A 43,785-nucleotide genomic window follows, 5' to 3' on the forward strand; every position below is an offset into this window, starting at 1 on the left:
TCGAGCCAGCGGCGGGTCAGCCCGCTCTCCAAGCGTTCACGCTCATCGGCGGCCATCGTACGGAGCTTCACCACACGATTAGATCACCGATCACGAGACAACGGATTTATTTCCGCATGCTCCCTAAGCTCGGCTGGGCCTACGCCATCATCCATCGGGGCACCTACTCGGTTCCTCCCCACCTGTGGCCGATCAAGAGCCTGTACAGCGTCTCACGTAAGCCACTCGTCCTCTACACGACGGCATGGAGGAGCTCGAAGTACTCCTTGCCGCCCACCTGGGCTTTACCAGAGAACGCACCAGATAAGAAGTGCGGTGCTCGGAAGCGCCGCGACCCAAGGTGGCGTGCGCAGCGGTGATCGCGACGTCGCCTCGATGAAGGGCGGCGCTCGGAGCGCCGCGACAGGTGGGGCAAATCGTAGTCCTCCAGCTGCGGGATTGTGGCGCGTCGCGAAGGGCCGTTGCTGGAGGGGGTTCGTCGGCGTGTTGTGGGTGGGCTGTCAGGGCGTTTAGAGCGTCTGAGCTGGAGTGATGTGACGCGAAGGGTCATGGCGTGTCGCCGTCGGACCGCAGGGGTCGCGGAGGGATACACAGTCAACCTTGGGTCTAGCGGGCCAGTAGCCAGCCAGGTCAATGCCTTTGTGGTGTGACGACCTGGTGGACTCGCCGGCCATGGGTGTAGAACAGCAGCCGTGATCATGCCGATGGGTGACGATCTCGATACTCGCATCCGCGCCGCCGCCATGACCTGGCTTCGACAGCGGTGTACGCCGGAGGACCCAGTGGTCCACCGGGATGAGCTGCTGGGCTTCCACTTCGAGGGCCGCCAGTTCTCCCTGATCGACAACCAGCTGGGCATCCGTAAACCGCGGGGCATGACGGCGGCGCTGTCGATCCTGACCACCTACACCTCAGACGGTGCCCGCGCGCCGTACGAAGACGAGGTCGGTGTGGACGGGCTGCTGCGTTACAAGTTCCAGGGCAATCCATCGCACTACACCAACGTCGGTCTGCTCCGCGCCCACGAGCTGGGTGTGCCGCTGATCTGGTTCTTCGGTGTACGGCAGAGCCTGTACCTGCCGTCGTTCCCCGTTTGGATCGTCGGCATCGAGGAGAGCAGTTCCCAGGTGGTCGTGGCGCTCGACGAGGCTCAGCGGCACCTGCCGTTGGACGGCCCAGTGAGCTTGATCGAGCGCCGCTACTCCGAGACGATCTCGCGAGTCCGGCTCCACCAGCCGGTCTTCCGGCAGCGGGTGATCCAGGCGTACGACACCAGTTGCGCGATGTGCCGCCTGCGCCACCGCTCGTTGCTGGACGCCGCGCACATCATTCCGGATCGGGAGTTCCGTGGTGTTCCGGCCGTCTCCAACGGCATGGCCCTGTGCAAGATCCACCATACTGCCTTCGATCAGAACATCCTGGGCATCCGGCCGGACTTCACGATCGAGGTCCGCGCGGACATCTTGCAGGAGATCGACGGTCCCATGCTCAAGCACGGGCTGCAGGAAATGAACAACCTCCCGCTTGTGCTTCCGCGCCGACGTGCGGACAAACCAGACCGGGATCTGGTCGAAGAGCGCTACGAGCGCTTCCGCGCTGCGGGCTGAGCAGTCTCGGTGACGTGTGGAGGCGGCCCTGCGGCTATCTCGACGGGCAGGCAGGCGGTGACCCGGCGACAGGAAAGCCGCCGCCTTCACCCGAACTGACGGTTGAGGGCGGAAGAGCGGGATTCGTTGAGCATTCCGTTCATATCCCAGGACTGGACCATCTGCGCGTCTCATCTCCCAGGGGTTGGACCCCTGTCAGCGGCCAAATGAGTGTCGTCTCCCTGGGCTGGATCATCTTCGGGTCATGAACGTGATCTTCTGATGTGGGCAAGGGGCTTGGGAAGGGGTGCCACCTGGGGGCCGTTGACGGAGGCTAAGTCGAGATATATCTTGAGTTCGCTTTGGTTGGTGCGGTGGAGGAGAGGGGTTAGGGGCAGGGTCTGGTGGGGCTTTGTTCCGAGGGTTATGGGTGCTTCTTCTGGGGCGCGGGGGTTGGGGCGGCGGGTTCGGGATCTGATTCTGGTCACGGGGGTGGTGACCGAGGTTCGGATGGTGGCGGGGAGGATGCGGGCCATTCGGGTTGAGGGTGAGGGGGTTGGGGGGCTGGCTTGGGTGGCGGGGCAGCAGGTGCGGGTGCTGGTGACGGATCCGTTGGAGATTCGGAACTGGCGGCGGCCTCGGGATTTCTTGCGGACCTATTCGGTTTGGGATCTTGATGGCGGGTTGGAGCTGCGGGTTCTCGATCACGGGGATGGGCCGGGGGCTCGGTGGGCTCGGGGGCTGGCGGTGGGGGATGAGGTGACGTTCAACAAGCCGGAGGGGCAGTTCGTCGCCCAGGAGGGGGCGTATCACCTGTTCGTGGGTGAGGAGACGGCGGCGGTCGCGTTCGGGCCGATGATTCGAGGACTGGGGGAAGCCTCGGTGCATGGGGTTGTCGAGGTCGCGGGGGCGGAAGATCGGCTCGAAATCGGGGGTGAGGTTCGGTGGGTCTTTCGGGGGGAGCGGAGCGCGGCGGAGTCCGGCGGACTCGTTGAGGCGGTTCGAGAGTTGCAGCTTCCAGCGGAGGCCGGGGTCGCCTATGTGGCGGGCGAGGCCAAGACCATTCAGATGGTCCGTGATCACTTGGTGCGGGAGCGCGGGTGGCCGCGGCGTGCTGTGCTCACCAAGCCGTTCTGGACGCCGGGAAAAGTGGGCCTGGAGTGACCGCCGGCCTCGCAGGCTGGAGTCCTCGTGTGGTCAGCGTCCACCTGGTGTTGAAGTGACCGCCATGTTGGGGCCGGATGTGAGTGGTGGGATTGGTGCCGAAAACGTGGCCGATGGGGTGGGTGGCCTGGGGGTTGTCGGTGGGGTCGATTAAAGTTGGGGGACGATGACACACATTGTTTGGGACTGGAATGGGACGCTCTTCCACGACACGGACGCGGTCGTGGGGGCTACGAACGAGATCTTCCGGCCGTATGGGGTGGGGCCGTTTGATCTTGAGGGGTTTCGGGAGGTTTATACGCGGCCGATCTGGGTTGCGTATGAGCGCATCATCGGGCGACCGCTGGCCGAAGGCGAGTGGGAGAAGCTGGATCATGGGTTTCATGAGCACTATCACCGGCTGATGCTGGCGTGCCGGCTGGCCGAGGGCGCGACGGCGAGCCTGCGGGCCTGGGGGGACTCGGGGCGGACGCAGTCGCTGTTGTCGATGTGGGGGCACGATCGTCTGGTGCCGAAAGTGGGGGAGTTCGGGATCGATCACCACTTCACCCGCGTCGACGGGCTCCGGGCGGCTTCCGGTGGGCCGAAGGCGGAGCACATGGTGCTGCATCTCAAGGCGCTCGATCTCGATCCCAGCAAGGTCGTGGTGATCGGCGACAGCGTCGATGACGCACATGCGGCTGAGCATGTGGGGGCACGGGCAATCCTCTACACCGGCGGCATGACCCGCCGCTCGGAACTGCGGCGAGTAGGCGTGCCCGTGGTGGACTCCCTGTCGCAAGCACTCGACCTCATCTGAAGATCTGGCACCTGAAGATCCGACGTGGTCACTGGTCGTCGCCAGGCGCCGACCAAGGCCGGTGGGCTGGCTAAGATGCTGGGCTGCGGGTGCCAGCCGTTTGCCCGCGGTCTCCCGGCGCACGTCATGGCGGGCACGACCGCCAGGCCGTCCTCGTAGCCGAGGACGGCGGCCACGCGCAGCACATCGGGACGGCGTGTCCGCCGGAATCATGTTGCCGCTCTGGCCGTTGGGTTGCACGGCCATTACTCTGTGCGGTGATGAGTGTTGATGGGCTGCTTCCAGGCGACCCGAGGCACGTCGGGCGTTATGCGTTGACGGGGCGGCTGGGGGTCGGCGGCCAAGGCATCGTCTACCTGGCCAACGCGCCAGACGGCGCCCAGGTAGCGTTGAAGGTCATCAACGCTGAGGTCGGTTCCGATGCCCGCCGCCTGTTCGAGCGTGAGTTCGCCATTCTCCGGCGCGTCTCCAGCTTTTGCACCGCGCAGGTCCTCGATGCCGATGTGACGGCCGACCCGCCTTACATCGTCAGCGAGTACGTTGCCGGTCAATCTCTTCATGCCTTCATCGCCGAACGCGGGCCGCTCGCGGGAGCCGAGCTCGACCGGCTCGCGGTGGCGACGGCTACGGCTCTTATCGCGATCCACCGGGCGGGTATTGTCCATCGCGATTTCAAACCGCAGAACGTCCTCTTGGGGCACGACGGTCCACGCGTCATCGACTTCGGCATTGCCCGCGTTCTTCAAGACGGCGCCGCCGTCGCCAGCGCCCGCGTGGGCACTCCCCGATACATGGCTCCCGAGCAGATCCAGGGCGAGGAGTTCGGCCCCGCCGCCGACATCTTCGCCTGGGGTGCCACTATCGTCTACGCCGCCACCGGCCGCTCCCCGTTCGAGGCCAACACGCTTCCGGCTGTCCTGTTCCGCGTGCTCCACGAGCCGCCTGACCTAGGCTCCCTTCCGGGGCATCTCCGCTCCCTGGTAGGACGCTGCCTTTCCAAGGAGCCCGCCGACCGTCCCACAGCATCCGAGCTCCCGTTGTCCATCATGGATCTCGGCGCCGGCCCCCAAGCCGAGCCACGGGGTGCCGGACGAACAGCGACGAGAGCGCGAATGAAGTCGCCAAGGGTGTGGCGCCGGACGATGTTAGCGTCGGGCGCGATCGCCACGGCGATCACCCTGGCAGCAGGTGCGGTCTGGTTGGCGAGAGGAAGGGAGACAACGACGGTCACGGAGTCCGCGACGGCTAACGAGCCTCCGGGGTATTCCCTGGCGGCAGCAGGGGCCGCACGGACGGCCTTTGAGGCGTGGTACAGCCTCGACTACACGGACTACGACGGTGGAGCGCGGCGTACGCTGGCATTGCTCTCCGGGGTAGCGGCGCAGGACTATCAGCATCTGGTCGCCAATTCCAAGAACGCGGTGGTAGGCGCGAAGGCGAAGCAGACGGCACGGGCGACCGCTGCGGGAATCGTCTGGGCGTCGCCGGAGCGGGTGTCGGTCATCGTCACCGGACTCAGCGCCATCACCCGGAACGGAACTTCGGTGAAGTCGGACGATCCCCTGCTGTTCGCCGAGATGGTTCCCTCCGACGGGGGCTGGAAGATGGATTACGCGCGGACCGCACCGTCCGGCTCTGCGGCTCCGGCCAGCGCCACTTGGCCGTCCACGGAGATTCGGGGCATGGTCGCCGATGCCGGCCGCTGCCAGACCGAAGCCTTCATCAACGGGCCCCGCCTGGAAGAGCGTCCGGACTTCTTCGGCCGTTGCACTACGGGACGGGCCGAGCAGTGGTGGCGAGAGTTGGCCGCAGTCCCCGATGCTCAGGTTCCTGACTGGTGGACCTGGCAATACCGGGAGATTGGTACGGCCTTCGAACGGTTCGACGGGCCCGATGCCGCGACCTTGATCCACCTCGGAGATTCGGCCAAAGCCCCCGACCACAAGGTCGTGGCTTATCGGCTGCACCTGCGCCGCGTCGACGGACGATGGAAGCTGGAGGACGTCACTTCGCCGAAGGACAATCGATCCATGTTCGAGCGGCGCACAAAATGAGCCTGTTCGCCCCGCTCCGTCCGGCCGATCCGGAAAGGATCGGACGATACCGGGTGCTCGGACGGCTCGGCGCGGGCGGCCAGGGCGTCGTCTTTCTCGCCATGGGCGACGACGGACGGCAGGTCGCCGTGAAAGCGCTCCCCCGGATCTCCGACGAGGCTGCGCGGCACCGGATGGCGGCTGAGCTCGACCTGCTGCGCAGGGTCTCCGGGTTCTGCACGGTCCAGGTGCTCGACGCCGATCTGACAGCTGACCCGCCACACATCGTCACCGAGTATGTGCCCGGTCCGTCCCTGGCCGAGCTTGTCCAACGTGAGGGTGCCCGTCGCGGCGGGGCGCTGGAACGGCTGGCCGTCGCCACCGCCACCGCGTTGACGGCGATCCATCGCGCGGGCGTCGCCCACCTCGACTTGACCCCCCGCAACGTGATCATCGGCCCGGACGGCCCCCGCGTCGTCGACTTCGGACTTGCTCGCGCCGTCAGCGGCCCCACCACGAGCTCCCTCATTGCCGGCACTCCCGCGTTCATCGCGCCCGAGCAGTTGGCCGGACACCCGCCGCGTACCGCCGCTGACGTCTTCTCTTGGGCCGCGACGATCGCCTACGCCGCGACAGGCCGTCATCCTTTCGGTAACGACACAGTGCAAGCCGTCGTCTACCGCGTTCTCCATCAGGAACCCGACCTGGGCACGGACATCGAGCTGGGCGGCTTCCTGCGCGTAATCCTCCAGGCCTGCCTGGCCAAGGACCCCGCACGCCGCCCGTCCGCCCAGGACCTGCTTTACCACCTAGTCGACCGCACCCCGCTGGAATCCGCCGAGGTGTCGGTGCGGGCGCGGGGCTGGAAGAGGGGATGGATCGTTGCGGTGGTAGCGGTCGTTGTGATCGCCGGTGGAGGTGGTGCGGCGATGTGGAGAGGCTCGGCCAGCGACGGAGGCGGGCAGGTGAGCGTGGAGACGGGGGGTGTGCTTCCGCCGCCGCTGTACGTCCAGGAGGCCAGTCAAGCGGCGCGGAGCGCCTACGGCATCGTCAACAGCTTCGGCTACAAGACGCTGGACAAGGATCTTCGGGCAGTGGACGGCGCGACCACAGGACGTGCGAACGTGGAGTACACCGGTCGGCTCCAGGAGCAGGCGCAGCGGATCCGCGACGAGAAGATGGTGCAGCAGGCGGTGGCGGCTGAGAGCGGAATCGTCGCCGCCCGGACCGATCGGGTCGTCGTGCTGGTCTGGGGCCAGACGGACACGACCAGTGATTCCACCCACGACTACCGTCGCAGCGGTGTGGTCATGGAGATGCGCAGGGTCGGAACCGTGTGGAAGCTGGATCACGTCTGGCCGGCGAATCCGCAGCCGAATTCGGCCGAGATGACCACGGGGGAGTGGCCGTCCGGTCGGGCGACGACGCTGCTGTCGGCCGCGTCGGGCAATGGTGCGCGCGCCATCGCCCTTGAAGCGGTCACCTCGCCGGGCGCACGGGTGTTCCGCCTCGGCGCGGACGGGACCGTGAGCAGGCTCGACATGGTCCCCGACGGCAGTTCCTTCCGGGTCGAGAGCAGCCGGGAGCTTGGAGTGTCCTGAGTCGGGACGCTACGACATCAACCACGTGGTGAGGGCGACGGCGGCCTCGCGCAGATCGTCGTCGCGGCGCTCCTCGCTCATCTGGTCGACCGTGAGCCGGAACTGCGGAGCGATGACCACGAACGCCTGGTTGTACAGGGACCGATCGCCGACGGCGATCTCGGTGCCGCCGGACTGTGCTTCGACGCCGAGAGCGGTCAGTTCGGGGACCTCGACCTCAGGGAAGTCCTCGTACGTGGGCGGCGCCGACGGAAGGGCGATCGTCACCGCGGCGGTGGGCACCTTCTTCCCCCACGAGCAGGTCACTTTGCCGGCGGAGTCATACCGGTCGTTGAACTTCTTGCCCTTGATCAACGCGCCCATGGCCGCGACCAATCGGGGATCGTCACAGTCCGTCGGCAGAGCGAAGGGCCGTGTCGGTGTGGTCGGTGTGGTCGGTGTGGTCGGTGTGGTCGGTGTGGTCGGTGTGGAAGACCCCGCAGGTGAGGCGGTCGCGGCGGGGCTGCCGTCACCGCACCCTGCGAGCAGGCCACCGAGGAGCGTCACCCCTAACGAGACCCTGGCAATCATAGACATGGCCCAAAGTATCCAAGATCGCCGGGTGTCCTGCCAGAAGGCGTCCACACGGGGCGGGGTCGGCGACGAGGCCGCGCAACTGCGGTGCCCAGGGCAGACTTGGGCGAGTGCCCTCTGATACCAGCCGGCGGACATGCTCGTCCGGGCCGTGGGCTCAGCGATGGGGTAGGTGAAGGTGAGCTGCGGGTGACGTTCGATACACGCGCGGATCGAGGTTCGCCGCATCAGTGCCACCTGATCCAGGCCGGTGGTGGCCTGGCCGACGAAGCGCCGGCCGGGAAAGCACTCCTGGTCGAGCGGATCTACATCCTGCTCGACCACGTCGCCACTCTGGTGGCACACGAGCCCGGTCGCGGCTGTGCGGGGGTGGTCTGCGGCGGATGGGTGGGGACGATCTGCCCGGAAGAGGGCAATCCATCTGGCATCGGATGGGGTAAGCGGGGGGCGTTGGCCGTACGCTGGGCGGAGTTGAGTTCGTCCCCTCGGAGGTCGCCATTAACCGGCTCGTGCTCTGGAACGTCGATCTGACGCTGGTGGACGTCACGATCGTTGCTCGGGACGCGTACGCCGACGCGTTCCGGATGGTCACCGGGCGGCCGCTGGTGAAGCTGGCGGTGGCCATGGGGCGGCCCGACTCGGAGATCATCTTTGAGACGTTGGCGATCAACGGGATCCAGGTGGAGGACTACCACCTGCCCCGGTTCATCGACGCGCTGGCCGTGGCGTTCACGGACAAGCGGCGGCGGCTGGACAAGGAGGGCCGGGTGATGCCGGGGGCCAAGGACGCGCTGAAGGCGATCTCCCGGCTGGACGGGGTCGTGCAGTCGGTGCTGACCGGGACGATCAAGACCAATGCCGTGCACAAGCTGGCCGCCTTCGGGCTGAACAAGTGGGTGGACTTCGAGGTCGGGGGGTACGGCGAGGAGGTCTACCCCAAAGCCACCCTGCTCCAGGTCGCGCAGGGCCGGGCCAAGGACAAGTACGGCTTCCGCTTCGACGCCGGGAACACCGTGCTGATCGGGGATTCCACCCGTGATGTGCAGGCCGCCCAGATCGGCGGCGCCGCGATGATCGCCGTCGCCTCAGGCCGCTCCACCGAGGCCGAACTGGCCGAAGCCGGAGCCGACATCGTCCTCCCCGACCTCTCCAACGCCTCCGAAGTGGTCGCCGCCATCGCCCGCCTCACCAGCCCGGTCAACCGCAAAGCCAGCTGATCAAGGCTCGGCTGACCGCAAGGCCGGCTGACTCACGCCCGGCCGACCGCAGGGCCAACCGACCCGAGGCCCAGTCGGCCGCGAGGTCCGATCAAGGCTTGAGACACCATCCCGTTTGCCTCGTTCCAACCTGTCGCCTCACTATTAGGGCGATATATCGCTACAAAGCCCGGTTGCGTGGAGGTACGGATGCGTTTCCAGGTGCTCGGGCCGCTTGAGGCGTTCACCGCGGACGGCCACCCGATCGCGCTCGGACCCCGGCGGCAGCGGGCGGTGGTGGCCCGCCTGCTCCTCGCCGGCGGACGTGTGGTCCCGGCCGATCGCCTGGTCGAGGACCTCTGGAGCGACTCGATCTCCTCGGGCGCCTCCGGCCTGCTCCAGTCCAACATCTCGCTCCTGCGCCGGGTCCTCGAACCCGATCGCCCGCCGCGCGCCCCCGCGAAGGTCCTTGTCAGTGCCGCCCCGGGCTACGCCCTGCGCATCCAGCCCGGTGACCTCGACTCTTGGCTCTTCGAGCAGGAAGTACGCCAGGCCGAGGAGTCTGGCCTGGCCCGTGCCCCCGGCCAGGCCGTCACCCTGCTGGATCGCGCGCTCGCCCGCTGGCAGGGCCCCGCGTACTCGGAGGTGGCGGCCGAGGAGTGGGCGGGGCCGGAGGTCGTACGCCTGGATGAGTTGCGGGCGCATGCCCGGCAGTTGCGCGCGATGGGTCTGCTGGCGTCGGGCCGGGCGGCCGCGGCCGCCGCCGAGCTGGAGGTGCTGGTCGCCGAGTCGCCGCTGCGGGAGGAGTCGTGGCGGCTGCTGGCGCTGGCGCTCTACCAGTCCGGCCGCCAGGGCGACGCGTTGTCGGTGCTGCGCCGGGCCAGGGACGTCCTGGTCGCGGAGCTCGGGGTGGATCCAGGCCCGCGCCTGCGTGAGATCGAGGTCGCCGTCCTGGCGCAGGATCCCGCCCTCGACCACGCGGCGATGTTGTTCGGTCAGGCGGAGAGTCGCGGGTTGGCGAATCTCGCCGACAGCGACATAGGCGGCATCGCGCGAGTGACTGAACCGAGCGAGCACGTCGGACAGCCTCAGCGCAGGCCGGATATTTCACGTTCCCGGATGAAAAATCCCGGCATAGATGATCCAAGATCTGCCCCCCGGTTGATCGGCCGAGACGGTGAGCTCGGCACGCTCCTCGACGCCGCCCAGATGATCGCCTCAACCGGTAGCCGTGGCACCGCTCTGATCTCCGGAGAGCCGGGGATCGGAAAGAGCGCCCTGGTCAGCGCGCTCGCGGCGGAGCTGGAAGCCCGCGGCTGGCTGGTCTCCTGGGGCCGCTGCCCCGAGGCGGAGGGTTCGCCGGCGCTCTGGCCGTGGGCCCAGGTCATGACCACCCTCGACCCCCTCGTGCCGCGCACCCGCGAGGAGTGGGAGGTGCTCCGGCTGGGCGCGTCCACCACCCAGTTCCACGTGCACCGGGCCCTGTCCGGATATCTGGCCCGGGTGGCGGAGACCCGCCCGCTGCTGGTGGTGCTGGAGGACCTGAACCGCGCGGACGAGGCCACGCTCGCCGCGCTGCGGGATCTCGCCGCCGATCGCCAACCGGCCGCGGTCTTCGTGGCCGGCACCTACCGGCCCGCCGAGATGAGCGAGGAGCTGGCCGAGACGTGTTCCACCCTGGCCAGGCAGGAGGCGACGCGCATCGACCTGGCGGGCCTGGCCGCCGCCGACGTGGCCGCCCTGGTGCGGCTGACCTGCGCCGAGGTCGACGCCGAGGACCGCGCCGACGACCGTTCTGTGGCCGCCATCGCGGCGCGCGCCGACGGGAACCCGTTCTACGCCAGGGAGACCGCCCGGCTGCTGGCCAGCGAGGGCGTGCTGGTCGCCACCAGCGAGGTTCCGGCCGGTGCCGCCGACGTGATCAGGCGCCGGGTGGCCCGGCTGCCCGCCGTCGCCAGGAACGTGCTGCGCACGTTCGCCGCGCTCGGCCGCGAGGGCGAGGTCTCCGTGCTGGTACGGGCTGAGCAACACCATGCCGACGAGGTCTACGACGCCCTGGAGATCGCCGTCGTCACCGGCCTGCTGGAGGAACCCGCCCCGGGCCGGGTGCGTTTCGCGCACGCTCTGGTCATGGACACCATCTACGGTGACCTGCCGAAACTCCGGCGGGCCCGGCTGCACTTCAGGATCGCCGAGGCGATGGAGGAGCTGCGCCCGGCCGATGTCGGTGCGCTGGCCCACCATTTCGCGGAGGCCGCCACGCTGGGTTGCGCGGACCAGGCGGTGCGGTATTGCCGGGCGGCAGCCGTACAGGCGGAGCAGCGGTTCGCGTTCCGGTCGGCGGTGGCGCTGTGGGCGCGGGCGCTGGCCGTACACCTGCTGGATCCGCGCGGGGATCGGCGGGTACGGGCCGAGTTGCTGCGCGAGCGGGCCAGGGCTGAGCAGCTGGCCGGGTTGTCGCAGTCGGCGCGGGAGTCGCGGGCGGAGGCGATCCGGGCTGCGGAGGTGACGGGGGACCGGGCGCTCACGGCGGCGGCGATCACCGCCATCGACACTCCGATGATGTGGAACAACCGCACCCACGGGCAGACGGACGTGGCCCACGTGGAGCTGATCCGCCGCACTCTGGCCGGGCTGCCGGACGGGGAGAACGAGTTGCGCGCCCGGCTGCTGGCGACGCTGGCGCTGGAGGCGGCGATCTGGCACGACCCGGTGGGCGCGTCCGCCGCGGCCGAGGAGGCGGTCGCGCTGGCCAGGGGCCTTGGCGACGCCTCGGTGCTGGCGGTCGCGCTCAACGCCCGGTACTACGTCAACCGGGTCCCCGGGCAGTACGACCTGGTGCTGGAGATCGGCGCCGAGCTCATGGAGTTGGGTCGCCGGGAGCGACTGCCCGGCGTGGAGGCGCTTGGCCTGCTGTCCAGCAGTTCCGCGCTGCTGGCGCGGGCGGACGTCGACGGGGCGTCGGCGATGGTCGAGGCGGCCTGGGAGCTCGCGGGCCGGTACGACCTACGTGAGGCCGCCGCCCTCGCCGGCTTGGCCACCGCCGCCATCCAGCGGATGCAGGGGGACGAGGCCGAAGCGGTCCGCGGCTTCGCGAAGGTCGCGGCGGACGCCACCGAAGCGGAAATGTGGGACATATACGGCACGATGACTGTCGTCCGTGTCATCCATCTGTATCAGCAGGGGCGACTGGTCGAGGGCGATCCGGAGATCCAGCAGCTGGCCGACGGCTATCCCGATGCCGCGCGGCCACTCCTCGCGCTCCGCGCGGCGATGGACGGTCGCCCGGAGGCCGCGGAACTGCTGCGCGAGGAACCCGCCTTCGACTACCTCTGGCTGCTCATGCAGGCGTTCCGAGCCGACGCCGCCGTCATCCTGGGGGTTCGGGACGTCGCCGAACAGATCTACGCACAGCTGTCGCCCTACCGGGACTGCATCTGCGGCGGCGAGACCATATCCATGATCCTCGGGCCCGTCGCCGAATGTATGGCCCGGCTCGCCGTGCTGCTCGGCAAGGATCCGGCCGACGACTGGCGACAGGCCCTCAAGGTCGCACAACGCGCGCGAGCCCCTCGTTGGGAGGCCCGCGCCCGTGCCGCTCTGCAGGAGAATTAACCGGCGGCCATGACACAGTGGTTCTCCCACCCGCCCAGCCCTCTGTTTCACCTCGGGCTCCGCCCGCCCCCGCCAGCACCGTGGTCGCCCGAATAGGCGGCAGCTCGATCCCGTGGTTCTCCCACCCACCCAGCCCTTTGTTTTCCCTCGGGCTCCGCCCGCCCCCGCCATGACGGCCCTTGGGCTCCGCCCGTCACGACGGCCCTTGGGCTCCGCCCGCCATGACGGCCCTTGGGCTCCGCCCGTCCCCGCCATGACGGCCCTTGGGCTCGGCCCGCGTCATGACGGCCCTTGGGCTCCGCCCGCCATGACGGCCCTCGGGCTCGGCCCGCGCTATGACGGCCCTTGGGCTCCGCCCGCCCCCGCCATGACGGCCCGGGGGCTTCGCCCCGTTTCAAAACGTTTCTTGAGGCCCGAGCCGATGTGCCTTCCGGGAATCGGCCCAGAGACGGAACCCGGTCGGCGAGGGCTCACCCGAAGATGAGCTGGTGGAAGCGGTGGTACTTGCCGTGGAACAGGCGGTTGGCGAGGCGGAACGCGAGGGGGGTCAGGGACAGTGCGGCTGGGACGTCGGCTGGGGGGACGGCGGAGACCGACCAGGGGATGAGGAACCAGAGGTTCTTCTTTGGGTAGTTCTTCATGATTTGGTCTTCCCAGGCCTTGAAGTCCGCCACCGAGACGTAGGTTCGGATGATCGGGAAGATGTCGCGTTCCTCCTCCTCGATGTGCTCGTCCAGGAGGTCGCGCAGGACGATCGAGTCGGTAGCCAGCGACTGGCGGGCGCCGGGGTCGCCCGGGTGGGTGACCAGGAGTGCGGACACGTGGCGGAGCCTGTCGAGGATGGGGTCGAGTTGGTCGTGGTCGGCGGTCAGGGGCTCAAGGTCCACGGCGTGGCCGGCCGATGCCTGGATGATGGGCCAGCCGATGGTGTCCTCGCCGTGGTGGTGGAGGTGGATCTCCTCGGTCATCAGGCGGACGTACTCGGCCAGGGCCTTGGCCCGGGCGGGGGTCAGCGGGACGCCGTCGCGCAGGGTCTGGGCGAGGGCGGCGAGTTCGTGGGCGCCGTGGCGCATGGCCAGATGCGCGATGCCGTAGATCGTCAGGTCCGGCTCGGGGTCGCCGGGGCGGCGCGGACGGACGGGGGTTGTGGGTTGAGACATGTGCACTCCTTCATGTGGTTAACCCCGAGGGTGCGACCTGGCGCTTTGAGCTTTCTTGGATCCCGCTCTCCGAGGAGGGCAGGATGGGGGCATGGTTGAGGAAGGCGCTCTGCTCTGGGAACCCACCCCGGAGGTCATCCGGTCCGCGAAGATCACTCGTTTTCAGGAGTGGCTTGGCCGGCCGGGTGCGTATCAGGACACATGGCAATGGTCGGTCGACTCCCCGGCGGAATTCTGGACGTCGGTCTGGGAGTACTTTGAGGTCGCGGGAGAGCGAGGCGACGGCCCGGTGATCAGCGGGGAGATGCCCGCCACCCGCTGGTTCGACGGCTCGGCGATCAACTACGCGGAGAACGCGCTCCGCGGCGACCCCGCCCGGTTGGGCGTGATTTTTCGTGATGAAGCAGGAAACCGGCGGACGTACACGGTCGGCGAGTTGCGCGCCGAGGTCGGCCGGGTCCGGGCCGGTCTGGTACGGCTAGGCGTCACCAGAGGCGACCGCGTAGCCGCATATATCCCGAACATTCCGGAAGCTCTGATCGCCTTCCTGGCCACGGCCTCCCTGGGCGCGATCTGGTCCTCCTGTTCCCCCGACTTCGGCGCCCCCAGCGTCATCGACCGCTTCACCCAGATCGAACCCAAAGTCCTCTTCGCCGTCGACGGCTACGGCTACGGCGGCAAGAGCTTCGACCGCCGCGACGTCGTCCAGGACATCGCGGCCACGCTGCCGTCACTGGCGGCGACCGTGTGCGTCCCGTACCAGAACCCGATCGAATCGGCCGTGACCTGGGACGACCTCAGGTCAGAGGAGAAGGAACCGGAATTCGACCGCGTGCCATTCGGGCACCCCCTCTGGATCCTCTACTCCTCGGGCACCACCGGCCTGCCCAAACCCATCGTGCACGGGCACGGCGGCATCGTCCTCGAACACCTCAAGGCGCTCTCCTTCCACCAGGACCTCGGCCCCGACGACGTCTTCTTCTGGTACACCACGACCGGCTGGATGATGTGGAACTTCCTCATCGGCGGCCTGCTCGTCGGCTCCACGGTGGTCCTCTACGACGGCTCCGCCGCCCACCCCGCCACCGACGCGCTCTGGAATGTGACCGCTGAGGAGGGCGTGACCTACTTCGGCACGGGCGCGCCGTACATCGTGGCCTCGATGAAAGCCGGCGTGAAAACCCACGGCCTGGACAAGCTGCGCGGCCTCGGCTCCACCGGATCCCCGCTGCCCCCGGAGGGCTTCGCCTGGATCTACTCCGACGTCAAACCCGACGTGCAGCTCGGCTCCTTCTCCGGCGGCACCGACGTCTGCACCGGTTTCGTGGGCGCGGTCCCGCTGCTCCCGATCCGGGCGGGTGTGATCCCCTGCCGCTGTCTGGGCGCCCGCGTCGAGTCGTACGACCCGGAAGGCCAGCCGGTGATCGGCGAGGTCGGCGAGCTGGTCGTCACCCAGCCGATGCCGTCGATGCCGGTCATGTTCTGGAACGACCCGGAAGGCACCCGCTATCACGAGTCGTACTTCGCCGACTACCCCGGCATCTGGCGGCACGGCGACTGGATCAAGATCCTGCCGGACGGCGGCTGCGTGATCTACGGCCGCTCCGACTCCACGCTCAACCGGGGCGGCGTCCGGATGGGCACCAGCGAGTTCTACCGCGTCGTCGAGCGCTTCGACGAGGTGAGCGACAGCCTGGTCATCGACACCGGCCAGCTCGGCCAGGACGGCCGCCTCCTGCTGTACGTCACGCTGACCACCGGCACGGCGCTGGACGAACCCCTGGTCACCCGCCTCCGTACCACCCTGCGGAAGGAACTCTCCCCCCGCCATGTCCCGGACGAGATCATCGAGGTCCCCGGCATCCCCCGCACCCTCTCCGGAAAGAAGCTGGAGGTCCCGGTCCGCAAGATCCTCCTCGGCGTGCCCATCGCGAAAGCCGCGAACACCGACGCGATGGCCAATCCCGAAGTCCTCGACCACTTCCGCCCGATTCCCTAGAAATACCGCGGACGGTGACGGACACTTCACTTCGGGGCCCTGTCACATCGGAGTGAAGTGTCATGTCCACACGGCTGGGTGACCGGTTGGACGCTGCGCGGCAGCGGGGTTTCGTGGGCCGCCGGCGCGAGCTGGCGGCTTTCCACGACCTGCTCGACCCGGCCAGCGCGACCCAGGTCCTGCTCGTGCACGGCGCCGGCGGCGTCGGCAAGACGGCGCTGCTGCACCGCTACGCCTGGCTGGCCAACCGCGCGGAACGCACGGTCGTCTGGCTGGACGGGCACGAGCTGACCGGCCTCGACGATCTCCAGGTCGAGGCCACCGACGGGCTCGTCCTGCTCGTCGACACCGTGGAGCGGGTGCCGGGCCTGGAGCGGTGGCTGCGCAGGGAGCTGCTGCCCCGGCTGCCCGCGGACGCCGCCGTGGTGATCGCCGGGCGGGACCGCCCCGAACCGGTCTGGCGGGCCGACCCCGGCTGGCGGGAGCTGGTCCGGGTCATCCCGCTCGGCAACCTCGACCACGAGGACGGCACCCGGCTGCTGGCCGCCCGCGGCGTGCCCGAGGAGGAACGGGAGGCCGCCCTGGAGTTCACCCGCGGCCACCCGCTCGCCCTCGCCCTGGTCGCCGACGTCTCCGCCCAGCGCAGGTTCTCCGCCGGTTCCGCCCACGAGGTGATGGGGGAGCTCCTGCGCGGCTTCGTCGAGACGGTGCCCAGCCCGCTGCACCGGCGCGCGCTGGAAGCCTGCGCCCAGGTCCTGGCCACCACGGAACCCCTGCTGGAGGCCCTGCTCGACCTCGACGACGCGAGCGACCTGTTCAGCTGGCTGCGCGGCCTGTCCATCGTCGAGTACGGCTCGCGCGGCCTCTTCCCCCACGACCTCGCCAGGGACGCCCTGGTGGCCGAACTCGGCTGGCGCGACCCGGACGGCTGCGAGGAGATCCGCCGCCGCGCCGCCGCCTACTACCGCCAGCAGTTCGCCGAACCCTCCCGGCACTCGGTCCTGCTGGACTTCGTCTACCTGCACCGCGCCACCTCGGTGCTGGGCTCGTTCGTGGTCGGCTACCCGCAGACCAGCAGCCTGAGCGCCGACCGCCCGACCCGGGCCGAACTGGGCACGATCGTGTCCTGGGTACGCAAGCACGAGGGCGACGAGTCGGCCCGGCTGTGCGAACGCTGGCTGGCCCGGCACGAGCCGACCGTGATCCGCGGCCAGGACGGCACCGCCGCCGGGTTCTACCTGCTGATCGACGCCGTCCCCGACCCGGAGGACCCGGCCACCCGCGATCTTGAGCCGGGGCACACCCGGATGGTGCGGTTCTGGATGGACGGGCGGCGTTACCAGGAGCCGTCCCCCGTGCAGCTGTTCATGACCACGCAGCTGTTCCGGTCCTACCTGACCGGAGACTGCCCGGACCGCACGCTGCTGACCTTCGCCTCCGCCGAGCCCTGGGCGGAGGGCTGCGCCCACGTCGACTTCCACCGGCTGCCCTCGGCCGACTTCACGGTGGGCGACCACACCTTCGCCGTGTTCGCCCACGACTGGCGCGAGGTCCCGCCACTGACCTGGGTGGCCCGCCTGGCCGAGCGGGACGCGCTGATCGAGCCCGCCCCCGTGGACCGCCGCACCCTCGACGAGGAGCAGTTCGGGGAAGCTGTGCGAGCCGCCCTGCGCGCGTACGGCAGAGCCGACGGCTTACGCGACTCGCCCCTGCTAGGCGCCCTCAACCTGCGAGAACACGAACTGCGCGCGCTCTTCGAAGAGGTCGCCGCCCAACTGGCCGCCTCCCCGCGCGACCTGAAGGCCCACCGCGCGTTGCACCACACGTTCCTGCGCCCCGCCAGAACCCAGGCGGACGCCGCCACCCTGCTCGGCCTGCCCACGACCACCTACCGCCGCCACCTGGCCTTGGCCGAAGCCCGTTTCACCGAACTGCTCTGGCAGCGGACCCACTGATCCCTCCCGGAGGTGTCCCCGGTGAGGGCCGGGGACACCGAGGGGCGGTCAGAACTCGTTGTCGGAGGCGATGTGGAAGTTGACGAGCGTGTTGGCGCTGCCGGTGTTCTTGGCGCACACCGTGTAGTCGCCCGCGCCAGGGAACGCCGGAACGCTGGTCGAGGTGAGGCCCTGCACCCAGCCGGTGACCCGGCCCGGGGTCGCGTACGCCAGGACGCCCGCCCGGTAGATGAAGAACTTGGCGCCGCCGGCGGTGGCGGTGCCGTCGCCCTGGACCTTGGTGGCCGCGTACTGGCCGACGCAGGCGGTGCTGCCGGGGGTGAGCGTGCCGCCCCAGCCGACCAGGGCGTGGGCGGGCGCGGCGACCGTGAGCACGGTGGCTCCGGCGGCGAGGGCGGCGATGCTGAGGGCGATACGACGAATCATGGTTTGTTACCCCGTTTCGAGACGATGTTGCATGTCCTACGAAACGTAGGCGTGCGGAATATTCGCTTCCGACGCCACTCAACGCCCGAAAACGGCCCGATTCTGGTTCACAGGCCCTGCGGGAACCGGAACAGCCGCCCGGGGTCGTACCTGGACTTGATCTGGACCAGGCGGGCGGCGTTCGCGCCGTAGTACTGGCCGAGAAAGCCGGTCAGGTCGGGGTCGATGTAGTTGACGTAGGCGTGGTCGCCGAAGAACGGCCGCATCGCGGCGTGCGCGCCGCGCGCCCAGGCCAGGGCGCCGTCGAAATGCGCGTAGTACTGCACGCTGTATAACGACTTCCGGTGCGGGAACGCGGTCGCGTCGGGCCGCACCCGCGCGATCGCCCCGCCGAACGCGTCCAGCAGCACGGTATGCCGCCCGGCTTTCGCCACCTGCGCGAGCAGCGCCCGGATCCCGGCGTCCCCAAGCGGCGAATACGCCAGATGCGACTTGGCGCTGAAGGTGTCCCGCACCAGCCGTCCGTTCGCGGTCTGCCCGGGTAACGACCCCGGCCGATGGCACTCGGACACCGAATAGGACGAGCACCCCGCCATGATCATCATTGCCTGCTGGTACGGCACATGCCGCACAGACCTGCTCGAAGGATCACGCCCCACCCGATCCAGCAGCACCTGTAACTGCTTCTCACACCCCGACTTGGACCCCAGATAGAGCCCGCCCACCGTCACATCCGGCGACGGATCATGACTCAGATGAAGATTCGACCACAACCCGTCCGGAGCCGAGGGCGCCCACCCCTGCCACGCCCGCAACACCGCTGCCGCCCTCGCCCACGGCCAGCGCAGCGAGAACACCGTCACCTCGCGGGTGGCGTGACTTCGGAAGGTGAACGACGTCGCGATCCCGAAATTTCCGCCTCCGCCACCACGGGACGCCCAGAACAGGTCGGGATGGCTGCTGGGGGAACATGTCACCCGCTTGCCGTCCGCGGTGACCATCTCCACCTGGGTGAGCACATCGCAGGTCAGACCGTACCGGCGGGAGACCACGCCGATGCCGCCGCCCAGGGTGAGCCCGGCGATGCCGACACTCGGGCAGGAACCCGCCGGGATGCTGACCCCGAGTTTGCCCAGCCTCGCGTAGACGTCGACGAGTTTGGCGCCCGCGCCGATCGTGGCCAGGCCCGCGCTGTGCCGTACCGACGACAACGGCGACACGTCCACCACCAGGCCGGTCCCCGTGGACCAGCCCGCGTAACTGTGCCCGCCGGACCGGGCGGTGATCGGCACGTCGAAGCGGCGCGCGAACGCCACGCACTCGGCCACGTCCGCCGGGGTCGCGCAGTAGGCGACCGCGGCGGGCCTGACCTTGTCGTAGGCCGGGTTGAACAGGCGCCGGGCGCGGTCATACGCCGAGTCGCCCGGGCGGACCAGCGTGCCGTCCAAGCCTCGGCCCAGCGCGCGCCAGTCCGGCGCCTGAACCCCGGCCAGTGCCAGACCGGCCGGGACCAACGCCAGAAATCCCCGCCGTCCCAGCGGGACGGAAGGGCGCACAGGAATCGGCATGATCACTCCCCGAAGTCACGACTACCTCGTGAGACGCGTGACATGCCGACGGGGTTGGTGACAATCAGGTCACCGTGCGCCGATCCGCAACGCCAGCGCCGGGCACATCTCGACCGCGCGCTGCGCCTCGCTCTTCGCCCACGAGGGAACCGGGCTGTCGATGAACACCGGATAGCCGTGATGGTCGAGCTTGACCAGCTCCGGCACCAGGTGCGCGCACAGCCCGTGGCCCTGGCAGCGGGTCCAGTCCACGACCAGCCGCACGTCGGAGGCGTCCGCGATCGGAAGCGGCAGGACCTCCTTGGTCGGCCGCCCGCAGGTGCCGTTGAGCCGGTGCTCCTCCACGTCGTCGGCGAACGCCTCCAGCGCGGACAGGACGAACCTGGAGGTTCCATCCGGGTGGAAGCAGGCGCCCCGGCCCCGGACCGCCGTCGCGGCCTGCTGGACCAGATCCAGCGCGCCGGGAGTGCCGACCGTGAGCTCGGCCATCGCCCGCGCCAGCGACGGCAGGCCCATCCGGCAGGGGCCGCACTGCCCGGCCGACTGCGCGGCCAGGTAGGCGGCCACCCGGACCGTCTCGCCGAGCGGGCAGGTGTCCGAGCCGAGCGGCACGATGATGCCCGCGCCGAGCTCGCCGCCCGACTGGGACATGCCCCGCCGCGAGACGATCGCGCCGTACGCGTCGGCGGCGCTCAACCACTTGCCGTGGTAGCCGCCGACCAGCAGGCCGTCGCCCACCCGGGCCTCGCACATGTCGAGCACGGCCGCGAGCGGCACCCCCGGCGTGCACTCCACCACGGTGGGCGCGGCCACAGAGCCGCTCACGCTGAGCAGGATCGTGCCGGGCTCCTGCGGGGTGCCGACCGAGGCGTACTCCTCCGGGCCGAGCTCGGCCAGCAGGGCCAGCTGGGCGAAGGTCTCGGTGTTGGACAGCAGCGTGGGCAGGCCGTTCACGCCGCTGTCGCTGGAGCGCACCTTGCGCCCCGACGGCATGCCCAGCTCGCCGTTGACCGCCTTGACCAGGGCACCGCCCTCGCCGGAGATGAACCGCTCCTGGATGCCGACCACCCGGACGTAGCCGATCAGGCCGCGCTCGGCCACGGCGGCCATCATGGAGCCCTCGGCGAGCTCCCCGGCCGGGGTGGCGATCACCACCTCCTTGGCGTCCAGGGCGCTGGCCGCCAGCAGCGCGCCCTCCAGCACCAGATGCGGCGAGCGGGTCAGCAGCATCTTGTCCTTCATGCTGGCCGGCTCGCCCTCCGCGGCGTTCACCAGCACCACCGTGTCGGAGGAGCGGGTGTGCGCCGCGACCGCGCGGAGCTTCCTGGCGAACGGGAAGGCGGCGCCGCCCCGGCCGCGCAGGTCGACCTCCTCGGCCATGGCGATGAGCCCGTCGACGGTCTCGCCGTCGAGCTGGCGATGGATGGTGTAGTGGGTGTCCAGATCCAGCCGGCGGTTGTCGTCCAGCCCGGCGGTCAGCCGAGCCGGACCCATCCGGCGCAGTTTGGAGACGCGATAGGGGATCATACGACTCTCCGAAGCTTGGAGGAGGTGCGTTCGCGGCCCACGATGCTGATCGGTTCGGGAACCGACTGAGGCGCGGGTGCGACCTCAGGCATCGGCAGGGTCTCCAGGTCGTCGGCGATCGTCGCCGCAGGGCGAAGAGAGGCGACGACTCTTAGCAGCAGGGCGGTGCCCACTGCCACAAGGCAGGCGATGTAACTCCAGCTCACCCACGCGGCAGGGGTACGGCCGGCGGCCAGGCCGTGCAGGATCGACACGGGCCAGGCCAGGTAGGCCAGGTCGTGCAGACCCCGCCACAGCCAGGGTCGCTCGGCCTGCGCGAACCGGCCGCGCATCACTCCGGTCGCGACGACCACGATCATCAGGTCGGACGCGATCGCGCCCGCCCCGATGGCCAGGTTCGTCGTGGGGAGCACCGAACCCCAGGCCGGGACGAGCCCGGCGGCGATCTTCATACCGATGTGGGTGACCAGGAAACCGACCCCGACGAGTGCGGCGGCTCGGTGCACGAGCTGGGCGCGCACCCGCCAGGGGATGGGGAGCAGGAGACGTTCGGAGGCGAGTAACCCGAGGGCGACCGTCGTCGTCAAGGCGACGAGCGAGAGCACGCCCGCGTAGACGGTCAGGAAGTTCTGCGCCTCCGCGAGGAGTCCGGCGCTCATGCCGTTTCTGGCGGCGAGCAGGGCGCCGAAGATGACGACCACGACCACGGTGCCCAGCGCGATCCTGGCTGGGCGGGACTGCAGGTTGAGCGGCGTTTCTGGCCGACGGTGAGCCCGTCGTCTGGACACGGATTCCTCCGGTTGGGGGGAGTCTGCTGGGAGCGGGGCGGGCTCGGAACTGCCTCGTGTCATCTGCTTATTCACCTCCGGGTCAGCAGCGCTGGCCTCGGTTGATGCACTGAACGACGAAGTTCATCAGCTGGTTGGACATCACGTTGTGGAAGTCCGCGTGGTCGGTCACCGGGTTGTGGAGCTGTTCCGGGAACGCGTCCACGGCGAACGAGGGGCCCGTCGGGACCGAGTACGTGAGGGTCATGCGCAGCTGCGGGATGGCGCGGGTGCCGGCGGGGCAGGCGCCGTTCTGGCCGGGGAACACCACGTGGGTGCGATGGTTGGCGCTGTCGGTGTTCTGGCCGTCCCAGCAGCTCGGGAAGTCCAGCTGGCGGACCACCAGGCTGCCGCGCGGGCAGAGCGGGTACTGGGTGGTGAACCGGTTGGTGAAGCCGGTGCAGCTCCACTGCGCCCGGGCGTTCGCGCCGCCGTTGGTGCCCGCCTTGGCGTCGCCGGTGATCAGGCGCAGGAACCGGGGCATCGCCACGACCCGGCTGGCCGGGTTGCCGCGGAACTGGAGGGTGACCGAACGGGGGGTCACGATCCTGCCGATGTTGCCGTCGGCGGCGCCGCCGAGCTCGGAACCGTCCTCCCCGGGCCTGGGGGGAGGCGGCTGGGCCGGCTCCGTCGGCTGCTGCGACGGAGTCTGGCTGGGCTGCGGGTTGTTACCCTGGTTGTTCCCTTGGTTGTTATTGCCCTGGTTGTTGTTGCCGGGGCTGCGACGCTGGTTGGTGTTCTGGGCGCTGAAGGCCTGCTGGTTCTGCTGCTGACCCTGCTGGTCCTGCTGGTTCTGCTGGTCTTGGTTCTGCTGGTCCTGGTTCAGGTTCTGCTGCTGCTGGTCCTGCGGCTGTTGTTGCTGCTGCTGACCCTGATCCTGGCCCTGCTGTTGCTGCTGGTCCTGGTTCTGCTGGTTCTGCTGGTCCTGGTTCTGCTGTTGCTGGTTGTTCTGGTCCTGGTTCTGCTGCTGGTCGTTGTTCTGCTGGTTGCGGTTCTGGTTCTGCTGGTCACGTTGTTCCTGCAGCAGGTCCGGCCGGAGCCGGATGATCGGCCAGAAGTACGCGGACTTGTCACCGAACCGGCAGGTCGTGCCGCCGGCCGCCAGGCTCTGGTCGGTGGAGAACCCGTTCGTGGTGCGGTTGCCCACGTAGTCGTGCACGTGATGGGCCCCGTTGGTCACGCCAGGGGCGACGATGTGGTTGTCGGAGTTGCGATGTCCGTTCTGGTTGCGGCCGCACTGGGACACGAACGAGCCGCGCCCGGCGCGTACGCCCGTGCTCCCCGGGGGCACCCGGCGGATGTCAACGAAGTCGCTCAGGGACGGACCGACTACGGCGCTTAACGCGGGGGTGGCCGAGATGGGCATCACGAGTGATCCGGCCAGCAGGACGCCAGCGACCGCTATAGAGCGTTTTCGCATGGATTCTCCTCTTGCGAGCTAGGACTAGCTAAGACTGAGGGGTTGGCAGCTGCGAGTAGTCCACAAGACCTGTTTCCTCAAGCAGGGTCATGTGCTTGAGGACCACCGCGTTCGCCTTGGAGGCGAATTCGCGGATCTTGTCGTTGCGGGTTCCCGCCCGGACCGCCGCGATGGTCGCGAAGACCTTGCCGTGCGCGGCGCGCAGGCGGTCGGCGAACGTCTGATCGAACTCGGCACCGGTCCGGCTGGAGAGCTCGCCGAGCCAGCGCTGCTGGTCGGCGTTGGGCTCGTCGGGCAGCTGGACGCCGAGTTGGGCCGCTTCCGCGCGGACGTCCTCGTCGAGCTGTGCATGGTCGTTCATCAGGTGAACGCCGGTTTCCTTGACCTTCGCGTTGGTCGAGCGCTCCTGCGCCCAGCGGCCGGCGGGGATCTCCCAGAGCCCGGCCCACCGCACCTTGATGAGCAGATCTCTGTCGGCGGGACCCAACGGGCCCCAACGCGTCTGGGTCCAGCCTTCCTGTTGCGCCGCTTGACTCTGCGGGACCACCACGATCACGGCAACCGCTGCCGCGAACAGGAAAACACCGAACACCACGAGCTCCCCGAACCGGAACCGCATGGCGCCCTCCTCTCTTCGGAGACAGGTACGCGGGGTTCCCGGAGCTGGTTCAGCAAATAGTCAGAAATGACTGGAGTTACGGGAGTTGTGTACATCACACAAAGACAGGTGCAAATATGTGGCTCGTGCGCCGACAACTCGACACCCGGTTCGAGCGTCTGGACCCCGACGACGACCCTGATCGGGATGATCGTCTGATCAGGGAGTTGTACCAGGAGTTCGGTGGTCCGTTGCTCCGTCAGGTCAGGCAGTCGACAGGCAACGACCTGCAGTGGGCAGAAGACGTCGTTCAAGAGACGCTTCTGCGCGCCTGGCGTAACGCGGCGAAGTTAACGTGGGAACGAGGGCTCCTGTGGGCCTGGCTTCTTACGGTATCGCGTCGCATCGTGATCGACGGCCGTCGCAGGCGCGGCGTCCGGCCCAGGGAGGTCGAACCTCCCGAGGCGGACACCGTCGCCGTACCCGACGCGACCGACAAGACGCTGGCGGCCATCGTGGTCGCCGACGCCCTGCGCGGTTTGTCGCCAGATCACAGGGAAGTTATAGAACAGACATACTTACGGGACCGTACGGTAAGCGAAGCAGCAGAGATACTGGGGATACCACCGGGTACGGTGAAGTCCAGGCTCTACTACGCTTTGCGAGCTCTACGCGGTGTCCTGAAAGAGAGGGGAGTGGCCAGCTGATGTCGGTCTTCGGGGAATCTCATGTTGTCCGATGAGGTTCCAGAGTCCTCGCACCACGACGTGGCGGCATACGCCCTCGGGGTGTTGGACCCCGAAGACATTCAGGGCTTCGAACTCCACCTCGTCTCGTGCGAACGGTGCCGGATCGAACTGAACGAGTTCGGCGAGTTACCCGGCCTGCTCAACGAGGTCAAGTCCGCGTCGCAGCGGGTCCGTCCTTAGTCGGGCTTTTGGTCCGTCCTTAAGTTGACGCCTGCGCGGTTTCGGATGACTAATGGGAACCTGCTCATCAGCCTGCCACCCCACTGTCGTGCCTGGTTAGGACCGTAGTGGCAGTCCATATAGCAACTTTCCCATTAGTATCGGGTCGGTGGCGGCCTGACTGCTGATCAATGGGGATCGGCGGGTGCGCCCCGAAGGAGTTTCGGGATGTCCGAGGCGAGAGCCGTACCGCCCTCGCGTAGTTTCGGTGAGGACGGCGCGCGGCTGTCCTATGGCGAATACCTACGCCTACCCCAGCTCCTAGACCTGCAGGGTCCCCAGTCGGGGGCCAGTGACGAACTCCTCTTCATCACTGAGCACCAGGTCTACGAGCTCTGGTTCAAGCTCCTCCTCTACGAGATGGAGCGGGCGCGGGACGCGATGACGGAAGGCGCCCTGTGGCGGGCGCGACACCTGTTCCGGCGGATCCACGCGGTTGAGCGGGTCCTGGTCGGACAGGTCGAGGTCCTGGAGACGATGACGCCCCAGGACTTTCTTGAGTTCAGAGCGGTGCTGGCCCCGGCGAGCGGGTTCCAGTCCGTGCAGTTCCGGGAACTGGAGTTCCTCTCCGGCGCGAAGGACCCGTCCTATCTGGACCGGCTCCGCGACGCGCGAGACGACGAACTCGCCCGGTTGCGGCGGCGGCTGTCGGAGCCGTCGCTATGGGATGCTTACCTCACCGCCCTCTCCCAGCGTGGCCTGCCCGTCTCCGACGCGGAGATCATGGACTCGCTGCTGATCGTGGCCAGGGACCGGGGGTCGCACGACGACCTCTGGCAGTTGGCCGAGGATCTGCTCACCCACGACGAGACGACCGCTTCCTGGCGGATGCGGCACGTGCAGATGGTAGAGCGACAGATCGGGACAAAATCTGGTACTGGCGGCTCTTCTGGGGCACCGTACCTGAGAGGGCGGACGAGGCTGCACTTCTTCCCCCTCCTCTGGGAATTGAGAGCCTGGCTTTGAGTACGACCTCACAAAGGAGTGAGTAGCGAGATGCCGCTCGACACGGCTGAGGCGATGGACGATCTGCTCCGCACGGCCGCCGAGACCTGCGGGCAGGTGCCTGGCACGGGCGACCCCGAGGAGGCGTTCCGCTTCCTGCGCGCCTACTACCGCCAGGTTCCCCTCGAGGATCTGGCCGACCGCGATCCCGTGGACGTGTGCGGCCCGGCGATGACGCACCGCCATCTGGCGGTCACCCGGCCGCAGGGCCGGGCCAGGGTGCACGTGTTCTCGCCCACGCTGGAGGACAACGGCTGGGATCCGGGACATTCGGTCGTCCAGATCGTCACCGACGACATGCCGTTCCTGCTCGACTCGGTCACCACCGAGCTGGACCGGCACCAGCTCGGCACGTACCTGATCGTGCACCCGCAGCTGCGGGTGCGCCGGGACATGACCGGGAAGCTGCTGGGCGAAGAGGACGCCGACGTCACCGGCATGATGCTGGTGGAGTCCTGGATGCACATCGAGATCGACCGGCAGAGCGATCCGGCCGTGCTCAAGGAGCTCGAAGCCGATCTGCGCCGGGTGCTCGAAGACGTCAGATACGCGGTCGAGGACTACGCCAAGATGCGCGCCCTGGCGCTGATGACGGCCGAGGACCTGGGCGACAACCCGCCGCCCTTAGATCCGGCCGGGGTCGAGGACAGCCTGGAGCTGCTGCGCTGGCTCGCCGACGGGCACTTCACCTTCCTCGGCTCGCGCGAGTACCGGCTGGAGGACGACGACACGCTCACCGCCGTGCCCGGCACCGGGCTCGGCATCCTGCGCGCCGACAAGGCCGGTTCCGCCAGCTTCTCCGCCATGCCGCCGGAACTGCGGGCCAAGGCCAGGGAGAAGCAGGTCCTGATCATCACCAAGGCCAACAGCCGGGCGACCGTGTACCGGCCGGCCTACCTCGACTACGTCGGGGTGAAGCTGTTCTCCGCCGACGGCGAGGTCATCGGGGAGCGCCGGTTCCTCGGGTTGTTCACGCATGTGGCGTACAACGAGTCGATCTCCCGCATTCCGGTGCTGCGCCGCAAGCTGGCCGCGGTCCTGGACCGGGCGGGGCTGCCGCCGGAGGGCCACGACGGCAAGGACATGATCGAGATCCTGGAGACCTACCCGCGCTCGGAGCTGTTCCAGATCTCGGTGGACGAGCTGGTCCCGATCGCGCTGGGCGTGCTCCGGCTGCGCGAGCGCAAGCAGGTCAAGCTCTTCCTGCGCCGGGACGACTACGGCCGCTACATCTCCTGCCTGATCTTCCTGCCGCGCGACCGTTACACCACGAAGGTCCGGCTGGCGATGCAGGATCTGCTGCTCAAGGCGCTGTCCGGCAGCACGCTCGACTACAGCGCGATGATCGGCGAGTCCGTGCTGGCCCGGCTGCACGTGACGATCCGGGGCGAACGCGGCAAACCGCTGCCTCCCCTCGATGTGGACGTGGACGCGCTGGAGGCCAAGCTCGTGGCCACCACCCGCTCCTGGGAGGACGATCTCGCCGCCGCCATCACCGAACTCTGCTCGGAGGAGGAGGCTCCCCGCCTCATCCGCCGCTACCTCGCCGCCTTCCCCGAGGGGTACAAGGCCGATTTCCCGCCGCGTACGGCTGTCGCCGACCTCAGGCGGCTGGAACAGCTGTCGGATTCCGACGGCGACATCGGCATGAACCTCTACGAGCCGTATGGCGCGGGCGAGGGTGAGCGCCGGTTCAAGGTCTACCGGCTGGGGCGGCCCATCTCGCTCTCCCACGTGCTGCCGTTGCTGCAGCGCATGGGCGTGGAGGTGGTGGACGAGCGTCCGTACGAGGTGGATCGGGATCACGACCCCGCCACCAAGGACGCCTGGATCTACGACTTCGGGCTGCGCTACACCCTGGCCGAGGACGTGGATCGCGATGATTTCAAGCGGCTCTTCCAGGACGCCTTCGCCGCCCTCTGGCGGGGCGAGGTCGAGAACGACGGCTTCAACGCGCTCGTGCCGGCCGCCGGGCTGACCTGGGAGCAGGCCGGGATCCTGCGCGCCTACGCCAAGTACCTGCGCCAGGCGGGGACCACGTTCAGCCAGGACTACATCGAGAAGGTGCTGGCCGGGAACGTGCGGCTGGCCCGGCTGCTGGTGCGCGTGTTCGAGGCGCGGCTGGATCCCCGGCGCGGCGAGGACGTGCGGGCCGAGCTGTGCGACGCGCTGCACGAGGAGATCCTGGCCTCGCTGGACGAGGTCGCGTCATTGGACGAGGACCGGATCCTGCGGGCCTACCTGGAAATGATCACCGCGACCCTGCGGACCAACTTCTTCCAGCTGGAGGACGGGAAGCGCAAGCCCTATCTCGCGCTCAAGTTCGATCCGCAGGCGATCAGCGTGCTGCCGGAGCCGCGGCCGAAGTTCGAGGTCTTCGTGTACTCGCCCCGGGTGGAGGGGGTGCACCTGCGGTTCGGCAAGGTGGCGCGCGGCGGGCTGCGCTGGTCGGACCGGATGGAGGACTTCCGCACCGAGATCCTCGGCCTGGTCAAAGCCCAGATGGTGAAAAATACCGTCATCGTGCCCACTGGGTCTAAAGGTGGATTTGTCGTTAAACAGCCGCCCGCGGGTGGGCGGGACGAGATGTTCGCCGAAGGGGTCGCCTGCTACCGGCACTTCGTGTCCGGGCTGCTCGACCTCACCGACAACCTGGTCGACGGCCAGGTCGTGCCGCCCCAGGACGTGGTCAGGCACGACGGCGACGACACCTACCTGGTGGTGGCCGCCGACAAGGGCACCGCCACCTTCTCCGACATCGCCAACGACGTCGCCGCGAAGTACGGCTTCTGGCTCGGTGACGCGTTCGCCTCCGGCGGTTCCGTCGGGTACGACCACAAGGCCATGGGCATCACCGCCCGCGGCGCCTGGGAGTCGGTGAAGTACCACTTCCGCACCATGGGCGTGGACGTCCAGAGCACCGACTTCACTGTGGCCGGCATCGGCGACATGTCCGGCGACGTGTTCGGCAACGGCATGCTGCTCTCCACCCACATCCGCCTGCTGGCCGCCTTCGACCACCGCCACATCTTCATCGACCCCCACCCCGGCCCCAGCGCCTTCGCCGAGCGGCGGCGGCTGTTCGAGCTGCCCCGCAGCTCCTGGGCGGACTACGCGTCCGACCTGATCTCCGCGGGCGGCGGGGTCTGGCCGCGCACGGCCAAGTCGATCCCGGTCTCCCCCCAGGCCAGGGCCGCGCTCGGCATCCCCGACGGGGTGACCGCGATGGCCCCGAACGACCTGATCAACGCCATCCTCAAGGCCCCCGTGGACCTGCTGTGGAACGGCGGCATCGGCACGTACGCCAAGGCCACCACCGAATCCAACGCCGACGCCGGGGACAAGGCCAACGACGGGCTGCGGGTCAACGCGGGCGAGCTGCGCTGCAAGGTGATCGGCGAGGGCGGCAACCTGGGCTTCACCCAGGCGGCCAGGATCGAGTTCGCGCTCAACGGCGGGCTGATCAACACCGACTTCATCGACAACTCGGCCGGCGTGGACACCTCCGACCACGAGGTCAACATCAAGATCCTGCTCGACCAGGTGGTCCGCGACGGCGAGATGACCGACAAGCAGCGCAACCAGATCTTCCTGGACATGACCGACGAGGTCGCCGGGCTGGTGCTGCGCGACAACTACGCGCAGAACGTGGTGCTGGCGGCGGCCACCAAGCAGGCGCCGGAGATGCTGCACATCCACGCCCGGTATCTGCGCCGGATGGAGCGGGCCGGGCTGATCAACCGGCGGCTGGAGTCGTTGCCGACCGACAAGGCGCTGGCGGAGCGGCGGCAGGCGCGGCTCGGGCTGACCCAGCCGGAGCTGGCGGTGGTGCTCGCCTACACCAAGCTGGTGGTGGACAAGGAGCTGCTGGCCTCGGATCTGCCGGACGATCCGGCGCTGCAGGACCGGCTGGTGTCGTATTTTCCGTCGGCGTTGCGGGAGCCGTACCGGAAATATATGGACTCGCACCCGCTGCGGCGGGAGATCATCACCACCAGCGTGGTGAACGACGTGGTCAACTTCGGCGGGACGAGCTTCGTGTTCCGGTTCGGGGAGGAGACCGGGGCGTCCATGCGGGACATCGCGCGGGCCTATCTGGTGGCGCGGGAGGTCTTCGACCTGGCCGGCTTCCGGCGGGCGGTCGAGGCGCTGGACGGCAAGGTGGACGTGGACACCCAGCTGCTGATGCTGCTGGAAGGGCGCAAGCTCTCCGAGCGCGGCACCCGGTGGCTGCTCGGGAACCGCAGGCCGCCGCTGGATCTGGCCTCCACCGTGAGCTTCTTCGTGGAGGGGGCCAACGGGCTGCTGCCGCACCTGCCGAAGATGCTGGCCGGGCTCGACCTGGCGGCGTTCGACGAGCGGCGGGACACGTTCGTGTCCCGGGGCGTGCCGCCCGAGCTGGCCGAGCGCACGGCCGGGATGGTGCCCGCCTACTCCACCTTCGACCTGGTGGAGATCGCCACGCTCACCAAGCGGCCGGTGAACGAGGTGGCCGAGGTCTACTTCGACCTGGCCGAGCGGCTCCAGCTGGCCCGGCTGCGGGAACGGGTGATCGCGCTGCCCCGGGACAGCCGGTGGAACGCGATGGCCCGCTCCGCCCTCCGCGACGACTTGTACGCGGCGCACGCCAGCCTCACCAGGGACGTGCTCATCCACAGCACCCCCGGGCTCCCGCCGGAGGAGCGGCTGGCCCGCTGGACCCGCGCCAACGAGGCCGCCGTGGCGCGGGCCAGGCAGACGCTGTCGGAGATCTGGGAGAGCGACACCTTCGACCTGGCCACCCTCTCGGTCGCGCTGCGCGCGATCAGAACGCTGGTGGCCACCAGCAGCCTGCCGCAATAGGACTCAGGTGGCGCTCGCCCTGGTCACCAGGCCGTCGTAACCGACGATCTCGGCGGGCGCCCGGGAGTCCTTCGGCGGGATGAAGCCGACATACTGCTGGGTCTCCAGGATCCGGCGCTCCTTGATGATCACAGCGGAGAGCAGCGCCCAGCGGGCTTCCTCGGGAATCGCCAGATGCCCGCCCTGGGCGTTCTCCACCTTCGCCGTCCAGGTCGTGGTCCTGGTCAGGCTGTAGAGCACCAGCCCGCCCCCGTCACTGGTACGGACCGCGTACACCGGGAACCCCACCGCCAGCGCGAACAGCGAGTCATACGCCAGGCCCTGCGCCTTCAGCGACTCCCGGTTCCGCTTGATCTCCGCGAAGTAGCCGGTCGTGCGGGGACCGGGCTCGATCAGGCCGGAGGCGTAGCCCGCGCGGCCCTCCTCGGCGATCGTGGCGTGCAGCGGGCCCATCAGGTGGGGGCTGATGGCGATGCTCTGGTCGCGGGCGTCCAGGGCGGTCGCGTAGCCGTCCTCGTCGAAATCCAGCGGGGGCAGGTCGGCTTCCAGCAGCGATTCGAAGCTGTTCTGCCAGATATCGCCCTGCTTGACGAAGACCATCAGCGCTTTTCTGGGGGGTTCGCCCTTCTCGCGGCGGTCGATGAGGGTCGCGAACCAGAGGGGGGCGTTGCCGTACTGCCGGGGGACGATCAGGGTCGGCTTGCCCCAGGTGTAGCGGGGCGGTTTCATTCCGGCGGACCGGTACTGGGCGATCGTGAGCAGATCCTGGCCGTCCCTGGCCAGGTCCAGCGCCCAGCGTTCGTCGCCGTTCGCCCGGGCCACGTCGTCGGCCGCCAGCTGTTCCTTGACGGCGACGGCGGCGTCCTCCAGCGTGAGCGCCACCGGGGGGGCGGGGGCGGCCGACGTCGTCGCCGCGACCGGGCTGGGCTTGGGCGCGGGCGGTGGAGCCGACGTGCAGGCGGCGAGCGCAAACAGGGCCGCGAAAAGGGCAACGAGGGCGATCGCGCGTCGCATCGTCTCCCCCCTTCCCCGGGCCACCGGTCCCATATCGTAGCCAGTCCGAGGTTCGCGTACCCTTTACAGACGTGGCAGCCATCGACCCAGCCGAAGAGATCAACGAGCTTACCGGCACCCTGAACAGCATTCAGGACGTGCTCAATCTCGACGCGCTGCGCAAGCAGATCGCCGAGCTGGGAGAGCAGGCCGCCGCGCCCGACCTGTGGAACGACCCCGAGGCCGCGCAGAAGGTCACCAGCAAGCTCTCCCACCTGCAGGGCGAGGTGAACAGGGTGGAAGGCCTGGTGAGCCGCCTGGAGGACCTCACCGTGCTCTACCAGCTGGCCGCCGAGGAGGGTGACGACGACACCCTCGCCGAGGCCGACCGCGAGCTGGCCTCGCTGCGCAACGACATCGGTGCGCTGGAAGTGCGCACCCTGCTGTCGGGTGAGTACGACGCGCGTGAGGCGCTCATCACCATCAACTCCCAGGCCGGCGGCGTGGACGCGGCCGACTGGGCGCAGATGCTGCTCCGGATGTACCAGCGCTGGGCCGAGCGTAAAGGTTTCCCCACGGAGGTTTACGACACCTCCTACGCGGAGGAGGCGGGCATCAAGTCGGCCACCTTCACCGTCAAGGCGCCCTATGCGTACGGCACGCTCCGCGGCGAGCACGGCACCCACCGCCTGGTCCGGATCAGCCCGTTCGACAACCAGGGCCGCCGGCAGACCTCGTTCGCGGGCGTGGACGTGGTCCCCGTCGTCGAGCAGACCGACCACATCGACATCAACGAGGACGATCTTCGCATCGACGTCTACCGGTCATCGGGCCCCGGCGGGCAGGGCGTCAACACCACCGACTCGGCGGTGCGGATCACCCACCTGCCGACCGGGATCGTGGTCTCCTGCCAGAACGAGCGCTCCCAGCTGCAGAACCGCGCCTCCGCGATGACCGTGCTCCAGGCCAAGCTGCTGGAGCGCAAGCGCCAGGAGGAGGCCGCGACCATGAACGAGTTGCGCGGCGAGAGCACCACGTCCTGGGGCACGCAGATTCGCAACTACGTGCTGCATCCGTACCAGATCGTCAAGGATCTGCGGACCGGGGTGGAGGCCGGGAACCCCACCGCCGTGCTCGACGGCGACCTCGACGAGTTCATCGAGGGCGAGATCCGCTGGATGCGGCGGGCCGAGGCCGGTCAGGAGTAGTACAGCTTCAGCGCGGTCAAGGCGAGGATCAGTACCACCAGAAGACCCAGGAAAACCGGGGAGGAGAGCGGGAATCCGTGGTGGTGGAACTTCTCGCGGGCGTTGCGGCAGGCCGGGCAGCGGCCTTCGACAACGGGTTGGGCGCACGCGGCGCAGATCAAGTGTTCGCAGCTCATCGCAGCTTTACCCATGCCCTAATCGTTTTGTTTCCGTTATGGACGTTCCATGCCAGTGTTACCCCTAGACTGAGCTCTGGCCAACCGGAACGTCGATCTAGCGCAAAGAGACCGGCGCCCCCCGGGCTGGACGTCCCTCGCCCCCTAGACTGGCATGCCGTGATGCGCCCGTGATCCATTTTGATAATGTGACCAAGGTCTACCAGAACCAGAACCGCCCTGCTCTCGACCACGTATCCGTGGATGTGGACAAGGGCGAGTTCGTATTTCTCGTGGGACCTTCCGGATCGGGGAAGTCCACGTTCCTCCGACTGGTGCTCAAGGAGGAGCGGCCCAACTCCGGCGCCATCCATGTCGCCGGCAAGGACTTGGCCAAACTCTCCAACTTCAAGGTGCCGCACCTGCGGCGCCGGATCGGCTGCGTGTTCCAGGACTTCCGGTTGCTGCCGAACAAGAACGTCTACGAGAACGTCGCGTTCGCGCTCGAGGTCATCGGCAAGCCCCGGCGGTTCATCCGCAAGGTGGTGCCCGAGGTGATCGAGCTGGTGGGCCTGGAGGGGAAGGCGCACCGCATGCCCGACGAGCTCTCCGGCGGCGAGCAGCAGCGGGTCGCCATGGCGCGGGCCTTCGTCAACCGTCCGATGATCCTGCTGGCCGACGAGCCGACCGGAAACATCGACCCCGCGACGAGCATCGGCATCATGAAGGTGCTCGACCGCATCAACAGGACCGGCACCACCGTGCTCATGGCCACGCACGACGCGGCGATCGTCGACTCCATGCGCAAGCGTGTGGTGGAGCTGGAGGATGGCAAGATCGTCCGCGACCAGTCGCGGGGTGTCTACGGCCAGGCGTACTAGAAGAAGGAAGCATGCGGGCGAATTTCATCTTCTCCGAAGTCTGGATCGGGCTCCGGCGCAACCTCACGATGACCATCGCGGTGATCGTGACCGTCGCCGTCGGCATGGCGCTGCTGGGCGTGGGGCTGATGATCAACTCTCAGGTCACCTCCATGACCGGCTACTGGACCGACAAGGTCGAACTCTCGGTCTACCTGTGCGGGAAGGACTCCCCGTTCCCCGCCTGCCGCGAGTCTGGCGCGATCAGCCGGGAGCAGAAGGTCGCCCTGGAGACGACGATCAAGTCGATGCCGGAGGTCGACTCCGTCGTGTTCGAGGACTCGGCCAAGGCGCTGGAGAACTTCAAGCTCTCCGAGAACAACCGCACGCTCTCCTCCATCGTCAAGGTCGAGGACATGCCGGAGTCGTTCCGGGTCAAGCTCAAGGATCCGGAGAAGACGGCCGCGATCACCCAGAGCATCGAGGGCCAGACCGGTGTCTCCAACATCATCAACGAGCGTGACCTGCTGGACAGCTACTTCGGCTTCATGAACCGGCTCCAGGCCATGGCGCTCGGCGTGGCCTTCCTGATGGTCTGCGCGGCCACCCTGCTGATCGGCAACACGGTCCGGCTCTCGGCGTACAACCGGCGCCGGGAGACCGGCATCATGCGCCTGGTCGGCGCCTCCAACGTCTACATCCAGCTGCCGTTCGTGCTGGAAGGCGTGATCGCCGGCCTGATCGGCGGCGTGTTCGCGGCGGTGCTGCTGATCATCACCAAGGTGGCGCTGTTCGAGGGCATCCAGACCTACATGGCGGTGCCGCTGGGCTGGGACACGGTGGCCGCGGTCATCACCGGAACCATGGCCGTCGGCGTGCTCATCTGCATCCTCGCCTCGTTCATCACACTCCGCCGTTATCTGCGTGTGTGACGAGCGCCGGTAGGCTCTCTGCCATGCCACGTGAGACCGGGCGCAAGGTCATCGCCCAGAACAAGCGTGCCCGCCACGACTATTTCATCGAGGACACCTACGAGGCCGGTCTGGTCCTGACCGGCACCGAGGTCAAGTCCCTGCGGGCGGGCAAGGCCAACCTGACCGACGGCTACGCCACCGTCGAGAACTATGAGACGTGGCTGTACAACGTGTACATCCCCGAGTACAGCCAGGGCACCTGGACCAACCACGCCGCGCGGCGCAAGCGCAAGCTGCTGCTGCACCGCAAGGAGATCGGCAAGATCGAGGCCACCCTCAAGGAGCGCGGCCTGACCCTGGTGCCGCTCGCCCTGTACTTCAAGGACGGCCGCGCCAAGATCGAGGTCGGCATCGGCCGGGGTAAGAAGGACTACGACAAGCGTCAGACCCTGCGGGAGAAGCAGGACAATCGCGAGATGTCCCGCGCCCTGTCCAACGCGGTCCGGCGCAAGGGGGGCCGCTAGGCCGTGGCTCCTCGTCGTGTCCGGCTCGCGCTGGCGTTAGGGCTGCTCGTCCCCACGCTGACCGCCTGCTTCGAGGAGCCCGCCCCCCACGAGGCGATCCGCGACTTCCTCGTCGGCTGGGAGAGCGGCGACTTCGCCATGGCCGCCCGCCGCGCCGACGCGGACGAGGCCTCGGTCCGCAAGGCGCTCGGCGACGCCGGCCTGCACCTGGACGCCGCCTCGCTTCGCTTCAAGCTGCTCTCCATCACCCGGGACGGCGACACCGCCAAGGCCAGCTTCCAGGCCGAGGTGGACCTCGGGGAGAACAACCCGCTGTGGACCTACGACAGCATGCTGCCGCTGCACCTGGTCGACGGCCGCTGGAAGGTCCGCTGGTCGCCCAGCGTCATCCACCCCGACCTGCACGAAGGCCAGCGCCTGGCGGTCAAGGTGGACCCGCAGGGCCGCCAGCCCATCATCGACAGGTTCGGCGACACCCTCCAGGACGAGGACACGCAGTATGTCGCCCAGGTGATCCCGGTCCAGCTGTCCGACCCCGCCCGGCTCTGCCAGGAACTCGCGAAGGTGACCGGTTTCGCCCAGGACCGGCTGCTCAGCCGGATCCTGTCCGCCCCGCCCACCGACGCGGTCCCGCTGGCCACCTTCGGCCGCGCCAAGTTCAACCAGATCAAGACCCAGCTCGATCGCATCGACGGGCTCCAGATCGTCGACGTCAAACCGCCGGTGGCGCCCAAGTCGCCCGTGCAGATCGTCGGCCGGGTCAGCGCCGTCACCGCCGAGAGCGAGCAGCAGCTCGGCGGCCCGCAGCGGGCCGGCGACACCGTCGGCCGGGATGGCCTGCAGCGCGCCTACCAGGACCAGCTCACCGGCTCCACCGAGACCCGCGTCATCGTGCTGGACACCAAGACCTGGGAGACCGTCAAGGAGCTCAAATCCTGGCCCGGCCGCAAGAACACCCCCGTCCGCACCACGATCGACTCCCGCCTGCAGCGCGCCGCCGACCTGGCCGTGGCGGGGACCCAGCCGGTCGCGCTGGTCGCCGTGGACGCTCCCACCGGCCAGGTGCTCGCCGTCTCCACCAAGGACCTGAACCAGGAGAAGGACGCGCTGGCCGGCAAGTTCCCCGCCGGCACCACCTTCTCCATCATCGCCACCGAAGCCCTGCTCAAAGCCGGTCTGGACGTCGGCCAGAAGATCCCCTGCACGGCCGACCGCACCGTCGGCGGCGCCCGCTTCCAGCAGACCGGCGTCACCTCCTCCGCGCCCACCTTCGAGGCCGACTTCGCGCACGGCTGCGTGACCGCGCTGGCTTCGATGGCCCGCCGCGTGGACGAGGGCGCCCTCGCTGACAGCGCCGCCGCTTTCGGCATCGGCGCGCCCTGGGGCCTGCCCCTCAGCAGCTTCAGCGGAACCGTCCCCGCCGGGACCACCGACGCCGCCCGTGCCAAGATCATCGCGGGTTCCAGCGTGCGCGTCAGCCCGCTGGCGATGGCGCTGGTGGCGGGGGCCGTACGGGCCGGGACCTGGCACCCGCCCACCCTGGTCACCGCCCCCTCGTCCCCCGACCCCACCCCCGAGACCATCCCCAAGCCGCCCGCGCCCCGCCCCCTCGACGCCGGCATCGCCGCCGAACTCCGCTCCCTCATGCGCGCCGGCGTCGCCACCGGCTCGGCCCGCGCCGCCGCCGCCCCCGGCGATCCCGTGTACGGCGTGGCGTCCACGGTCACCTACGTCGAGAAGAAGGAACGCAGCCAGCTCTCCTGGTTCGTCGGCTGGCAGGGCGACGTCGCCGTCGCCGTCATGATGCGGGGCGCCGACCCGGCGGGCGCCTCCTCCGTGGCCGGCGCCTTCTTCAGCGGCACCAGAAAAGATTTCTGACCCCGGGCAACCATCCCGGCCCTCACCTGCGTCTTCTCAAGTGACCGGGTTCCGCTTGGGGGGTTGCGGACCCGGTCAACGACCAGGGCTCCATCTCGGGGGGAGCCCTGCTGTCCGGACCGGCTCGACCCTGCCGGTCGGCCCCCGGAAGCCTGCTGCTTCCGGGGGCTTACGGTGTTGTTTCAGGAGTCTGCTGCTCCTGGGACTTACGGGTTCTGAGGGCCCGCTGTTCTGGGGCTTATGGGTGCCGGGGCTTGCTGCTTCTGGGGCTTATGGGTTCCAGGGGCCTCGCGCGCTGCTGGAATACCGGTTCGCATGATGGCGTTGACGGCTGTAAGGTTGCGTTGCCTGTCTCCGCTCCGGCGGGGCCGGGGTTGACAATTCCACAGGGGGGTGACCGGTTTCGACTTCGACATTTCAAGGCAGGGGAAGCGGGCCGAGGACGGCGGACATAACCTCGTTAACACTGTGACCGCAAACCAATAAGTGCCGATAACACGAGCACTCCGGCTAGCCAGCGTACGCTGGCTCTCGCTGCCTAAGCAGCCGAGCTAAGCCGTGTCAGCCCGGGACCGCCTCCGGCCCGGGACCTGGCATCGCTAGGAGGCTAAACCTCTTGACCCGGTCGCGGGGCCAATAGGGAAACCAAACAGCGACTGAGCCCGTCGGCGACTCGCCTGTGAGATCGCCGGGGCTGAGAAACTCACAACAGGCTGCGCCCGGAGAAGCCCTGGCTCGGTGCCGAAGGACGCGGGTTCGATTCCCGCCACCTCCACGAATGGGACGACCCTGGTCGGAAGCCCTTTGGGCTTTCTCCCCAGGGTCGTTTCGGTTTCATACGGGGGGACGACCCCCCGAGCCCCCCGGTGTGGGGGGCCGAGCCCCCCACGCCCCCCGAGCTATCGCGTTGCCGTGTTCGGGTAAGCAAGTATTGGTTCCGCTCGGCGGCGGGCTGCTTGGTTGGAAGCCGTTTTGCGTTATATGGGGGCGATCTTTCATGCATTCCGGTGTGAACCCAACTTGTCCTCCACCGCACCTGAGATTCCTCCACCACACCTGAGATGGTGGATGCCACGGCGGTGGCGGGGCCGGGCAGAGCCCGGGGGAAACCAAAAGGGCTGGGTGGGTGGGAGAACCACGGGATCGAGCTGCCGCCTATTCGGGCGACCACGGTGCTGGCGGGGGCGGGCGGAGCCCGAGGAAAAACAGAGGGCTGGGTGGGTGGGAGAACCACCGGTTGGTGGCTGGCGTTTCGTGCGGGGGGCGCAGTCTCCTACGTCCCCTGAGGTTGCTTGCCCCCAAAGGAAGTCCTACACCAGCAGACCTTAGCCAATTCGTACAAAGCCAATGCTCACCTACTCAACCACGACAACCGTGTGCTGGGGGTGGGTCGTTATTGGATGGCGTGGGGTTTGGGGTGTTGGTAGCGTTTTGGCGTAGACCGGCCGTGGGACTTCGGTGTGACTTCCGGAAACCGCCTCTGAAGCGATGCTTCGCAGTTCGTGCCATCATTCCCCGGCCGGTCGGGCGCTACCAGGGGATGGTTGATGGAGAGCTACGCTGACCTGATCGAGTGCGAGGATGTGCTTCTTTTCGCTAATGCGGCGATTGCGGCGACGGGGCAGCGGGAGTTCCATGGGACGGGGGCGGAGCAGCGGTTCTCGCTGGGGTTTCTGCACCAGTATGTGCAAGGGAATTATCCGGATGTCTATGCGGCGATGCTGGCCTTGGACATCAATGATCATAATGCGGCGATGATCATTCGTAACGTGCTGCGGGAGCGGGGGCCGGTTGATGGTGGGCTGGTCGCCTGGCGGTTGGGGCGGATGCGGCCGGGCAGGGTGTATCGGCTCTTTCAGGAGTTGCGGCGGGATGGGGTCAACAACCGGCGGACCCGGGCGATCGTGCGGGACTGGCTGGGTGGGCGGGCGGATCTCGCGTTCGACGCGGTCAAGTATCGGGCGGGGGTGAAGGCGGCGGTGCGCCATGCGCATCTGCGGCTGGAGGGGGAACTGGGGGATTTTCTGTTCGCGCCTCGGCGGAGGGCTCGGTTCGAGACCGAGATCCTTGAGGTGTGGCGGCGGGCTCACTACGAGAGCGCGGCGTTGTACGAACTGCCGTACACGGTGGCGGAGGGTTTCGCGGCCCGGCGGGGGATCAGTCGTGCGGTCTTCCTGGAGCGGATCACGCCTCGGCTGACCCGGCTGGAGCGGTTGCGGTTGACGGAGTCGGCGCGGCGGAAGGGTGTGGACACGCAGGCTGATCTGGCTGCCATGCCGCTGGTCAGGCTGGCCTCCTACGCGCTGGCGCTGCCGGCGGCGAAGCGAGGAGCCGACATCGAGGCGGCGCTGCGGGCGTCGGCGGCTCGAGCGGCGGGGGCGCACGCGGGGACGTGGGGGGATGTCGTCGCGGTTCTGGATGACAGTTTCTCCTCCTACGGATCGCCGGTGAAGCGGCGGCGGCCGCTGGCGGTCGCGCTGGGCTGCCACTACCTGCTGGGGGTGCTGGCCGGGAACTACCAGGCATTGTGGCTGTCGGGCCGGTCCGATCCGCTGCGGGCGCGGCCGGTGGGGCCGACGGGGCTGGGGCAGCGGATCATCGACGCCCTGGAGTTGAGGCCGGAGCGGCTCGTCATCATCTCGGACGGGTGGGACAACGCGCCGCCAGGACTGGCCGCGGAGGTGCTGCGGGTCTGGCGGCGCAAGCTCGATCCGGGGAAGGAGGTCAGCATGGTGCATCTGAATCCGGTCTATGACGCGGAGCGGTTCGAGGTGCGGCGGTTGTCGCCGATGGTGCCGACGGCGGGGATTCGGGACGCGGAGGATCTGCCTGCTCTGGTGGAATTGGCCTCGTTCGCGGAGGGCCGTACGGGGCTGGCCGAATTGAAGGCGTATCTGGCGGATCGGGCGGCACGGCGATGATCGACTTCAGCGGGCTGGAGACCCGGCCCGCGCAGACCTGGGGTGCGGTGCGGATGGTGCCGCTCGTACGGCCGGAGCCCATCAGGGACCTGCGGCTCCACGCCAAGATCTACGGCGACGAGCCGTCCCTGGTCGCCCTGCCGGACAAGACGTCCTATATTTCCTACATTCCGCATGCCTTTGTCGCATCCTGGACCAAGGACGGCACGCCGGCGGCAGCGTACGGCACCCAGTTGGGGCAGCCGTTGCGGCACATCGGCATCCGGACCCGGCGGCGCATGGCGCGGCGGGTGGACAAGGACCGGCTGCGTTTCCTGCCTCTGCACCTCGCGCTGGAGGGTTATCTCGCGCTGCATTTCGGCGGTCCTTCGATCGCCTGGGAGGAGTGGACACAGCGGGCGCTTTCGCATGGCCTCTCGCCCCGGATCGAGGCCGCCTACAGCGGCGCGGACATCCAGGATCTCGACGACGCGCTGCGCGTGTTCGAGTTCTATCCGGGACAGTGCGGTCTGCTGCTCTACGTCGCGGACACGCTGGCCAGCGCGTTCGTCGTGCCGCATCCGGAGGACTACCAGGCTCTGCATCCCACGCTGATCCGCGACTTGTACGGCGAGCTGATCTACGAGTACGCACTCTTCTATCCCGCCAGGGACTTCATCGCGACGATCGACGCGACCACGGTGTCCTCGCTGGCCGACCTGCGGGCTCAGGCCGTGCGGCGGGAACGGGAGTGGGCCGAGTTTCATGATTCGGTCATGACGGAGGGACTGCTGACCTCCACGGAACGGGGGCAGGTGGTGTACCGGCTCGGGCGGTACACGCTGCGGCGGTGGCTGCCGTCCTTCGAGCGGCAGCGGGAGAACCACCTCAGCGAGACGATCACGGACGACGAGGGGCGGCTGGCGTATCTGAAGACCTTCCGGCTGTCCGAGGCGCAGAGCCGACGCGGGTACCTGCTCGACCAGCTGGCCGAGCACGACTGGCATCTGCCCAGTACGGCGGAGGCGCTCGGCACCGACGTGGCCGGGCTCGGGTTGCGCCTGGAGCGGGCCGGCTTCGGGCACCTGCTGCGGCAGGACATCATGGATGCCTACCGCAAGGCCAGACGGTGACCCCCCCGGTGGCACGTTTCGTGTTGTGCCGCGGGTCACGGGTTGCCGCTGTTGCACCTTGCTGAGCCTTGGCCCTCGTCGGTCACGCGTGGCGCTGACCCGGTAGATGTTGTCCTGGTGAGTGAGCAGGGGAACGTCACGCCGGAGAGATTGAGCGCTCCCATAAGTCCCAGCGCCAGGCGATCTGCATGCCCGCACGTTCGTATAGTGCGAGTGCTCCTGTGGGGTTCTCCGAATCGACATTCAGCATCGCGTCGTGGAGGTGGCGGTGGGCGAATGTGGCGAATGAGCGGCGGAGGAGGTGCGCTGCGATTCCGCGTCCTCGGTGGGTCGGGAGGACGCCGACCTCGGTCACCCAGCCGCGGTTGCCGTCGATATGTGCGGTGAGGGCGCCGACGGGTTGTCCATTGTCGGATGCCACGAGCCAGAGAGTTGGGTCGTGGCTGGGGCTGCTTACTGCTTCCTCGGCCCATAGATCGAATGGCTCTGGGTGGTAGCCCCAGTCGGCGGCGAATGCCCCTTGCAGGACGGTGTGGATGGCGATGAGATCGTCTGAGGGCTTGAGCCCGATGATTTCGATTCCCTCCGGTGCTGGGCCTGGCTCGATCGATTCGGCCAGGTTGATTCGCATGTACCAGAAGTGGCGGACCGGGCGGAGGCCTCGGGTTTGGAGCAGTGCTGCGGCGGCGTGGTCTGTGGCGTTGATCGAGTGGCGGAAGCGGCCGGAGGGGAGTTCGGCCAGCAGTTCGCGAGCTCGTTCCTCGATCTTGTTCAATAGCGACGAACCGATGCCCCGTGCCCGGTGCGTGGGGTGGACGGCCCCCCATGATCTGACGACACCGCGCTCTCCGAGCATGGCGTGCGCGTAACCGACAACCGTTCCAGCACTATCGAGAACTATCCATGCGTCGGTCGCCAGGTTAAAATCCCCTCGGTTCCACTCTTCTTTCACGAAACCGGCGCCCAGAATGCTCTGCTCGATCTCACCAGGATCATCGGCGATGAGCACATCCGCTACCGCATCGAGATCGTCCAGCGTTGGCGCGCGGAAGCCGTACCCGGCGGGCAGAACCATGGGCCGGAAGCTACCAGCGGCATAAGAATCAATGCCACTGGTTTACGACCTACTAGCGTGGCCTGCACGTGGACGCCCATGCACACTGCGTGCTGTTTGTCAGGTGGGGTTGGAGCGGACGAGGCGGAGGAATGCCTTCAGGCCGGTGATCAGCTCCTGATTGTCGCTCAGGCCGTCGACGGTTTCGTCGAAGCGGCGGGTCATCTGGGTGATGCGGCGGTTCAGGTCGTGGTCGCCGGTTTCCGTGGCGACCTGGAGGGCCGTCAGTTCCGCTCGGGTCTGGTTGAGTTTCTCGTCGAGATCGCGGACCGTGTCGTCGAGTTTGGTGCGTGCCTCGGTGAGGTCGGTGATCTGGGCGCGGAGCGTGGCGACGTCTTCGCGGGGGTAGTGGAGCTCCTGCATCAGGGTGCTGACACGTTCCCGCAGATGGGACATGTACGACCCGGCGGGGCGGAAGGCGGTGGCCAGCAGGTAGAAGCCCGCGAAGTAGTAGCCGACCTGGGCGCCGGAGAAGAACGTGATCACCGCGATGACGGCGGCGGAGACGATGTGCCCGGCCACGGCGAACCGGAGCATCCGGCGGGCGATCTCGGCTGCCTCGTCCTCGCGGGCCTGGGGGACTTCGATGCCACGCTCTCGGGACAGGTGGGCCTCGTGGATCACGCTTCGGGCGGAGAAGTAGAGGTTCCACGGCACGGTCAACAGGACGAGCAGCCAGATCAGGCTGATGGCACCGACCAGCACGGCGAGCAGGGTGCTGGGGGCGACCCCGGTATGGAAGGTCAGCCAAGCGGCAAAGATCGCGAAAGCCAGCGATACAAGGAAAATCCACCATTTCATGGGAACAATGATCTTTTGGGGTGCCTGCTCGCGACACCGCTGTCGTACTCATCTTCACCTGAGGATGTAGTCAACGGCGTGGGGAGGACTTGGCGGATCGCGGTGACCAGGAGTGAGTACCCAGTGCCTGTTGCCCCCGATGTTCCTGGAGAACAACCGGCGCATCACCGCGCTGAGCACCGTCATCTGCCTGAGCCTGGATCCACCGAGCCGAATCTGATGCGAATGTTGTGAAATGGGGAGAGGTGCCCTGCGAGCTGGGATGATGGGAGTTCTTCAGGCTTCCAGCAACCAGATCGATCGGACACCTCTCAAGTGCGTTGCGGCATGAGGCCGCTCGTGATGAGTAGCTACGTCGATGTGGAGGTTCGGATGAGGTGATGCCGAGGGCGTAGCCAGATCAGTGTCCGAGATCTGTCTCCACCGTGACGTGCGTGGCCGGT

General features: G+C 68.2%; 32 protein-coding genes and 1 other RNA gene. 21 read left to right on the forward strand and 12 right to left on the reverse strand.

Features of this window, described 5'->3' with window-relative positions:
• Positions 1-704 precede the first annotated feature (704 nt).
• The 5 genes from ABGB08_RS46710 to ABGB08_RS46730 all read left to right on the forward strand — a co-directional run bounded on the left by ABGB08_RS46710 (position 705) and on the right by ABGB08_RS46730 (position 7,183).
• The gene (locus ABGB08_RS46710; RefSeq protein WP_347604403.1) at positions 705-1,607 is read left to right on the forward strand and encodes an HNH endonuclease; all 903 of its coding nucleotides are present in this window, start codon (positions 705-707) and stop codon (positions 1,605-1,607) included.
• Positions 1,608-2,078: 471 nt separating this feature from the next.
• The gene (locus ABGB08_RS46715) at positions 2,079-2,750 is read left to right on the forward strand and encodes a siderophore-interacting protein (RefSeq protein WP_347604406.1); all 672 of its coding nucleotides are present in this window, start codon (positions 2,079-2,081) and stop codon (positions 2,748-2,750) included.
• A gap of 166 nt (positions 2,751-2,916) precedes the next feature.
• Positions 2,917-3,549: an HAD family hydrolase gene (locus ABGB08_RS46720; protein WP_347604409.1), complete on the forward strand. Its 633-nt coding sequence runs from the start codon at positions 2,917-2,919 to the stop codon at positions 3,547-3,549.
• 260 nt (positions 3,550-3,809) lie between these two features.
• Positions 3,810-5,603 (forward strand): serine/threonine-protein kinase, encoded by a 1,794-nt coding sequence (locus ABGB08_RS46725; protein WP_347604412.1) that lies wholly within the window; start codon positions 3,810-3,812, stop codon positions 5,601-5,603.
• A complete protein-coding gene (locus ABGB08_RS46730) occupies positions 5,600-7,183 on the forward strand; it encodes a serine/threonine-protein kinase (RefSeq protein ID WP_347604415.1) in 1,584 nt (527 codons plus the stop codon). The genes ABGB08_RS46725 and ABGB08_RS46730 overlap by 4 nt, the downstream gene beginning before the upstream one ends.
• A 9-nt stretch (positions 7,184-7,192) precedes the next feature.
• Here the strand turns inward: ABGB08_RS46730 and ABGB08_RS46735 are convergent, their stop codons facing one another.
• Positions 7,193-7,558 carry a hypothetical protein gene (locus tag ABGB08_RS46735; RefSeq protein ID WP_347604418.1) on the reverse strand — a complete coding sequence of 122 codons (366 nt, stop codon included), beginning with the start codon at positions 7,556-7,558 and terminating at the stop codon, positions 7,193-7,195.
• A gap of 707 nt (positions 7,559-8,265) precedes the next feature.
• On the opposite strand from ABGB08_RS46735, the gene ABGB08_RS46740 reads away from it, so the two are divergent.
• Both ABGB08_RS46740 and ABGB08_RS46745 read left to right on the forward strand, forming a co-directional pair.
• Positions 8,266-8,973, forward strand: a complete 708-nt coding sequence (locus ABGB08_RS46740; protein ID WP_246269258.1) for an HAD hydrolase-like protein — start codon at positions 8,266-8,268, stop codon at positions 8,971-8,973.
• 189 nt (positions 8,974-9,162) lie between these two features.
• On the forward strand, positions 9,163-12,567 hold the full coding sequence (locus ABGB08_RS46745) for a BTAD domain-containing putative transcriptional regulator (RefSeq protein ID WP_347604421.1): 3,405 nt from the start codon (positions 9,163-9,165) through the stop codon (positions 12,565-12,567).
• Between the two features lie 470 nt (positions 12,568-13,037).
• Here the strand turns inward: ABGB08_RS46745 and ABGB08_RS46750 are convergent, their stop codons facing one another.
• Positions 13,038-13,727, reverse strand: a complete 690-nt coding sequence (locus ABGB08_RS46750) for a hemerythrin domain-containing protein (protein WP_347604424.1) — start codon at positions 13,725-13,727, stop codon at positions 13,038-13,040.
• Between the two features lie 91 nt (positions 13,728-13,818).
• On the opposite strand from ABGB08_RS46750, the gene ABGB08_RS46755 reads away from it, so the two are divergent.
• Together ABGB08_RS46755 and ABGB08_RS46760 are read left to right on the forward strand one after the other, a co-directional pair.
• Complete coding sequence (locus ABGB08_RS46755) at positions 13,819-15,726, forward strand: acetoacetate--CoA ligase (RefSeq protein ID WP_347604427.1); 1,908 nt, start codon at positions 13,819-13,821, stop codon at positions 15,724-15,726.
• A 62-nt stretch (positions 15,727-15,788) separates the two neighbouring features.
• Complete coding sequence (locus tag ABGB08_RS46760) at positions 15,789-17,681, forward strand: ATP-binding protein (protein ID WP_347604430.1); 1,893 nt, start codon at positions 15,789-15,791, stop codon at positions 17,679-17,681.
• Positions 17,682-17,729: 48 nt separating this feature from the next.
• On the opposite strand, the gene ABGB08_RS46765 is transcribed toward ABGB08_RS46760, so the two are convergent.
• The 6 genes from ABGB08_RS46765 to ABGB08_RS46790 form a co-directional block, all read right to left on the reverse strand.
• On the reverse strand, positions 17,730-18,107 hold the full coding sequence (locus ABGB08_RS46765) for a hypothetical protein (RefSeq protein WP_347604433.1): 378 nt from the start codon (positions 18,105-18,107) through the stop codon (positions 17,730-17,732).
• A 107-nt stretch (positions 18,108-18,214) separates the two neighbouring features.
• Positions 18,215-19,675, reverse strand: a complete 1,461-nt coding sequence (locus ABGB08_RS46770) for an FAD-binding oxidoreductase (RefSeq protein ID WP_347604436.1) — start codon at positions 19,673-19,675, stop codon at positions 18,215-18,217.
• A gap of 69 nt (positions 19,676-19,744) precedes the next feature.
• The gene (locus tag ABGB08_RS46775) at positions 19,745-21,202 is read right to left on the reverse strand and encodes an NADH-ubiquinone oxidoreductase-F iron-sulfur binding region domain-containing protein (protein ID WP_347604439.1); all 1,458 of its coding nucleotides are present in this window, start codon (positions 21,200-21,202) and stop codon (positions 19,745-19,747) included.
• Positions 21,199-21,990 carry a hypothetical protein gene (locus ABGB08_RS46780; protein WP_347604442.1) on the reverse strand — a complete coding sequence of 264 codons (792 nt, stop codon included), beginning with the start codon at positions 21,988-21,990 and terminating at the stop codon, positions 21,199-21,201. Before ABGB08_RS46780 ends, ABGB08_RS46775 begins: the two co-directional genes overlap by 4 nt.
• Before the next feature lie 82 nt (positions 21,991-22,072).
• Positions 22,073-23,449 carry a DUF1996 domain-containing protein gene (locus tag ABGB08_RS46785; protein WP_347604444.1) on the reverse strand — a complete coding sequence of 459 codons (1,377 nt, stop codon included), beginning with the start codon at positions 23,447-23,449 and terminating at the stop codon, positions 22,073-22,075.
• Positions 23,450-23,477: 28 nt separating this feature from the next.
• Positions 23,478-24,068 (reverse strand): DUF4142 domain-containing protein, encoded by a 591-nt coding sequence (locus ABGB08_RS46790; RefSeq protein ID WP_155361697.1) that lies wholly within the window; start codon positions 24,066-24,068, stop codon positions 23,478-23,480.
• Positions 24,069-24,184: 116 nt separating this feature from the next.
• On the opposite strand from ABGB08_RS46790, the gene ABGB08_RS46795 reads away from it, so the two are divergent.
• The 4 genes from ABGB08_RS46795 to ABGB08_RS46810 all read left to right on the forward strand — a co-directional run bounded on the left by ABGB08_RS46795 (position 24,185) and on the right by ABGB08_RS46810 (position 30,862).
• Complete coding sequence (locus ABGB08_RS46795; protein ID WP_155351798.1) at positions 24,185-24,754, forward strand: sigma-70 family RNA polymerase sigma factor; 570 nt, start codon at positions 24,185-24,187, stop codon at positions 24,752-24,754.
• A gap of 21 nt (positions 24,755-24,775) precedes the next feature.
• A complete protein-coding gene (locus ABGB08_RS46800; RefSeq protein WP_155351799.1) occupies positions 24,776-24,976 on the forward strand; it encodes a zf-HC2 domain-containing protein in 201 nt (66 codons plus the stop codon).
• 207 nt (positions 24,977-25,183) lie between these two features.
• On the forward strand, positions 25,184-25,981 hold the full coding sequence (locus tag ABGB08_RS46805) for a tryptophan 2,3-dioxygenase family protein (RefSeq protein WP_155351800.1): 798 nt from the start codon (positions 25,184-25,186) through the stop codon (positions 25,979-25,981).
• Positions 25,982-26,011: 30 nt separating this feature from the next.
• The gene (locus ABGB08_RS46810; RefSeq protein WP_347604450.1) at positions 26,012-30,862 is read left to right on the forward strand and encodes an NAD-glutamate dehydrogenase; all 4,851 of its coding nucleotides are present in this window, start codon (positions 26,012-26,014) and stop codon (positions 30,860-30,862) included.
• A gap of 3 nt (positions 30,863-30,865) precedes the next feature.
• On the opposite strand, the gene ABGB08_RS46815 is transcribed toward ABGB08_RS46810, so the two are convergent.
• Positions 30,866-31,876: a hypothetical protein gene (locus ABGB08_RS46815; protein ID WP_347604453.1), complete on the reverse strand. Its 1,011-nt coding sequence runs from the start codon at positions 31,874-31,876 to the stop codon at positions 30,866-30,868.
• A gap of 71 nt (positions 31,877-31,947) precedes the next feature.
• On the opposite strand from ABGB08_RS46815, the gene prfB reads away from it, so the two are divergent.
• Positions 31,948-33,063, forward strand: coding sequence for a peptide chain release factor 2 (gene prfB / locus ABGB08_RS46820; RefSeq protein WP_347604456.1), 1,116 nt, complete (start codon positions 31,948-31,950; stop codon positions 33,061-33,063).
• Here prfB and ABGB08_RS46825 read toward each other — a convergent pair.
• Entirely contained in the window at positions 33,054-33,254 is a 201-nt protein-coding gene (locus tag ABGB08_RS46825; RefSeq protein ID WP_246269238.1) for a hypothetical protein, read from the reverse strand. The two genes, prfB and ABGB08_RS46825, sit on opposite strands and share 10 nt — an antisense overlap.
• A 155-nt stretch (positions 33,255-33,409) precedes the next feature.
• Here ABGB08_RS46825 and ftsE point away from each other — a divergent pair, with 155 nt between their 5' ends.
• From ftsE to ABGB08_RS46860, 7 genes are all read left to right on the forward strand, one after another.
• Positions 33,410-34,099, forward strand: coding sequence for a cell division ATP-binding protein FtsE (ftsE, locus tag ABGB08_RS46830; RefSeq protein WP_155361691.1), 690 nt, complete (start codon positions 33,410-33,412; stop codon positions 34,097-34,099).
• A gap of 11 nt (positions 34,100-34,110) precedes the next feature.
• Positions 34,111-35,010: a permease-like cell division protein FtsX gene (gene ftsX, locus ABGB08_RS46835; protein ID WP_347604460.1), complete on the forward strand. Its 900-nt coding sequence runs from the start codon at positions 34,111-34,113 to the stop codon at positions 35,008-35,010.
• A gap of 23 nt (positions 35,011-35,033) precedes the next feature.
• Complete coding sequence (smpB, locus tag ABGB08_RS46840; RefSeq protein ID WP_155351806.1) at positions 35,034-35,516, forward strand: SsrA-binding protein SmpB; 483 nt, start codon at positions 35,034-35,036, stop codon at positions 35,514-35,516.
• 3 nt (positions 35,517-35,519) lie between these two features.
• Positions 35,520-37,394, forward strand: a complete 1,875-nt coding sequence (locus ABGB08_RS46845) for a penicillin-binding transpeptidase domain-containing protein (protein WP_347604464.1) — start codon at positions 35,520-35,522, stop codon at positions 37,392-37,394.
• A 389-nt stretch (positions 37,395-37,783) separates the two neighbouring features.
• Positions 37,784-38,172: a transfer-messenger RNA gene (ssrA, locus tag ABGB08_RS46850) on the forward strand.
• Positions 38,173-38,941: 769 nt separating this feature from the next.
• Positions 38,942-40,315, forward strand: coding sequence for a hypothetical protein (locus ABGB08_RS46855; protein ID WP_347604467.1), 1,374 nt, complete (start codon positions 38,942-38,944; stop codon positions 40,313-40,315).
• Positions 40,312-41,427 (forward strand): hypothetical protein, encoded by a 1,116-nt coding sequence (locus ABGB08_RS46860; protein WP_347604470.1) that lies wholly within the window; start codon positions 40,312-40,314, stop codon positions 41,425-41,427. The genes ABGB08_RS46855 and ABGB08_RS46860 overlap by 4 nt, the downstream gene beginning before the upstream one ends.
• A gap of 136 nt (positions 41,428-41,563) precedes the next feature.
• On the opposite strand, the gene ABGB08_RS46865 is transcribed toward ABGB08_RS46860, so the two are convergent.
• Both ABGB08_RS46865 and ABGB08_RS46870 read right to left on the reverse strand, forming a co-directional pair.
• Positions 41,564-42,502, reverse strand: coding sequence for a GNAT family N-acetyltransferase (locus ABGB08_RS46865; RefSeq protein WP_347604473.1), 939 nt, complete (start codon positions 42,500-42,502; stop codon positions 41,564-41,566).
• Between the two features lie 99 nt (positions 42,503-42,601).
• Positions 42,602-43,342: a hypothetical protein gene (locus ABGB08_RS46870; RefSeq protein ID WP_347604476.1), complete on the reverse strand. Its 741-nt coding sequence runs from the start codon at positions 43,340-43,342 to the stop codon at positions 42,602-42,604.
• Positions 43,343-43,785 lie beyond the last annotated feature (443 nt).

Source organism: Acrocarpospora sp. B8E8, assembly GCF_039871605.1.
Lineage (GTDB): Bacteria > Actinomycetota > Actinomycetes > Streptosporangiales > Streptosporangiaceae > Acrocarpospora > Acrocarpospora macrocephala.

Excerpts from the sequence above, each read along its gene's own strand:
- ABGB08_RS46710 (WP_347604403.1), top strand. The coding sequence starts at position 705 with ATGGGTGACGATCTCGATACTCGCATCCGCGCCGCCGCCATGACCTGG.
- ABGB08_RS46720 (WP_347604409.1), top strand. The coding sequence starts at position 2,917 with ATGACACACATTGTTTGGGACTGGAATGGGACGCTCTTCCACGACACG.
- ABGB08_RS46725 (WP_347604412.1), top strand. The coding sequence starts at position 3,810 with ATGAGTGTTGATGGGCTGCTTCCAGGCGACCCGAGGCACGTCGGGCGT.
- ABGB08_RS46730 (WP_347604415.1), top strand. The coding sequence starts at position 5,600 with ATGAGCCTGTTCGCCCCGCTCCGTCCGGCCGATCCGGAAAGGATCGGA.
- ABGB08_RS46745 (WP_347604421.1), top strand. The coding sequence starts at position 9,163 with ATGCGTTTCCAGGTGCTCGGGCCGCTTGAGGCGTTCACCGCGGACGGC.
- ABGB08_RS46750 (WP_347604424.1), bottom strand. The coding sequence starts at position 13,727 with ATGTCTCAACCCACAACCCCCGTCCGTCCGCGCCGCCCCGGCGACCCC.
- ABGB08_RS46755 (WP_347604427.1), top strand. The coding sequence starts at position 13,819 with ATGGTTGAGGAAGGCGCTCTGCTCTGGGAACCCACCCCGGAGGTCATC.
- ABGB08_RS46760 (WP_347604430.1), top strand. The coding sequence starts at position 15,789 with ATGTCCACACGGCTGGGTGACCGGTTGGACGCTGCGCGGCAGCGGGGT.
- ABGB08_RS46765 (WP_347604433.1), bottom strand. The coding sequence starts at position 18,107 with ATGATTCGTCGTATCGCCCTCAGCATCGCCGCCCTCGCCGCCGGAGCC.
- ABGB08_RS46770 (WP_347604436.1), bottom strand. The coding sequence starts at position 19,675 with ATGCCGATTCCTGTGCGCCCTTCCGTCCCGCTGGGACGGCGGGGATTT.
- ABGB08_RS46775 (WP_347604439.1), bottom strand. The coding sequence starts at position 21,202 with ATGATCCCCTATCGCGTCTCCAAACTGCGCCGGATGGGTCCGGCTCGG.
- ABGB08_RS46785 (WP_347604444.1), bottom strand. The coding sequence starts at position 23,449 with ATGCGAAAACGCTCTATAGCGGTCGCTGGCGTCCTGCTGGCCGGATCA.
- ABGB08_RS46790 (WP_155361697.1), bottom strand. The coding sequence starts at position 24,068 with ATGCGGTTCCGGTTCGGGGAGCTCGTGGTGTTCGGTGTTTTCCTGTTC.
- ABGB08_RS46795 (WP_155351798.1), top strand. The coding sequence starts at position 24,185 with ATGTGGCTCGTGCGCCGACAACTCGACACCCGGTTCGAGCGTCTGGAC.
- ABGB08_RS46800 (WP_155351799.1), top strand. The coding sequence starts at position 24,776 with ATGTTGTCCGATGAGGTTCCAGAGTCCTCGCACCACGACGTGGCGGCA.
- ABGB08_RS46805 (WP_155351800.1), top strand. The coding sequence starts at position 25,184 with ATGTCCGAGGCGAGAGCCGTACCGCCCTCGCGTAGTTTCGGTGAGGAC.
- ABGB08_RS46810 (WP_347604450.1), top strand. The coding sequence starts at position 26,012 with ATGCCGCTCGACACGGCTGAGGCGATGGACGATCTGCTCCGCACGGCC.
- ABGB08_RS46815 (WP_347604453.1), bottom strand. The coding sequence starts at position 31,876 with ATGCGACGCGCGATCGCCCTCGTTGCCCTTTTCGCGGCCCTGTTTGCG.
- ABGB08_RS46825 (WP_246269238.1), bottom strand. The coding sequence starts at position 33,254 with ATGGGTAAAGCTGCGATGAGCTGCGAACACTTGATCTGCGCCGCGTGC.
- ftsX (WP_347604460.1), top strand. The coding sequence starts at position 34,111 with ATGCGGGCGAATTTCATCTTCTCCGAAGTCTGGATCGGGCTCCGGCGC.
- smpB (WP_155351806.1), top strand. The coding sequence starts at position 35,034 with ATGCCACGTGAGACCGGGCGCAAGGTCATCGCCCAGAACAAGCGTGCC.
- ABGB08_RS46855 (WP_347604467.1), top strand. The coding sequence starts at position 38,942 with ATGGAGAGCTACGCTGACCTGATCGAGTGCGAGGATGTGCTTCTTTTC.
- ABGB08_RS46860 (WP_347604470.1), top strand. The coding sequence starts at position 40,312 with ATGATCGACTTCAGCGGGCTGGAGACCCGGCCCGCGCAGACCTGGGGT.
- ABGB08_RS46865 (WP_347604473.1), bottom strand. The coding sequence starts at position 42,502 with ATGGTTCTGCCCGCCGGGTACGGCTTCCGCGCGCCAACGCTGGACGAT.
- ABGB08_RS46870 (WP_347604476.1), bottom strand. The coding sequence starts at position 43,342 with ATGAAATGGTGGATTTTCCTTGTATCGCTGGCTTTCGCGATCTTTGCC.